This window comes from Pseudocitrobacter sp. 73 (assembly GCF_008369545.1).
GTDB lineage: Bacteria > Pseudomonadota > Gammaproteobacteria > Enterobacterales > Enterobacteriaceae > Pseudocitrobacter > Pseudocitrobacter vendiensis.
This window is the reverse complement of sequence record NZ_VTZO01000020.1, coordinates 1-57,671: the sequence shown is the minus strand read 5'-3', so window position 1 is coordinate 57,671 and position 57,671 is coordinate 1. Positions and strand designations below refer to the sequence as shown.

Annotated in this window: 52 protein-coding genes, 1 tRNA gene, 1 pseudogene and 1 riboswitch (1 of these 55 running past the window's edge); of the genes and pseudogenes, 23 read left to right on the top strand and 31 right to left on the bottom strand. The window is 53.3% G+C overall.

Going from position 1 to position 57,671, the window contains the following annotated elements; all coding sequences use genetic code 11:
• The 4 genes from F0Q32_RS19050 to F0Q32_RS19035 all read left to right on the top strand — a co-directional run.
• Positions 1-571, top strand: partial view of a PLP-dependent aminotransferase family protein gene (locus tag F0Q32_RS19050; protein WP_149464324.1) — the end only. It extends 611 nt beyond the left edge of the window; 571 of the gene's 1,182 nt are visible here — the last part of the coding sequence; its start codon lies off the left edge, out of view; the stop codon is at positions 569-571.
• A 49-nt stretch (positions 572-620) separates the two neighbouring features.
• Complete coding sequence (locus tag F0Q32_RS19045; protein ID WP_149464323.1) at positions 621-989, top strand: MmcQ/YjbR family DNA-binding protein; 369 nt, start codon at positions 621-623, stop codon at positions 987-989.
• Between the two features lie 123 nt (positions 990-1,112).
• Entirely contained in the window at positions 1,113-1,766 is a 654-nt protein-coding gene (gene nfsB / locus F0Q32_RS19040; protein ID WP_015965445.1) for an oxygen-insensitive NAD(P)H nitroreductase, read from the top strand.
• Positions 1,767-1,957: 191 nt separating this feature from the next.
• On the top strand, positions 1,958-3,205 hold the full coding sequence (locus F0Q32_RS19035) for a mechanosensitive ion channel family protein (protein ID WP_149464322.1): 1,248 nt from the start codon (positions 1,958-1,960) through the stop codon (positions 3,203-3,205).
• Here the strand turns inward: F0Q32_RS19035 and F0Q32_RS19030 are convergent, their stop codons facing one another.
• The 6 genes from F0Q32_RS19030 to F0Q32_RS19005 all read right to left on the bottom strand — a co-directional run bounded on the left by F0Q32_RS19030 (position 3,206) and on the right by F0Q32_RS19005 (position 11,660).
• Positions 3,206-4,186 (bottom strand): LacI family DNA-binding transcriptional regulator, encoded by a 981-nt coding sequence (locus F0Q32_RS19030; protein WP_149464321.1) that lies wholly within the window; start codon positions 4,184-4,186, stop codon positions 3,206-3,208.
• 77 nt (positions 4,187-4,263) lie between these two features.
• Positions 4,264-5,415 carry a Gfo/Idh/MocA family protein gene (locus F0Q32_RS19025; protein ID WP_149464320.1) on the bottom strand — a complete coding sequence of 384 codons (1,152 nt, stop codon included), beginning with the start codon at positions 5,413-5,415 and terminating at the stop codon, positions 4,264-4,266.
• The gene (locus F0Q32_RS19020) at positions 5,412-6,440 is read right to left on the bottom strand and encodes a sugar phosphate isomerase/epimerase (RefSeq protein ID WP_149464319.1); all 1,029 of its coding nucleotides are present in this window, start codon (positions 6,438-6,440) and stop codon (positions 5,412-5,414) included. The genes F0Q32_RS19025 and F0Q32_RS19020 overlap by 4 nt, the downstream gene beginning before the upstream one ends.
• Before the next feature lie 16 nt (positions 6,441-6,456).
• Positions 6,457-7,698, bottom strand: coding sequence for an MFS transporter (locus F0Q32_RS19015; RefSeq protein WP_149464318.1), 1,242 nt, complete (start codon positions 7,696-7,698; stop codon positions 6,457-6,459).
• 224 nt (positions 7,699-7,922) lie between these two features.
• Positions 7,923-9,311, bottom strand: coding sequence for a phenylalanine transporter (pheP, locus tag F0Q32_RS19010; RefSeq protein ID WP_149464317.1), 1,389 nt, complete (start codon positions 9,309-9,311; stop codon positions 7,923-7,925).
• A 144-nt stretch (positions 9,312-9,455) separates the two neighbouring features.
• A complete protein-coding gene (locus tag F0Q32_RS19005; protein WP_149464316.1) occupies positions 9,456-11,660 on the bottom strand; it encodes a TonB-dependent siderophore receptor in 2,205 nt (734 codons plus the stop codon).
• Positions 11,661-11,881: 221 nt separating this feature from the next.
• Here F0Q32_RS19005 and F0Q32_RS19000 point away from each other — a divergent pair, with 221 nt between their 5' ends.
• Complete coding sequence (locus tag F0Q32_RS19000) at positions 11,882-12,721, top strand: DMT family transporter (RefSeq protein ID WP_149464315.1); 840 nt, start codon at positions 11,882-11,884, stop codon at positions 12,719-12,721.
• Here the strand turns inward: F0Q32_RS19000 and F0Q32_RS18995 are convergent.
• The gene (locus F0Q32_RS18995; protein ID WP_149464314.1) at positions 12,711-13,931 is read right to left on the bottom strand and encodes an HD domain-containing phosphohydrolase; all 1,221 of its coding nucleotides are present in this window, start codon (positions 13,929-13,931) and stop codon (positions 12,711-12,713) included. The genes F0Q32_RS19000 and F0Q32_RS18995 overlap by 11 nt on opposite strands.
• 461 nt (positions 13,932-14,392) lie before the next feature.
• Between F0Q32_RS18995 and F0Q32_RS18990 the strand changes: the two genes are divergently transcribed.
• From F0Q32_RS18990 to F0Q32_RS18975, 4 genes are read left to right on the top strand one after another with little or no spacing between them, the layout of a single operon-like run.
• Positions 14,393-15,739 (top strand): LLM class flavin-dependent oxidoreductase, encoded by a 1,347-nt coding sequence (locus F0Q32_RS18990; RefSeq protein ID WP_149464313.1) that lies wholly within the window; start codon positions 14,393-14,395, stop codon positions 15,737-15,739.
• A gap of 10 nt (positions 15,740-15,749) precedes the next feature.
• Positions 15,750-16,586, top strand: a complete 837-nt coding sequence (locus F0Q32_RS18985; RefSeq protein WP_149464312.1) for an ABC transporter permease — start codon at positions 15,750-15,752, stop codon at positions 16,584-16,586.
• A gap of 52 nt (positions 16,587-16,638) precedes the next feature.
• On the top strand, positions 16,639-17,601 hold the full coding sequence (locus F0Q32_RS18980) for an ABC transporter substrate-binding protein (protein ID WP_149464311.1): 963 nt from the start codon (positions 16,639-16,641) through the stop codon (positions 17,599-17,601).
• A 10-nt stretch (positions 17,602-17,611) separates the two neighbouring features.
• Entirely contained in the window at positions 17,612-18,385 is a 774-nt protein-coding gene (locus tag F0Q32_RS18975) for an ABC transporter ATP-binding protein (RefSeq protein WP_149464310.1), read from the top strand.
• Positions 18,386-18,414: 29 nt separating this feature from the next.
• Here F0Q32_RS18975 and F0Q32_RS18970 read toward each other — a convergent pair whose 3' ends face one another.
• Genes F0Q32_RS18970 through F0Q32_RS18960 form a run of 3 tightly spaced genes read right to left on the bottom strand, consistent with a single transcriptional unit; the run spans position 18,415 to position 20,695 of the window.
• Positions 18,415-19,137 carry an amino acid ABC transporter ATP-binding protein gene (locus F0Q32_RS18970; protein ID WP_149464309.1) on the bottom strand — a complete coding sequence of 241 codons (723 nt, stop codon included), beginning with the start codon at positions 19,135-19,137 and terminating at the stop codon, positions 18,415-18,417.
• The gene (locus F0Q32_RS18965) at positions 19,124-19,888 is read right to left on the bottom strand and encodes an amino acid ABC transporter permease (protein WP_149464308.1); all 765 of its coding nucleotides are present in this window, start codon (positions 19,886-19,888) and stop codon (positions 19,124-19,126) included. The genes F0Q32_RS18970 and F0Q32_RS18965 overlap by 14 nt, the downstream gene beginning before the upstream one ends.
• Before the next feature lie 39 nt (positions 19,889-19,927).
• Positions 19,928-20,695 carry a basic amino acid ABC transporter substrate-binding protein gene (locus F0Q32_RS18960; RefSeq protein WP_149464307.1) on the bottom strand — a complete coding sequence of 256 codons (768 nt, stop codon included), beginning with the start codon at positions 20,693-20,695 and terminating at the stop codon, positions 19,928-19,930.
• A 222-nt stretch (positions 20,696-20,917) separates the two neighbouring features.
• Here F0Q32_RS18960 and F0Q32_RS18955 point away from each other — a divergent pair, with 222 nt between their 5' ends.
• Positions 20,918-21,736, top strand: a complete 819-nt coding sequence (locus tag F0Q32_RS18955) for an SDR family NAD(P)-dependent oxidoreductase (RefSeq protein ID WP_149464306.1) — start codon at positions 20,918-20,920, stop codon at positions 21,734-21,736.
• Between the two features lie 19 nt (positions 21,737-21,755).
• Here F0Q32_RS18955 and F0Q32_RS18950 read toward each other — a convergent pair whose 3' ends face one another.
• The 7 genes and pseudogenes from F0Q32_RS18950 to F0Q32_RS18925 all read right to left on the bottom strand — a co-directional run bounded on the left by F0Q32_RS18950 (position 21,756) and on the right by F0Q32_RS18925 (position 31,968).
• Positions 21,756-22,652: a helix-turn-helix domain-containing protein gene (locus F0Q32_RS18950; protein WP_149464305.1), complete on the bottom strand. Its 897-nt coding sequence runs from the start codon at positions 22,650-22,652 to the stop codon at positions 21,756-21,758.
• A 289-nt stretch (positions 22,653-22,941) separates the two neighbouring features.
• A complete protein-coding gene (locus F0Q32_RS18945) occupies positions 22,942-23,265 on the bottom strand; it encodes an NIPSNAP family protein (RefSeq protein WP_149464304.1) in 324 nt (107 codons plus the stop codon).
• On the bottom strand, positions 23,262-24,377 hold the full coding sequence (locus F0Q32_RS18940) for an NADH:flavin oxidoreductase/NADH oxidase (protein ID WP_149464303.1): 1,116 nt from the start codon (positions 24,375-24,377) through the stop codon (positions 23,262-23,264). The genes F0Q32_RS18945 and F0Q32_RS18940 overlap by 4 nt, the downstream gene beginning before the upstream one ends.
• 14 nt (positions 24,378-24,391) lie before the next feature.
• Positions 24,392-26,128, bottom strand: coding sequence for an FAD-dependent oxidoreductase (locus F0Q32_RS18935; RefSeq protein ID WP_149464302.1), 1,737 nt, complete (start codon positions 26,126-26,128; stop codon positions 24,392-24,394).
• A gap of 265 nt (positions 26,129-26,393) precedes the next feature.
• Positions 26,394-28,073, bottom strand: a complete 1,680-nt coding sequence (locus F0Q32_RS26830; RefSeq protein ID WP_370516896.1) for an autotransporter outer membrane beta-barrel domain-containing protein — start codon at positions 28,071-28,073, stop codon at positions 26,394-26,396.
• A gap of 18 nt (positions 28,074-28,091) precedes the next feature.
• Positions 28,092-30,047: pseudogene (locus F0Q32_RS26825) on the bottom strand (autotransporter-associated beta strand repeat-containing protein); the annotation flags it as partial.
• 1,294 nt (positions 30,048-31,341) lie between these two features.
• Positions 31,342-31,968 carry a helix-turn-helix transcriptional regulator gene (locus F0Q32_RS18925; protein ID WP_149464300.1) on the bottom strand — a complete coding sequence of 209 codons (627 nt, stop codon included), beginning with the start codon at positions 31,966-31,968 and terminating at the stop codon, positions 31,342-31,344.
• A gap of 516 nt (positions 31,969-32,484) precedes the next feature.
• A riboswitch (Fluoride riboswitch) is annotated at positions 32,485-32,554 on the top strand.
• Between the two features lie 74 nt (positions 32,555-32,628).
• On the opposite strand from F0Q32_RS18925, the gene F0Q32_RS18920 reads away from it, so the two are divergent.
• On the top strand, positions 32,629-33,531 hold the full coding sequence (locus F0Q32_RS18920; protein ID WP_149464299.1) for a DHHA2 domain-containing protein: 903 nt from the start codon (positions 32,629-32,631) through the stop codon (positions 33,529-33,531).
• Between the two features lie 15 nt (positions 33,532-33,546).
• On the opposite strand, the gene F0Q32_RS18915 is transcribed toward F0Q32_RS18920, so the two are convergent.
• Positions 33,547-33,623, bottom strand: a tRNA-Arg gene (locus tag F0Q32_RS18915).
• Between the two features lie 309 nt (positions 33,624-33,932).
• Here F0Q32_RS18915 and F0Q32_RS18910 point away from each other — a divergent pair.
• Together F0Q32_RS18910 and fimZ are read left to right on the top strand one after the other, a co-directional pair.
• Complete coding sequence (locus F0Q32_RS18910) at positions 33,933-34,649, top strand: DNA-binding response regulator (RefSeq protein WP_149464298.1); 717 nt, start codon at positions 33,933-33,935, stop codon at positions 34,647-34,649.
• 808 nt (positions 34,650-35,457) lie between these two features.
• Positions 35,458-36,087, top strand: coding sequence for a fimbria biosynthesis transcriptional regulator FimZ (gene fimZ, locus F0Q32_RS18905; RefSeq protein WP_149464297.1), 630 nt, complete (start codon positions 35,458-35,460; stop codon positions 36,085-36,087).
• 37 nt (positions 36,088-36,124) lie between these two features.
• On the opposite strand, the gene sfmF is transcribed toward fimZ, so the two are convergent.
• The 6 genes from sfmF to fimA form a co-directional block, all read right to left on the bottom strand.
• On the bottom strand, positions 36,125-36,643 hold the full coding sequence (gene sfmF / locus F0Q32_RS18900; protein WP_149464296.1) for a fimbria assembly protein: 519 nt from the start codon (positions 36,641-36,643) through the stop codon (positions 36,125-36,127).
• A gap of 10 nt (positions 36,644-36,653) precedes the next feature.
• Positions 36,654-37,658, bottom strand: coding sequence for a type 1 fimbria D-mannose specific adhesin FimH (gene fimH, locus F0Q32_RS18895; RefSeq protein ID WP_149464554.1), 1,005 nt, complete (start codon positions 37,656-37,658; stop codon positions 36,654-36,656).
• 7 nt (positions 37,659-37,665) lie between these two features.
• A complete protein-coding gene (locus F0Q32_RS18890) occupies positions 37,666-40,230 on the bottom strand; it encodes a fimbrial biogenesis usher protein (RefSeq protein WP_255475494.1) in 2,565 nt (854 codons plus the stop codon).
• 23 nt (positions 40,231-40,253) lie between these two features.
• Positions 40,254-40,946 (bottom strand): type 1 fimbria chaperone FimC, encoded by a 693-nt coding sequence (gene fimC / locus F0Q32_RS18885; protein ID WP_149464553.1) that lies wholly within the window; start codon positions 40,944-40,946, stop codon positions 40,254-40,256.
• Between the two features lie 30 nt (positions 40,947-40,976).
• Positions 40,977-41,519 (bottom strand): type 1 fimbrial protein subunit FimI, encoded by a 543-nt coding sequence (gene fimI / locus F0Q32_RS18880; RefSeq protein ID WP_113858834.1) that lies wholly within the window; start codon positions 41,517-41,519, stop codon positions 40,977-40,979.
• A gap of 64 nt (positions 41,520-41,583) precedes the next feature.
• Entirely contained in the window at positions 41,584-42,135 is a 552-nt protein-coding gene (gene fimA, locus F0Q32_RS18875; protein ID WP_113858833.1) for a type 1 fimbrial major subunit FimA, read from the bottom strand.
• Between the two features lie 406 nt (positions 42,136-42,541).
• Here fimA and folD point away from each other — a divergent pair, with 406 nt between their 5' ends.
• From folD to F0Q32_RS18850, 5 genes are all read left to right on the top strand, one after another.
• Positions 42,542-43,408 (top strand): bifunctional methylenetetrahydrofolate dehydrogenase/methenyltetrahydrofolate cyclohydrolase FolD, encoded by an 867-nt coding sequence (gene folD / locus F0Q32_RS18870; RefSeq protein WP_015965477.1) that lies wholly within the window; start codon positions 42,542-42,544, stop codon positions 43,406-43,408.
• Complete coding sequence (gene ybcJ / locus F0Q32_RS18865) at positions 43,408-43,620, top strand: ribosome-associated protein YbcJ (protein ID WP_149464294.1); 213 nt, start codon at positions 43,408-43,410, stop codon at positions 43,618-43,620. Before folD ends, ybcJ begins: the two co-directional genes overlap by 1 nt.
• 251 nt (positions 43,621-43,871) lie before the next feature.
• Positions 43,872-45,371, top strand: coding sequence for a PTS transporter subunit EIIC (locus F0Q32_RS18860; protein ID WP_149464293.1), 1,500 nt, complete (start codon positions 43,872-43,874; stop codon positions 45,369-45,371).
• A 76-nt stretch (positions 45,372-45,447) separates the two neighbouring features.
• Positions 45,448-46,464, top strand: a complete 1,017-nt coding sequence (locus F0Q32_RS18855; RefSeq protein ID WP_149464292.1) for a substrate-binding domain-containing protein — start codon at positions 45,448-45,450, stop codon at positions 46,462-46,464.
• A gap of 74 nt (positions 46,465-46,538) precedes the next feature.
• The gene (locus F0Q32_RS18850; protein ID WP_149464291.1) at positions 46,539-47,060 is read left to right on the top strand and encodes a metal-dependent hydrolase; all 522 of its coding nucleotides are present in this window, start codon (positions 46,539-46,541) and stop codon (positions 47,058-47,060) included.
• 107 nt (positions 47,061-47,167) lie between these two features.
• Here the strand turns inward: F0Q32_RS18850 and cysS are convergent, their stop codons facing one another.
• A complete protein-coding gene (cysS, locus tag F0Q32_RS18845; RefSeq protein WP_149464290.1) occupies positions 47,168-48,559 on the bottom strand; it encodes a cysteine--tRNA ligase in 1,392 nt (463 codons plus the stop codon).
• Positions 48,560-48,743: 184 nt separating this feature from the next.
• On the opposite strand from cysS, the gene ppiB reads away from it, so the two are divergent.
• Positions 48,744-49,238 carry a peptidylprolyl isomerase B gene (gene ppiB / locus F0Q32_RS18840; protein ID WP_149464289.1) on the top strand — a complete coding sequence of 165 codons (495 nt, stop codon included), beginning with the start codon at positions 48,744-48,746 and terminating at the stop codon, positions 49,236-49,238.
• 2 nt (positions 49,239-49,240) lie between these two features.
• On the top strand, positions 49,241-49,963 hold the full coding sequence (gene lpxH / locus F0Q32_RS18835) for a UDP-2,3-diacylglucosamine diphosphatase (RefSeq protein ID WP_149464288.1): 723 nt from the start codon (positions 49,241-49,243) through the stop codon (positions 49,961-49,963).
• Between the two features lie 35 nt (positions 49,964-49,998).
• Here the strand turns inward: lpxH and F0Q32_RS18830 are convergent, their stop codons facing one another.
• The gene (locus F0Q32_RS18830) at positions 49,999-50,373 is read right to left on the bottom strand and encodes a hypothetical protein (RefSeq protein WP_149464287.1); all 375 of its coding nucleotides are present in this window, start codon (positions 50,371-50,373) and stop codon (positions 49,999-50,001) included.
• Between the two features lie 12 nt (positions 50,374-50,385).
• Complete coding sequence (locus F0Q32_RS18825) at positions 50,386-50,592, bottom strand: hypothetical protein (RefSeq protein ID WP_149464286.1); 207 nt, start codon at positions 50,590-50,592, stop codon at positions 50,386-50,388.
• Between the two features lie 590 nt (positions 50,593-51,182).
• Between F0Q32_RS18825 and purE the strand changes: the two genes are divergently transcribed.
• The 3 genes from purE (at position 51,183) to mnmH (ending at position 53,943) form a co-directional block, all read left to right on the top strand.
• Positions 51,183-51,692 carry a 5-(carboxyamino)imidazole ribonucleotide mutase gene (purE, locus tag F0Q32_RS18820; RefSeq protein WP_015965487.1) on the top strand — a complete coding sequence of 170 codons (510 nt, stop codon included), beginning with the start codon at positions 51,183-51,185 and terminating at the stop codon, positions 51,690-51,692.
• Complete coding sequence (purK, locus tag F0Q32_RS18815) at positions 51,689-52,756, top strand: 5-(carboxyamino)imidazole ribonucleotide synthase (protein WP_149464285.1); 1,068 nt, start codon at positions 51,689-51,691, stop codon at positions 52,754-52,756. Before purE ends, purK begins: the two co-directional genes overlap by 4 nt.
• A gap of 101 nt (positions 52,757-52,857) precedes the next feature.
• Positions 52,858-53,943: a tRNA 2-selenouridine(34) synthase MnmH gene (mnmH, locus tag F0Q32_RS18810; protein ID WP_149464284.1), complete on the top strand. Its 1,086-nt coding sequence runs from the start codon at positions 52,858-52,860 to the stop codon at positions 53,941-53,943.
• Between the two features lie 81 nt (positions 53,944-54,024).
• Here the strand turns inward: mnmH and F0Q32_RS18805 are convergent, their stop codons facing one another.
• The 4 genes from F0Q32_RS18805 to F0Q32_RS18790 form a co-directional block, all read right to left on the bottom strand.
• Positions 54,025-54,684: a methionine ABC transporter permease gene (locus F0Q32_RS18805; protein WP_015965490.1), complete on the bottom strand. Its 660-nt coding sequence runs from the start codon at positions 54,682-54,684 to the stop codon at positions 54,025-54,027.
• Positions 54,677-55,693: a virulence-associated ABC transporter ATP-binding protein SfbB gene (gene sfbB, locus F0Q32_RS18800; protein ID WP_149464283.1), complete on the bottom strand. Its 1,017-nt coding sequence runs from the start codon at positions 55,691-55,693 to the stop codon at positions 54,677-54,679. The genes F0Q32_RS18805 and sfbB overlap by 8 nt, the downstream gene beginning before the upstream one ends.
• Before the next feature lie 60 nt (positions 55,694-55,753).
• Positions 55,754-56,584, bottom strand: coding sequence for a MetQ/NlpA family ABC transporter substrate-binding protein (locus tag F0Q32_RS18795; RefSeq protein ID WP_149464282.1), 831 nt, complete (start codon positions 56,582-56,584; stop codon positions 55,754-55,756).
• 246 nt (positions 56,585-56,830) lie between these two features.
• Positions 56,831-57,671, bottom strand: an 841-nt coding sequence (locus F0Q32_RS18790; RefSeq protein WP_149464281.1) for a porin, incomplete at its 5' end; no start/stop codon positions are given.

The window sequence follows — 57,671 nt, the reverse complement described above, 5'->3', positions numbered from 1 at the left end:
CCCGTACGGTGAAATCAGCTTTACTGATGAACGCCCGCAGCCGCTTTATCAACACGCCATGGCGCTCGGCTGTACCGACCAGGTTATCTATACCTCCACCTTTTCCAAAATTCTGGCGCCGGGGATGCGCGTGGGCTGGCTGGTGATGCCGGAATGGCTGGCAAGCAAAGCCATTATCATAAAACAGGCGACCGATCTGCATACCAGCACCCTGTCGCAGCAAATCACGGCACAATATCTCTCGCTTAATCGTCTGCCCGCACAAATTGCGCTGATCCGCGAAGATTATCGTAAAAAATGCGAAACCCTGGCGAGTGCGCTGGAAGCCAAACTGGGCGATCATCTTGCCTTCAGCCGTCCGAAAGGCGGGATGTTCCTGTGGGCCCATTTCCGCTACCCATTTAATGCCACCGAATGGCTGAAAAAGACGCTGGAAAACCGCGTGGTCTTTGTACCCGGCGAGGCATTTTATAACGACGCACCAGATGTTACGACGCTGCGTCTCTCTTACTCCACCGTGTCACACGAGGGGTTAATTGAGGCGGTCGATCGCCTGGCAAAATCACTGTAAATCTGGCGGGAACGGTGCCGCCGTTCCCGTTTTGCAAAATGGAGGCGCTATGGACAGTGAAATACTGCATGCCAGCGCAAAACGCCTGGCGCTGGAGATGCCCTTTTCCGAACTGACCTGGCCGTTTGGCCCGGAGTACGATGTGTTCTGTATCGGCGGGAAAATCTTTATGATCAACCTGTGGACGCGTGGTCTGCCGGTGGTTAACCTCAAGTCAAACCCGGAAATTTCGCTGCTCAATCAGGCTATCTATCCCAGCATCAAACCGGGATACCATATGAATAAAAAGCACTGGATCTCCGTCTATCCGGGTGATGATATTACGCCTGAGTTACTGGAATCGCTGATTACCGATTCATGGGAGCGCGTTGTCGATAAGTTACCAAAACGAGAGCAAAAACGGTTTCGTCCTCAATGATTTTCCGTTTTTATCAATAACTGTTATCGCATTTTTCACACTTCTCAAATCGCCTTCCGCGCTGTACCCTTTTCCGACTTAACGCACCGCTTGCACGGTGCTTTTTATCATTCAGGAGTTGTTATGGATATCATTTCCGTTGCCAAAAAGCGCTATTCCACTAAAGCCTTCGACGCCAGCAAAAAACTGACCGCTGAGCAGGCAGACAACCTGAAGACGTTGCTGCAATTCAGCCCGTCCAGCACCAACTCACAGCCGTGGCATTTTATCGTCGCCAGCACCGATGAAGGTAAAGCGCGCGTCGCGAAATCCGCTGCCGGTAACTACGTCTTCAACGAACGTAAAATGCTGGACGCTTCTCACGTGGTGGTCTTCTGCGCCAAAACTGCAATGGATGACGCCTGGCTTGAGAAAGTGGTCGATCAGGAAGAGGCCGATGGCCGCTTTGCCACCCCGGAAGCAAAAGCCGCAAACCACAAAGGTCGTACCTTCTTCGCCGATATGCATCGCAAAGATCTGAAGGACGACGATCAATGGATGGCAAAACAGGTTTACCTGAACGTCGGTAACTTCCTGCTGGGCGTGGGCGCGATGGGCCTGGACGCGGTACCGATTGAAGGTTTCGACGCTGCCGTGCTCGACGCCGAATTTGGCCTGAAAGAGAAAGGCTTCACCAGCCTGGTGGTTGTGCCGGTAGGTCATCACAGCGTGGAAGATTTCAACGCTGCACTGCCAAAATCGCGTCTGCCGCTGTCAGAAATCTTGACTGAGATTTAACTTATCCCCCTCACCCTAGCCCTCTCCCACAGGGAGAGGGAACCGATCGCGCCAGGTGAAATTTTGGTGCTGGTTTTCTCCCTCTCCCTGTGGGAGAGGACCGGGGTGAGGGCACCAAACCGCACCGCGCCCCCAATTTGCATAATATTCCCTCAGCAGCCATTATAGGCACTGGTTATAAAGGAGATGTTATGCAGGAATTGATAGCTCAGGTCGAAGAACTCGGCATCGAAATAAATCACACCAGTTCCCTGGTGATTATCTTTGGTATTATTTTACTTACCGCAATTGTCGTACATATTATCCTGCACCGCATTGTGCTACGGACGTTTGAACGACGCGCACAGGCCAGCAGCAAATTATGGCTGCAAATCATTACCCAGAATAAACTTTTCCATCGACTGGCGTTTACCCTGCAAGGGATTATCGTCAACGTACAGGCCGTTTTATGGCTACAAAAAGGCAGTGATGCGGCACAAATTCTGACAACCTGTGCCCAACTGTGGGTCATGCTTTATGCCCTGTTGTCTTTCTTCTCATTATTAGACGTCATCTTTAATCTCAGCCAGAAATTTTCCGCTGCGTCTCAGTTACCGCTTAAAGGTATATTCCAGGGCGTGAAACTGGTCAGCGCCATCCTGGTCGGCATTCTGATTATTTCTCTGCTACTGGGGCAATCACCGGCGATTCTGATTAGCGGCCTCGGCGCAATGGCCGCCGTGCTGATGCTGGTGTTTAAGGACCCGATTCTGGGCCTGGTTGCGGGTATTCAGCTTTCAGCCAACGACATGTTGAAGCTTGGTGACTGGCTTGAGATGCCAAAATATGGCGCAGACGGCGCGGTAACGGATATCGGCCTGACCACGGTAAAAGTGCGTAACTGGGATAACACCATTACCACCATTCCAACCTGGTCGCTGGTCTCTGACTCTTTTAAAAACTGGAGTGGTATGTCCGCATCCGGTGGTCGTCGAATTAAGCGCAGCATTAATATCGATACTACCAGCGTGCATTTTCTCGATGAGCAGGAACAGCAGCGTCTGATTCAGGCTAAACTGCTGAAACCGTATATGGATTCGCGCCATCAGGAAATCGATGAATGGAACCGCGAGCACGGTAGCGAAGCCTCGGTATTGAATCTGCGCAAAATGACCAATGTCGGTACGTTCCGCGCGTATCTCAACGAATATTTACGCAACCATCCGCGTATTCGTAAAGATATGACGCTGATGGTTCGCCAGCTTGCGCCAGATAATAACGGTCTGCCGATGGAGATATACTGTTTTACCAATACGGTAGTATGGGCGGAATATGAAAGCATTCAGGCGGATATCTTCGACCATATTTTTGCGGTGGTGGAAGAGTTTGGCCTGCGCGTATATCAGTCGCCTACCGGGAACGATATTCGCTCGCTGGCAGGCGCGATTCAACCGCAATAATCAGGCACTGGCGCGCGAAATAAAGCGCCAGTCCATCATCACTCGCTCGGCCAGTGAGGCCGGGTTTTCAATTCTTTTTAGCAGCAGTTCTACCGCTTTCGCGCCTATTTCGCGCGAAGGCTGCTGCACCGTCGTCAGTTGCGGGGAGACCATCTCCGCAAGCTCGGTACCATCGAACCCCACTACGGCGATATCCTGCGGAACCTTCAATCCCGCCTGTTCAATCGCGCGCATCGCCCCGGCGGCCAGGGTATCAGAAACGGCAAACACCGCATCCGGCCTCGGCTGTTGCGCCAGTAATTTTTCCATTGCCGCTTTCCCCGCCGCAGAACTCAGCTCGGCCGCGTATTCTACTGTCTGATACTCCAGCTCACGCACATGCAGCACGCTTTTGTAGCCCCGCTCGCGCAGACGGGCATATTTATAGCTCAGGTCATGGTTAATCAACGCAATGCGCTGGCGGCCACTGTCGGCCAGATGACTCACCACATGCTGGGCGGCATCGACATCGTTAATTCCCACGCAGGAAACCGAGCCGGTGTCGGCATACTCCGCACACTGCACCCATGGCGCATCGCCGATAATCATTTTCAGCTCCGGCAACTTACTGAACGCATCCATAGTGATAATGCCGTCAACCATCTTACCGGTCAGCAGGCGTAAACCGGATTTTGAACGTTCGATATCAGAACCGGAATGGCACAGCAGAATGCGATAACCCTTTTTTTCGGCCTGTTCTTCGATGCCCTTCACCACCTCGGCGCAAAACGGGTTGGCGATGTTAGAAACCATCACGAGGATCATCGAACTGCGCGCTGTGCGTAGCTGACGCGCCAGCAGGTTTGGCTGGTAGTTACTCTCTTTAATCGCCTGCAGTACCCGCTCGCGGTTTTTCGGCTTTACGGTGTCGCTGTTGTTCAGCACGCGCGACACCGTGGCGACCGACACACCGGCCAGCCGCGCAATTTTCTGAATGGACATAGGAAGGAGATATCCTGCTATTAACGCGTGGGATGCAGGCTATCACAAAAACGCCGCCCGGCGAACCGGGCAGACGCTTAATCCGCTACGCGTACCCAACGCTGTTGCTGATGGCTTTTCATAATTGCGTCAATGATATACATCACATTTGCACCGTCCCGGAAGGAGGCAAAACGTCGCGACCTGGCTGGCGGCATTTCCCCCTGCGCCACCGCGCGATAGAAGTTCTGCATCATATTTTTGAAGGCGTCCGGCCAGCCCTCGATATGGCCACCAGGGAAATGGGCGCTGTCGGCAATATCCCGATTCAGCAAACCAGGGTCGTCACTGAGCAGTTGATTCGCCCCTTCACGTTTGCCGATCCACAGCTGTTGCGGCACTTCCTGATCCCACGCCAGCGAGCATTCACTGCCGTTGAGCTCAAAGCTAAGACGATTTTTACGCCCGGCGCTCACCTGCGAGACGCTGAAACACCCTTTACTGCCATCGTCAAAACGAAACAGTACCGAACCCGCATCCTCCGTGGTGACAGGATAATCCGCATACTGCGCGGCCTGCGTCTGCGGGCTAAACGTTGAGGAACCTGCAACATTCGCTTTGCGCGTCGGCCAAACAATTGCAAGATCCGCCATCACTTCTACGATGCGCCTACCGGTTACAAATTGCACCGTATCGCACCAGTGAGAACCGATATCCGCCATCGCCCGCGAGGCCCCGCCCTGTTCGGCATCCACGCGCCAGTTGAAATCCGTTTCGTTGAGCATCCAGTCCTGTAAATAGCTACCGTAAACCGAGAACAGCCGCCCGGTTGCGCCGCTGCGCTGCATACTTGCCGCCTGCTGCACCATCGCGAACTGGCGATAAACAAAGCTGACGCCATGCACGACGCCCACGTCCTCCGCCATCGTTACCAGTTCCCGCGCCTCATCTGGCGTCAGGCACAGCGGTTTTTCCGAGAAGATATGCTTCCCGGCGGCAAGAATTTGCCGGTTAATCTGCGCATGCAGATGATTGGGCGTGCAGTTGTGAACCACCTGTAAGCCCGGATGCGCCAGAAAGGTGTCCACGTCGCCATACGCGTGCGGCACCGAAAGTTCATCCGCTTTCGCCTGCGCATGCGCCAGACTGCTGTCGCACAACGCCACCACCTGCACGTTACCGAGACGGCGTAGCGCTTCAAGATGCGCCGGGCCAATAAATCCGCTGCCGATAATTCCTACCTGAATCATTTCTCTGCCTCGCTGCCGGCGGCAAAATCATCAAACGCCCGAGTGGATACCGGGATGATGTGCCGACGAATAAACTCGCTTCCCTCGCGTGCCCCCACTTCTGCGGATTTCAGACAACACTCCCACTCCAGCACCGCCCAACCGTCGTAATCATGCTGGGTTAACTTGCTGAAAATCCCTTTAAAGTCGATTTGTCCGTCGCCCAGTGATCGAAAGCGCCCGGCTCGGGTGAGCCAGTTTTGATAACCGCCGTACACGCCACTGCGCCCGTTGCGCTCAAACTCGGCATCCTTAACGTGAAACGCTTTAATGCGTGAATGATAGATATCGATCCACGCCAGATAGTCAATATTTTGCAGGTGCAGATGGCTGGGGTCGTAAAGCATATGACAGCGCGGATGATGTCCTACGCCTTCCAGAAAACGTTCAAACGTCAGGCCGTCATGCAGATCCTCGCCGGGATGAATTTCATAGCACAGGTTCACGCCGTGCTCATCAAACACATCCAGAATCGGCCGCCAGCGACGCGCCTGTTCAGCAAAGGCGTCCTGCAACAGGGCAGCATTGTGCGGCGGCCAGGGGTAAAAATAGGGCCACGCCAGCGCGCCAGAAAAGGTCGCATGCGCCGATAACCCAAGACGGGCGGATGCCTGCGCAGCTTTCTTCACTGTTTCTACCGCCCACTGCTGACGTGCCTGCGGGTTGCCGCGTAGCGCGGTCGGCGCGAAGTGATCGAACGCATCATCATAGGCCGGATGCACCGCCACCAGTTGCCCTTCCAGATGCGTCGATAACTCACTTACCTCCAGCCCTTTTTCAGCCAAACTGCCGCGAATCTCATCGCAGTAAGTCTGGCTGGCAGCCGCCTTTTCCAGGTCAAATATCGCCGGATGATTGCAGGGAATTTGCAGCGCTTTATAGCCTAACCCGGCAGCCCACTCCGCCAGACCATCCAGGGTATTAAAGGGCGCATCGCCTGCGATAAACTGAGAAAGAAAAATTCCCGGTCCTTTGATTGTTTTCATACCACCTCCTTAAACACTACGCCTGCGTCTTATCGTCATACTTAAACGAGAAGAGGAAAATAATGGCAATAACGGCGGCGGCAACCGCCGGGATCCACCAAAAGGTTACCCATGCCTCCGGCACGCTGTGCCCGGCCACCAGACGGTTGTAGAGCGCCCCAGAAATCTGCGAGCCCAGCAGCATGCCGATACCGTAGGTGAACATCACCACCATGCTTTGCGCCTGCCCTTTCACCTTCTCGCCCGCCACGCGGTCGGTGTAGATAAAGCCCACCACGAAGAAAAAGTCATAGCATACGCCGTGCAGCAAAATGCCGAGATACAGCAGGAAGCGCCCCTCTTCGCTGACGCCCAGCGCAAAGAAGGCATAGCGCACAAACCACGCCAGCATGCCGATGAGCAGCATGTACTTCACGCCTAAACGGCGGAACAGCAGAGGAATAACCAGCATGAAGAAAATTTCGGACATCTGACCGAAGGACATCGCCGTACTGACATCTCCCACGCCCGCATCGGCAAGATAGGACGCGGTATACGCGTAATAGGTGCCCAGCGGAATAGAGATAAGCGTCGCGCAGATAGCAAAGACCAGGAAATGACGCGTTTTCAGCAGCGCGAAAGCATCGGCGCAAAAGAGATCGCGCAGCTTAACCGGCAACCCTTTTGCCGGAGCCGGGGTATGCGGTAACGTCAGGCTGTAGACCGCCAGCGCCACCGAACACATTGCCGCCAGGGTAAAGATGCCCGTGGTATCGGAAATCCCCGTCACGCCGATAAAAATACCCGCCACAATCCAGCCAATGGTGCCGAACACGCGCACCACCGGGAACGTTTTATCGACATTCGCCAGGCTGTGGAAGGCAATGTTATTGGTCAGCGCCAGAGTTGGCATATAGCAAAGCGTATAGCCAAACAACAGCGCAATCAGCAGCGAGCCGTTTTGTGCCACTAACGCCTGCGGTACAAACCAAAGGATCGCCGCGCCCAGCAGATGCATCACCGCCATCACTTTCTGCGACGCAAAGAAGCGATCCACCAGCATGCCCAGCACAAACGGGGAAAGCATAGACGCAATGGGGCCTGCGGAGAACGCATCGCCAATTAACAGCGACATGTTGTGCTGAGTCATCACCAGCCCGAGCGTGACCGACCAACTGCCCCAGATAAAGAACTGCATAAACATCATTAACGACAGCCGTGGAACCAGCATACGATGCTGAACGGTGAGACCATTACTACTTTCGGTTGTTGACACCATGTTTGCCACCCTCAAAAAGTAATCGATTACATTTAACCCTGAAAAGAAAAGTAATCGATTACAAAAAGAAGATCGCGGATCATGAGTAGGATCTGGGAGATGGGTCACGATTAAAATATTGGGAGCAGTATCTGTGCGGGTACGATGTTTGTAGGCCCGGTAAGCGTAGCGCCACCGGGCAATAATGCGTACACGAAAACAGAGACGTTTTCGTCGACTGGGCTTTACCCTTTGCGCCGCAACGTCTTAAACGCAACAAACAGGAACACCACCCACACTGGCAGCAGAATTGCCGACAGGCGCATGCCGTCCATGGTACACATCAGGCCGAGGATCATCAGCAGGAAGGCGATACAAATGTAGTTGCTTGCAGGCGACAGCAGCGCTTTAAATTTCGGCTCACGGCCTTTGCGACGCATCGCCGCACGGAACTTCAGGTGCGCCATGCAAATCATCACCCAGTTCAGCAGCAGCGTAGCAACAACCAGCGCCATCAGCAGGCCGAAGGCCTCTTTCGGCAACAGATAGTTCACCAGCACCACCAGCGAGGTGATCGCCCCGGAAAGCAGCAGTGAATTCACCGGCACACCACGACGGCTGACTTTGGTGAGGAACTTCGGCGCATTGCCCTGTACGGACAGCCCAAACAGCATACGGCTGTTGGAGTAGACACCGCTGTTGTACACCGAAAGTGACGCCACCAGAATCACGAAGTTCAGCGCCGATGCCACGATGTTGCTATCCAGATTATGGAAGATCATCACGAACGGACTGCTATCGGACTTGATCTCCACCCACGGGTAAAGCGCCAGCAGAACCACCAGCGAACCGATATAAAACAGCAGGATACGGTACACCACCTGATTGACTGCTTTTGGAATGGTGGTCTCCGGGTTACGCGCCTCTGCAGCGGTAATACCAATCAGCTCCAGCCCGCCGAAGGAGAACATAATCACTGCCAGTGAGGTAATCAGCCCATTCCAGCCGGTGGCGAAGAAACCGTTATAACGCCACAGATTATCAATGCTGGCGCGATCGCCACCATGATCTGTGAACAACATCCACAGGCCAAAGCCGATCATGCCGATGATAGCCAGCACCTTAATCAGCGCAAACCAAAATTCCGTTTCGCCATATAAGCGAACATTCACCAGGTTGACGGCGTTAATCAGCACAAAGAAGCCTGCCGCCCAGATCCAGGTAGGCACATCTGGCAGCCAGTACTGCATATAAATTCCCGCTGCGGTGAGCTCCGCCATGCCGACCAGCACGAACATCACCCAGTAGTTCCAGCCGGAGAGGAAGCCCGCAAACGGCCCCCAGTACTTGTAGGCAAAGTGAGCAAACGACCCGGATACCGGTTCTTCCACGACCATTTCACCGAGCTGGCGCATGATCAGAAATGCGATAATCCCGGCAACGCCGTAGCCCAGCAGAACCGCCGGGCCCGCCATCTGAATCGCCGGGCCAATGCCGAGAAACAGACCGGTGCCAATCGCGCCGCCAAGAGCTATCAATTGAATATGTCGGTTTTGTAAGCCGCGTTGCAGCGTCGGAACCTGTTCCGACGAAGCATCCTGAATACGCTCGGATGCTGAGGACGTGTCTTTCACGTCAAACCCCTGTAGCTTTTTTATGAAGGCGCATCTTTTAACACTTCGGTGCCGTTGTCGCAAGGCAATACATTCAGAGTGGTAATTAATAAAACGCCCCGATAAGCCAGGCTTACCGGGGCGCGAGACCACAAAATAGCGCGATTAGAAGTCGTACGTCATTGAGACTTTCAGCGTTCTTGGTTCACCCTGGAAAAGGTAAACGCCGGTATCATCCACGCCAGACCAGTACTTCTCGTTGGTCACGTTGTTCACACCGACGCGCCAGACCATTTCGTTTTGATCGGCATTCAGGCGCATGCGGTAGCGCATACCGAGGTCGAGGGTGGTATAGCTATCCAGTTTCTTGGTGTTTGCCGCATCGGCATATTGAGAGCCTGTATGATTCACGCGTGCGGTGGCGGTTAAGCCCTCCACCGGTTTGATATCGTACTCAGCGCCCAGCACCATGTAGAAGTTTGCCACGCCCACGGCATCTTTGCCGTCCGTTGCGCCATTAGCCGTTTTACGCTGTTCCGCGTTCAACCACTGGGTGCTGCCGTTCAGGCGCAGGCCCAGCATCGGTTCACCAAAGACGTTTAACTCAACGCCACGGTTGCGCTGTTCGCCGTCCATTTTGTAATAATTCTGCGCATCGGAAATGGCATTTGGTTTTTTGATTTCAAACAGCGCCAGCGAACCGCCGACGTTGCCGTAATCCACCTTCACGCCCAGCTCGTTCTGTTTGGAATGTGCGATACCGGTGCTTTGCCCGGCATTGGCGGCAGTGCTCGGTGCATTAGAGCCCGGTTGCAGTGCTTCCGTATGGTTGGCGTAGAACGAGACTTCTTCCCACGGTTTGTAGACCAGGCCCACAGTTGGCGTCCAGCGGCTTTCCGTGTAGCGGCCAGAGAGGTCTTCATTGCCCGTGGCGTTGCTGTAGTTACGTACCACCACTTTCTGGTAGCGCGTTGCCGCCGTCAGCAGCACGCTGTCGTCAAAGAAGCCCAGCGTATCGCTGAACAGCCAGCCCTGAACGCGGCTGCGCGAGGTGGTCAGCGGGTCGGTATAATTACCGCCAAACCACGCGTTATCTGGCATCGCAACATCATGATTATCATAGATGTTCGTGGTCGGGTTATTGGAGGACATGCGCCATGCCGTCGCATCTTTGCGTACCTGTGCGGCATAACCGATATTCACCTGATGACTGACCGGCCCGGTATCGAAGTTACCGCGCACGCCGCCCATTCCGCTGTAAGAATCGATCAGACGATTGGTATCCAGACGACCAACCGTCGCATCACCATTGGCATTAATCAGCTTCGGCGCGCTGTAGGTTCCCTGCTCATGACCATGCTGCATGCCCCAGGCCGCGTAGGTCGTCCAGTTATCGGTCAGATCATATTCAGCTTTCGCCATACCGAATTCATTTTCGATATCGCTGTAGCCCCATTTCTGGCTGTAGTTTTTGGTGGTATCCGGAACGGAAGGAACGAAATCGACGCCGCTGATGTTGACGCCCATCGTGCCGCCGTGGAAGGTTTTCTTCTGGTAGCCAAAATCAAGAGATGAACGGAATCGATCGCCGCGATAGTCCAGCCCCACCGACGCCAGCGTCGTGCGGCGTTTGTCGTTATCGACCGCCCCCTCTCCTTCGCGGTGCAGCACGTTCACGCGCGCGCCGAACTGGTTGTTATCACCAAAGCGACGCCCCAGATCCAGCGAACCACCCACCTGAGAGTCAGAGGTGTAGTCCACACCCACGCGGGTGATTGGCGTATCTTCAGCCCGTTTCGGCTCAAGGTTGATCATCCCACCGACACCGCTGCTCGCCGCGCCATTCAGCAAGGCGTTAGCGCCTTTGAAGACTTCCACGCGCTCCAGCATCTGGGTATCCATGACCTGACGTGGCACCACGCCGGCCAGGCCGCCCATGGTCATGTCATCACCATCGAGCTTAAAGCCGCGAATACGATAGGTTTCCGCAAAGTTACCGTAGCCCTGCACCGTCTGCACGCCCGCATCATTGCTGACCACATCGGCGATGGTTTTCGCCTGTTGATCGGCCATCAATTTTGAGGTGTAGCCAATGACGTTAAAGGGCACATCCATCGCTTTCTGCTCGCCCAGCATGCCCAGACGCCCGCCGTGGGCGATTTGTCCATCAAGGTAGGCCGGAACCGGCTGGTCGCCGCCCGGTTTAAAATCGCTGCCCTCTACGGCCTGAACCACCATCGTCTCTTCCTGGGCTTTTTTAGCCGGAGTATCGCTGGTGGTTGCCGCGCTGGCGGAGTGCGCTACGCTGCCTATCGCTAACGCCAGCAGCGTTTTGCGTAATGGAGAAGTGAAACCCTTTGTGTTGTGCATAATTCGCTCGTGAAAGACGCTGAAGATGACGTTTGCGGCGATGCTTATTTATTTGCCTGTACGCCCGATGAACAGCGTCAGAACTCACCGCAAACGATAAAGAGAACGAGAACTATACTCATTAAATTTTAGCAATCAAGCATAATTAGCCGGGTAATGAAAGGGATGACGCACGAAGCAGAGCCTGTAGAATGGAGCGCTTATACAGAGGGGGAATATCGGTGCTGTTGAAAATTATTCTGGCGATGGTCGCGTTCGCGGCAAATTCCCTGCTCTGCCGTCTGGCATTAAAGGGTCTGCATATGGATGCGGTCTCTTTCAGCAGCGTGCGCCTGCTCAGCGGCGCGATTGCGCTTTTTCTTTTGCTCCAGCTCCCCGCCCTTAAGAAGAAACCAGAATTTAACTGGCTGAACGCTTGCCTGCTCGCGCTCTACGTTTTCGCATTTTCTCTTGCTTATGTCTCGATGGGCGCGGCAATGGGCGCATTGCTGTTATTTGGCACAGTACAACTGGTCATGACCGGGTGGGGATTTCTGGGCGGCGAGCGCCTGACGCTGCTGAAAACCGTCGGTATCATCGCCGCCATGGCAGGTCTGGTGCTATTGCTGCTGCCTGGCGCAGCGCGCCCTCCGCTCAGCGCGGCGTTAATGATGATCGTATCCGGCGCCGCCTGGGGCGCGTACTGCATTACCGGGAAACGTGTACAAAATGCCGCTGCTGCCACCGCCGGGAATTTTATTCTGGCAGTGCCGATTGCGCTGGTCGTTTTTCTGCTAAGCGGAATGCAAAGCCATATAGATGCGAGCGGATTTATGCTGGCGGTCATCTCGGGCGCGCTGGCGTCAGGCGCCGCCTATTTACTGTGGTATTCCCTGCTGCCGATGCTCAGCCCGGCCACGGCAAGTACCCTACAACTCAGCGTGCCTTGTCTGGCGGCGTTGGGTGGAATGGTGTTTCTGGGTGAGGCATTAACAGTACGAATGCTGATGTCGATCGTGGTGACATTGTCAGGGATTGGGCTGGTTATCTATGCCGATCGCAGCCCAACTATTAAGGAATAGACGCCACATCCCGCACCAGCGCCTTGCCCCCTTCGCGAGCCTGGTTAACAATACTGTAAAAAGCCTCTTTATGCTGATGCAGCAGCGCGACGATTTCACCGTCAATCGAACCGTCCTCTACAGCTTTATCCATGATGTCCAGGGCATCCTGAATACTCAGTGGGCCACGATACGGACGGACTTCTGTCAATGCGGTAAAGAAGTCTGCCACCGCCACAATACGACTGGGGATATCGAGATAAATACGGTTCAGATGGTAAGGATATCCTGAACCATCAAGCCGTTCATGGTGGTTCGCTGCCCAGGCTGCAATCTCGCCTAATTCCGTCACAACGCTGAGAATTTCTGCGGTTTTATAACTGTGCTCTTTCAGCATGCTGTACTCTTTGCGCGAGAGCGCGCTTTTTTTCTCAAGCAAGCTAATAGGAACATACAGCTTGCCGATATCATGAAGATAACCGGCAATTTCAATTCGCTGCTGATCGTAGCTGGTCATTCCGCTGTAATATGCCAGCTCTCTCGCCACAAGCCCTACGGTCATGCTGTGGGCCGCTGTAAATCCGCTATGGGTATCGACAATACGGGCAATCAGCGTACAAATTTGCTGGAAGTCATCGATATCCAGATGAATGACTCTTATCGGCGAGATAACATTAACAACCCGAGGAATATTATCGGTTTGCAAACGGAACCAAAAATATTCCCGCTGGCTGACAGTATTCAGAAAATCATAAAACTCAGCGGGGAAATCACTGTAACGCTGAGCAAACCCATTGCAGATATCCTCGCTACAGGAAGCCAGGTTATCCGGGTACAGGCGCAAATCGTACTCAAATCGATCGCAGAAAGAGAGGATGGCCTTTTCCTGCTGATGTTTGTCTTCATACCCCGCACGACGCGTATAGACAATCGCTTTAGTCTGCTCAAAAATATCAAGACCGTTCAGCATGTTATAAGTATAACGTTGATGCAATTCATTATTAGAATGAAAATCACCGTACTCGCGACTGCGTATATCGATTAGCTCCCCAATATCATGGAGTAATGCAGCAATATAGACATTTTTCTGCTGCTCTTTACTCAATTCAAGATAATCGCAGAGCTCCATCGCGACGATGGCCGTCCGCTCCATGTGTTTGACTAACTCCGGAGAGACGATTTTTATGAGTTCGTTAATAAACTTGATTGATAATTGCAGGGATATATCCATGATACGATTCTATTTTTCTCTCTTTTACCCAAGATTAAACCCGCTCCACCCCGTGGCGGATTGAAGACCCTGCAATTTATAAATGCCACGATGATTTTAATTATAATTATTGCGTATATCCAGTAAAACCCAACCATCATCGTGTTTTTTAAGTTATTTTATCCTGGTGCACCCCGCTGATTATACGTTATCGCAAATTAAAGGCGGGTGAACTATTGGTAAAACTAAATAATAACCTACCTCCTTAGGCGTACTCTCGATTACAAGCAAAGTTATCGCTAATTTAGCGTAACAATTAATACAAAGTTCACTCAAGCCAGCCTGCATTCTTGCTGTCGTCGTCTGACTATAACCAAAAAACAGATAATCTATTCAACATTTGTTATTTCAAATTAGCGGAACTCCCTCGCTATTCTGGCCTCCAGGCGGAACATCCCGCATCCCATCAGGAGGTAAGGCACATGACTAAACAGATAAAGCTCGGCGCTTTTCTGCCCGGCGGTGGTCAACACATCGCGGCATGGCGTCATCCGGACCAGCCAGCAGATGGCGCAACCAGTTTCGAGTTTCATAAACAGCTCGCGCAAACTGCCGAACGCGGCTTGTTTGACGCCTATTTTCTGGCGGACGGTCTGGCGGTCCCCGCAGCCGGAGGAACCGAAGGCGGCAGCGCCAAAGTGGCCGGTTTTGAACCCGTCACCTTATTCAGCGCCCTCGCCCCGTTAACCAAAAATATCGGCTTTATCGCCACCGCCTCCACCACTTATGAAGAGCCCTACAACCTGGCGCGAAAATTCGCCTCGCTGGATCTCATTTCCGGCGGTCGTGCAGGCTGGAACGTGGTGACGACCGCGACTGACGCCGCCGCGCACAACTTCAATCTTGATACGCAACATCCTCATGAATATCGCTACCAGCGCGCGGCCGAACATGTTGATGTAGTGAAAAAGCTGTGGGACAGCTTTGAAGACGACGCATTCATCCGCGATAAAGCCTCCGGCGTTTTCTTTGATGCGCAGAAGGTGCACGCCACACATCACCGGGGAAAATTCTTCAAGGTGAAGGGCCCACTGAACGTGCCACGCTCGCCGCAGGGGCAACCCGTGATTGTCCAGGCCGGGCAATCCGAGAGCGGACGCGCGCTGGCCGCCGCCACCGCCGAGGTGATATTTACTTCCCATCAGCATCTGCACACCGCACAGGCGTTCTACCGCGATATCAAAACGCGCGCCGGAGCGGCGGGCCGTAACCCGGATCACGTGCTAATCATGCCAGGCGTCGCGCCGTTTGTTGGCCGCACGGAAGAAGAAGCGCAGGAAAAGTACCGCAAAATTACCTCGCTGATTGTCGAATCCGACGGGATTGAGCTGCTCAATGGTCTGGCAGGAGGAGCGATCAATCTGGCGGACTACGATCTCGATGGGCCGCTGCCGCCTCTGCCGGTGACGGAAGGGATGAAATCGCGCCCGGAGCTGATCCGTCAGATCGCCGATGAAAACAACTTCACCATTCGCGAGCTCTATCAGTGGGTCGCTACCGCCCGCGGTCACTTTACCATCGTCGGCAGTGCCGAACAGGTGGCCGATACGCTCCAGGAGTGGTTCGAGAACGAAGCCGCCGACGGGTTTAACATTCTGCCACCGTGGCTGCCGGGCGGGCTGGATGACTTTATCGAACTGGTGCTGCCCATCCTGCAACAGCGCGGGCTGTTCCGCACGGCGTACGAAGGGACGACGCTGCGTGAAAACCTCGGACTGCCGTTTGCCGAGAATCGGCATTCCACCCTGAACCGCGCCAAAGTCGCCTGAGGAGTGAATCATGAGCATGTTATATCCCTCCACCGGGGCCGCCCTTTCCCGCCCGCGCGCAGCGGCGAAAACCGCGGCGCGTTGGTCCACGCGCAGCCTGAACTTTTTCGCTCGTTACGGATTGCTGATGCTTTTCTTCTCGGGCTGGCAGGTCGCCAGCAGCGTCGGCTGGCTGAACCCGGCGGTGATTCCACCCCTCGATAAAGTGGTGCTGGCATTATGGAACGGCGTCCATTCCGGCGCGCTGTTGGGGGATATCTCCATCAGCCTGCAACGCGCCGGGCTGGCGTTTTTCTCGGCGGTGATTATCGGGATTCCGCTGGGCCTGTTTATGGGGCAAATCCGCCCGATTGAACGCGCGCTGGATCCGATTCTGCAACTGTTCCGTCAGACCTCCGCGCTGGCACTCTATCCGGTCTTTATTCTGCTCTTCGGCCTTGGCGAAACGTCAAAAGTGTTCGTCATCTTCTGGGCCGCGCTCTTCCCGGTTCTGTTATCAACCATTAGCGGTGTGAAGCAGGTCGATGGCAAGCTGCTGGAAATGGCGCGAACGTTCGGCGCAGGCGAACTGACGCTGTTCCGCCGGGTGATCGTTCCGGCCTCAATTCCGGGCATTTTCGTCGGCCTGCGTCTCTCCGCCACCACCGCCCTGCTGCTGCTGATTGCCGCCGAGATGATTGGCGCAAATCGCGGAATTGGCTTCCAGGTGATGAACGCCCAGTACAATTTCCAGATCCCGCTGATGTTTGCCGCCATCTTCCTGCTGGCGCTGGCCGGGCTGCTCGCCAACACCATTCTGGTGTTCCTGCAGCGCCGCCTGTGTCGCTGGAATCCGCGTGACCAGTAATGTTTTGCACCACACACTATAAGAAAACACTCATCGCAGACAGGAACAGATCATGAAAAAAATTCTTCCGCTTTTTTGGGCGACCACGCTGATGCTCTTTGGCGCCTCCTCCGCAGCACAGGCGCAGGATGCCGTAACGATGCGCTATATGACCAGCCACGGCGGCATCTCGGCCCATGAACTGGCGGATGCCTTAGGGTATTTCAAGGGCACAGGCATTACCTTTAAAAGTGCCGGTTACGCCAGTGGGGGGCCAGAATCGCTGTTCGCGCTGGCGTCTGGCAGCATCGATATCGGCTCTGCAGCCACACCTGCGGTGATCAACTCCATCGCCGGAGGCAATCAGTTTGTTGCCGCGTATCCGACCAACGGCATCGATACCACCACTAAATCGATTTTCTACGTTCGGGAAGATAGCCCGATTAAATCAGTGAAAGATTTGGCGGGGAAAAGCATTGCTATCAATACGTTAGGCGCGCATCTTGATTACACCGTACGGGAGGCGCTGCATAAAGCGGGACTACCGGAAAAAGCCGCGCGCCTGGTGGCTGTACCGGGCCCGCAGCTTGAACAAACTTTGCGCTCCGGCCAGGTGGATGTCGCCGCGTTTGGCTACTGGCAAACCACCTTTGAAGGTGTCGCCCGCAGCCACGGCGGCCTGCGCCCGATTCTCAATGACACCGAAGTGCTTGGCCCTATCGCTGGCGGGTTCACCGTTTTGCGCGCGGATTTCGTCAAAGCACACCCACAGGCAGCGCGTGACTTTGTGCTGCAATCGGCGCGTGCACTCGATTTCGCCCGTGAGAACCCGGAAAAAACGCGCGAGATTCTGGCACAGAAGCTGAAAGAACGCGGCGAAAACCCGGAACTGGCGAAATATTTCACCGGCTACGGCGTGCGTAAAGGCGGACTGGCGGAAGATCACGATGTGCAGTTCTGGCTGGATGTTCTGCAACGCGGCGGTGTGCTGCAAAAAGATCAGCTGAAAACCAGCGATATTCTGTTAAAAGTCTGAGGAGACCGCCATGACGATCCCACACACGAATTTACCGCGCGGCGATATCGCCATTCGCCGTCTCCATAAAGCGTTTTCTCTCGACGGCCAGCCGTTTGATGTATTTCGCGATTTGAATCTGCATATTGAAAGCGGGCAAAGCATCGCCATCGTCGGGCCCAGCGGCTGTGGTAAAACGACGTTGCTGCGTATCCTTGCCGGACTCGAGCAGCCCGATGCCGGAGAGGTGGTCATCGACGGGCGCGCAGTACAGGGAATGAGCCGCGAACGCGCGGTGATTTTCCAGGAGCCACGCCTGCTGCCCTGGCTGTCGGTGCTGGATAACGTCAGCTTCAGCCTGGACGTACAGGGCAAGTCAAAAGCACAGGCGCGCCTTCGTGCACAGCAATCCATTGAACTGGTCGGCTTGAGTCAGTATGAAAATGCCCTGCCCGGCCAGCTTTCCGGCGGCATGGCCCAGCGCGTGGGTATCGCCCGCGCGCTGGCAATCGACCCGGAAATTCTGCTGCTGGATGAACCGCTCGGCGCGCTGGACGCGATGACCAAAATCACCATGCAGGAAGAGCTGGAACGCATTCGCGCCACGGAAAATATCACCATGGTACTGGTGACGCACGACCTGGAAGAGGCGATTTATCTGGCTGACCGGGTGTTAATTTTGCCGAAAGTGAAAGGCAACCCCATCAGAATTATCGATGTGAATCTACCCCGCCCGCGCGAACGCAGCGACGGCGCATTTGTGGAACTGCGCCAACAGTTGATGGCGGAGTTTGGCCTGCACTGAAATAACGCCCGGCAAAGGCCGGGCGAACCTCACAACACTTTACTCAGAAATGCTGCAGTACGCGGGTTTTGCGGCGCGGTAAAGATCTGCTCCGGCGTCCCCTCTTCCTGAATAATGCCCTGATCGATAAACAGCACGCGGTCAGCCACTTCTCGCGCAAAGCCCATTTCATGGGTGACGATCACCATCGTCATCCCTTCCTGAGCGAGATTTTTCATCACTTCCAGCACTTCGCCCACCAGCTCAGGGTCCAGCGCGGAGGTTGGTTCATCGAACAGAATAATGGAGGGGTCCATCGCCATCGAGCGGGCTATTGCTACGCGCTGCTGCTGACCGCCGGACAGGCTGGACGGCCAGGCATCGATTTTGTCGAGCAACCCAACTTTGCGCAGCAGCACTTCCGCACGACTTATCGCCTCGGAACGCGACAGCCCTTTCACCGACATGGGCGCCATAATCAGATTTTCCAGCACCGTCATATGCGGGAAAAGATTAAAACGCTGAAACACCATGCCGACGCTTTCACGCATCTTATTGAGATTGGTTTTCGGCTCATGAATGTCAAACCCATTCACCGATACTTTACCGTCATCAGGCGTTTCCAGTGCATTCAAACAGCGCAGAAAAGTACTTTTCCCGGAGCCGGATGGGCCGATAACGCACACCACTTCCTGAGGCTTAATCTCGCAGGAGATCCCGCGCAGCACGTGAGTCGCACCAAAACGTTTTTGCAGATTTTCAATGTGAATCACTTTTGCTCAACCTCTTTTCCATATGCTGGACCAGCAGCGACAAGATAAACGTCAGGACCCAGTAGATAATCGAGATAGCCAGATACGGTTCCCAATAGGTGGCATACGCGCCAGAAACCGTCCGCGCGGCGTAGGCGAGATCGGCCAGGCCAATCGCCGAGGCCAGCGAAGAATCCTTCACGATGGCAATCGCATTATTGCCGAGCGGCGGCAGAATACGTTTAAACGCCTGCGGCAGGATGACCTTGCGCATAGTTTTGCCCCACGTCATACCCAGCGCGCGTGAAGCTTCCATCTGCCCGCCGTCGATAGACTGAATGCCGGCGCGGAAGATTTCAGAAACATACGCCCCGGCATTGAGGGTAATCGCCACAATACACGAAAGAAACGCACCGTAGTCCGAGCGCAGCATACGGGCGAAATCGACCGACATGATGCCGCTCGTCACCAGCACGCCATCGCGCGGGTTTATCAGCAATGGCACCAGCGCGAAATGCACAACCATAATCTGCACAAAAAGCGGCGTGCCGCGAAATGCGCTGACGTAAATACGCACTGGCAGTTGCACAAAGTAGCGCAAAATAAAGCGCCACGGGCCATGCTCGGCTTTTGCCATCCGCCCGAGGCCCAGTAATAACCCCCACAAGGTGCCCAAAATCACACAGATAATGGTGCACTTAATGGTCATCCACGCGCCTTCAACAAAGAGCGGCGCATACTCCTGGATGATTTCCCAACGAAATCCGGTCATGACACATCCTGTCCGTTTTTAAAATAAGTATCCGCGTTGTTATTGCGCAGGTAAGACAGGCACATCAGCATCAAACCACTGGGTGTAAATTTTGGCATAGGTGCCGTCGGCAACGATCTTCTTCAGGCCAGCGTTGATTTTGCCCAGCAGTTCATCGTTCCCTTTGGCGACCGCGATACCAAAATATTGACGCTGGAATTTAGCATCCTGCACCAGTTTAAAGGCTTTTTCCGGGTGATTTTTGATGTAGTACTTCACCACGCCGACATCGCCTACCGCCGCGCCAAGGCCGTCTTCATACAGCTCCTGCAACATCAGCGGGGTATTATCAAAACGTTTGATATCGGTGCTGTTTTTTCCCAACACATCCGAAACCACGATATCGCCGGTGCTGGAGTTCACCACGCCGACTTTCTGGCCTTTCAGCGTGGCGAGGGAATTCACCGCAGAGTCTTTTGCCACCACAATGGACTGATCGGCCGGGAAATAAGGCGCAGAGAAGTCCACCATTTGCTGACGTTTGTCGGTGATGGTAATGCCGGAAATAATGATGTCACGGTCGCCGGAGTTCAGGGTGGCGAAAATCCCTTCCCATGGCGTATTCACCAGCTTGATGTCAAAACCTTCCGCTTTAGCGATCGCTTTGATGATATCGATATCAAAGCCTTCCAGCTGTTTTTGGCTGTTTTCGAATTCAAACGGACGATAAGTTCCGCCAGATCCCACTACATAGGTTTGCGCCGCCGCGACAGTCTGCGTTGCCAGAGCCGCCAGGAAACATCCCGCCAGTGCTATTTTCTTCAACATGATTCATCCCCTAAATAATCAATTTTGTTAATTATGCGATTTTAGTGAATAAAAATACACTAACAGTTTTATGAACTCAACCATGCGCGGGTTCGCAAAAAGACTTTTCGCATCGAAAAGTGTCAGTCCGCTTTCTTTTCGTCCATTCCCTTTTTTCCGTGCGCATCAAACAATTAACTGACTTCGACACCTGCATTCAACACATAACAAGGGAGTAACCCAATGAGCGAATCACATCAAACTCACGACTGGTTAGGGCTTGCCGGGCGCGTCTTCGCGGTTAGCGGCGCAGCAAGTGGAATTGGTGAAGCCATCGCCACGGCGCTGGCGCAACAAGGTGCGGATGTCGCTTTGCTCGACCGAAACCCCGAAGGCTGCGAAGGGGTAAAACAACGACTGTCGGCATATCCAGGGCGACGTTTAGTGGTGGCCTGCGATGTAAGCAGCGAAGCGCAAATCAAAGAGGCGGCGTTGAGCGTACGAGAAAAACTGGGGCCGTGCCGCGGGCTGGTGAACGCCGCCGGAATTTTGCGTCCGGCTGGGCTTGCGGACATTAGCGTTGAGCAATGGCAGGCTCAACTGGCGGTCAACCTGACCGGATATTTGCTGTGTGCGCGCGAGTTTGCCCATGATATGCGCAAGGCGGGTAGCGGCAGTATTGTGCATATTGGCTCCATCTCAGGGCGCATTCCGCAGCCGTGGAGCGGCGCGTACAGCCCGGGCAAAGCGGCGGTTGGTTTGTTATCGCAACAGATTGCCGTGGAATGGGGGACTGATGGAATACGCAGCAATGTGGTAGCACCTGGGATGATCGAAACGGCATTGACCGCAGACTATTATGCGCAGCCAGGCGTACGCGAGAGCCGCGAAGCCTTTACCGCCAGCCAGCGAATTGGCAAGCCGGAAGATATCGCTAATGCGGTACTTTTCCTGCTGAGCGACAAATCAGGGTATATCAATGGCGCGGAACTGGGCGTCGATGGCGGCCTGCCCACCATGCTGATGGGGAAACTGCCGCGACCCGGGTTTACCGGGAAATAACACACCCGCCTGCCCGCGACTAGGCGTGGGCAGGCGTCTCGCAGGCTGCGGTTGGTTTGTCACGAAATCCTCGTGGGGAGGCGCCTGTTGCGCGGCGGAAAAAGCGTGAAAAATAGGTCGCATCGCTGAAGCCAAGATAATCTGAAATTTGACTCACCGTCATGCTGGTGTACAGCAGGCTACGTTTGGCCTCCAGCAGCAGGCGCTGATGCACTACGCTCAGGGCGCTACAGCCGTGAAACTCCCGGCACAATGTGTTGAGATGAACGCCGGACATGCCAATCTCACTGGCGTAATGCGCCACCGGAAAGTGCTCGCGGTAATGATTTTCCACCAGTTGATTGAAGCGACGAATGGCGGCGCGCTTGCGCTCGACTTTGTCGCTGGCGCTCGGCTGCGGTGCGGCCTGGCGGTTCAGCCATACCATCAGGGCGCTGAGCAGGGAGTGGATCATCATATCGCGCGCATCGTTATCGGCCTGGTATTCCTGCTGGAGCGTCTCGAAGAGTGACTGAATTTTCTCTCGCGAATTACCGACCGGGACACAGGTGGCCTGATTTAACACCTGGAGCGGGCGGCCAAACTGCTGCTCGAACTGCGCCACCAGCGGTGCGGCGAGCGAGAGGGAAAAACCTTCCGTTCCGGGTGAAAAACGAAAACCGTGCACGCAAAGCGCGGGGATTATCTGGATGCAGGCGTCTTTGAAGGTGTGCGTCACGCCTTCGATTTCAATTTCGCCCTGCCCTTTGTGGACGTAGAGAAGCTGGATGAGATCCGTATGCTGATGCACGCGGATACACCAGTCATAGAGGCTGCTACGGCTGTGAATGGATTCACAATGCAGCAAATCCGGCGTCGGCCAGTGCAGGCTTTCACCGTAGAGCTTAAAGACCGGAATGCTGTTGCTCAGGTTCATGGTGCCTCCATTGGATAGAAATCATGGGGAACATCGGCGTGCGCATTTTCCCCCTCACCCTAACCCTCTCCCCGAAGGGGCGAGGGGACTGATTGTGCTCAGTTGCTCGTCCTGTGCCGGTTTTCTCCCTCTCCCTGTGGGAGAGGGCCTGGGTGAGGGCATCTGTGCGCGCATTTTCCCCCTCACCCTAGCCCTCTCCCTCAAGGGAGAGGGGACTGATGGTGCTCAGTTGCTAGTCCCTGCGCCGGTTTTCTCCCTCTCCCTGTGGGAGAGGGCCGGGGTGAGGGCATCAGCGCGCACATTCCATCGTCGCCCGAATTAACCGCGTCTCCTGCGCCACAATAAACGGTTCCGACGCTTTTAAATAGGCGGCGAATCCAGGATGCGAGTCGCGCAGCCGGCTACGGCGTTCATACTCCGCCAGGCTTTCATACCCCCACAGGTGAACGAACTGGTTCTGTGGCCCCACAAAACTCGTGTAGAACCCCAGCGGATGCCCCAGCGTTTCCAGCAAAATCGGCATCGCCAGCGAATCAAAAACCTCGATGAACTCGTTCATCTTACGCAGGCGAATGGTGTAAATGCGGTGATCGACAATCGGCATTGTATTCATTTGGCCTCCTGGGTCTGATGCGTCGGCCAACCAAGCGGCCCGAAGCGGTCATACGGTTTCGGCCACGGCGGCGTTTCGCCCAACGCAATCGCGGCATGAATCGGCCAGTTCGGGTCGTCGAGCATCCCGCGCCCTATCGCAACCAGATCGGCCCTTCCCTCTTGCAGGATCTCTTCCGCCTGCTGCGCTTCATAAATCAGCCCTACGGTTATCACTACCGCCTCCGGCAATGCCTCTTTTACCGCTGCCGCAAACGGCACCATATAACCAGGTTTATCCGCCGGCGGGGTTTGGTTGTAGATATTGTAGCCGCCAGAAACATGAAGATAATCATAGCCCAGCGCATGAAGTTCGCGGGCAAACTGCACCAACTCTTCCAGCCCTAACCCGCCTTCTGCGAATTCACCGCCGTTGAAACGCACCCCCAGCAGTTGCGTTTTCGGCCACACATCGCGCAGCGCTTTTGCCACCCGCAGCGGGAAACGCATTCGGTTTTCCGGGCTGCCGCCGTAAGCATCCTGGCGCTGGTTGCTGAGCGGCGACAGGAACTGATTCAGTAAATAACCATTGGCGGCGTGCAGCTCAACGAAATCGACGCCCGCTTCCCGCGCACGCAAAGCCGCTGCGACAAAGCCGTCAATAATGCGCGTCATGCACGCTTCGTCGAGTTCTTCCGGCACCCGCCAGCCGGGTTTGTAAGGAATGGCGGAGGGCGCGACCGTCGGCCAGCCGCCCTCTTCGTCAGACAGTGAGGCGCCCTGATTGCGCCACGGCGGATTGGTGCCCGCCTTCCGCCCCGCATGGTTAAGCTGCACACCGATTGGCGTGGCGCTGTAGGTGCGAATATCGTCCAGCAGCTTTTTCAATGCCTGCGCCTGTTCGTCATTCCACAAGCCGAGGCAGTGCGGCGTAATACGTCCATCCGGCGTGACGCCGTTTGCTTCACAAATCACCAGCCCCGCGCCGGAAATCGCCAGGCCACCGATATGCTGGGCGTGCCAGGGCGTAGCAATGCCATCGCTGGCGGCGGAATATTGCGACATCGGCGGGACGACAATACGGTTGGTCAGCGTTAACGGCCCTACGGTAAGGGGCGTAAAAAGTGTAGACATAATTATCTCCGAATTCAGGATGCTTCACGCTGAGGCAGCGCTGTGGTTTCACCGCGTGCGGCAAGGGAGTTGGCGGCGATATACCCGAAGGTAGCGGCAGGGCCGAGGGTGATACCCGCGCCCGGATAACTGCCGCCCATGATGCTTGCCATCTCATTCCCGGCGGCGTACAGGCCGGGAATGGGCAGGCCCTGTAAGTCGAGCACGCGTGCTTCACCATCGGTTTTCAGACCATGGAACGTGCCCAGGTCGCCCATGAACAGCTTCACAGCATAAAACGGCCCTTGTTCAATGGGCGCAACGCAGGGATTAGGCTGATGATTGGCATCGCCGAGATAGCGGTTATACGCCGACCCTCCACGGCCGAATTGGGTATCTTTCCCACACCGTGCATCAGCATTAAAGGCGGTAACCGTATGATTTAACGCGGCAACGGGGACCCCCATCTTCTCTGCCAGTTCCGTCAGCGTTTTGCCCTTCAGCAGATAACCGTTGCGGGTATAGAGGGAAACGGGCAATGGCGCAGGCTTGGCGAATCCCATGCCATATTTACGCAAGGCTTTGTGGTCGCAGATTTGCCACGCAAAGGTTTCATTATCGTCGCGGCAGGTTTCAATCATGGCGATACCGACGTCATGATAGGAGTCCGCTTCATTGCAAAAACGCACACCGTGGCGATTGACCATGATAAAACCCGGCTTGTAGCGATCGACCAGATGCGGGAAGACAAATTGTTGACGGCCAATCTGTACTTTCGATGCCGGGATCCATGCCGCACCGTTCGGATAGCTGTTATCAAAACGCGCGCCAATGCGTTCGGCCATTGCAATACCATCGCCGGTGTCCGCGCCTGGCGGTGTCGGTGAAAGCTGAATGCCGCCACGTTTAACGTGCGGATACAACTTCTTCAGCCGTTCATCATCGCGGGCAAAACCACCGGAAGCCAGCACCACCCCGCGCTTCGCATACAGAGACACTCGCTCGCCGTCGCGCTCAGCCACCACGCCGCGTACCACGCCGTTTTCCACAATCAGTTCTTTAACAGCCATCCCGGTATGAATCGGCACGCCCAGGTCACGCGCCGAGCAGGCCAGCCGAGCCACTACCGCATTACCCCCGTTAGCGGTAATGCCACGACCATAGCGAGCAATTTCCAGCAGATGGCGACTCAGCCGTTTCAGCACATAGACGAAAGATGTGAGCGAACGGGTGGCATTGAAGAAGTGTTTGAGATCGTTGTTTGACGAGCTGAACATCATTCCCATAAAGGTGATGGTGCGTAACGGTTTACGCAGACGTTTCATGTCATCGCCCAACTGACGGATATCGAACGCTTCCGGCACTACCGAGCGCCCACGCATCACGCCCCCCGGCGCATCCGGATGGTAATCGGGGTATTGATAGAGGTTGCAGCGAAAATGGGTTTTCTCTTCAAAAACACGTAGCATCTGCGGGGCCTGTTGCAGAAAAGCCTCCACCAGCTCCGGGCGATAGCTCTCGCCCGCTTCACTACGCAAATAGGTACGCGCCGCATCGGGAGAGTCCTCAATGCCCTGTTGCTGCGCCAGATGATTGCCTGGTATCCACAGCACGCCGCCGGAAAACGCCGTGGTGCCGCCGAAAACGGCTTCTTTCTCAATGACCTGTACATCCAGCCCATTCAGGCCAGCCGTCACAGCCGCCGAAAGCCCGCCTACCCCGCTACCGACCACCAGAACGTCACACTCGCGTGCCGGTTGCTTCATCGCCATAAGTCTCTCCCCTTATCCCACAAAAGGAGATGCTTGCCAGGATTGTTCATAGGATACCTCGCAGATGAATGTTCTAATTTGTTTAATTTATGTTTTAATTTTGTTTCATCTGCATTTTTGACAGGCTGAAAGAGAAAAAGAAGGCCAGTTTCTAAGCAAAACTTGCACTTTTCGACAATGACGCAGAAGTGTGGAGTGAATCAACGTTTTTGGCAGGAAAGATAAAACCGGTAGTGGCGATGATGCCACTACCGGAAGGGGAACATCAGAATGCGTATTTAATGCCTAACACACCTTGCGTATCGCTGTAGCCTTTATCACCCAATTGCTGAGCAACGTTGCCCCAGATATGCAGGTTTTTATTAAGCTGGCCTTCAACACCGACTTTCACTTCACCAATATTACGCGTGCCTTCCTGGTAGCTGGAGACGTTGTTCATGGTGACGCCATAGGTTTTAGTGTTGTAAATCCAGTTAGCTTCAACAAACGGCTGGAAATCACGGTCTTTTGCATCATCAATCGCGTTATGTCCTTTGATGAATGCCCTTACGCCCAGACGCGTTTGCAGGTTACCGTCACTTTTATCCTTAACGCGTGTGCCATTGGCTTCTGTATGGTTGTCTGCCTGCACATCCATCCAGGTTACCTGGACTTTCGGCTGTAGCCAGTATGTTGAACGTTCACTGCTGCCGGTCAGGAAGCTGTAACCACCTTCCACCGATGCGGTGATACCGTCAGAATCATACTTCTCACTGGCAAGCCCCTGACCTGAAACTGTGTTATCGAACCAGTTATAGAGGATCCAGCTATCAAGATATGTACCGGTTTTATCAGCTTCATTGGCATACCAGGTGCCGTAAAGCCCCACGCTGTATCCCGTTACCTGTCCACGAGAACGGTAGCCTGTGACATTCGATTGCGTATTACTTTTGCTATTACCGTAACCCGCCATCGCGCCAAGGTGCCAGCGGTCCTGGCCGTTGGTGCTCCACGCAGCGAGATCGCCGCCTAACTGCACGACATAGCGATTACTTTGCGTTTTCAACTGTCCCTTCGCCGTATCAAAGCGGTTGTGCCCACCGACCTGACGCAGCCACAGGCTGGTCACCTTCTCTTCGCCTGTTAACAGATCGGTATACTGTGTGTCGCCCACGCGATCGTGCAACCGGGTGTTAAACATCGTGTTAGCCGCCGCCAGGTTAGCGAGATAAGAACCGCTTTCAGGACGATGGGTTGATGGGCCAGGATGCACCGGATCGGTCGGGTCGGTTGGTTCTGTTGGATCAACCGGGTCCGTTGGATCAACCGGGTCTGTTGGATCGACTGGGTCTGTTGGATCGACTGGGTCTGTAGGGTCCGTCGGGTCTGTAGGGTCCGTCGGGTCGGTTGGATCGGTCGGTTGCACTGTGTTGGTCAGATACCAGTTTCCGGTGCTGCTGCCTTCCCCACGCCCCAGAAAGTATTCGTAACTTCCCGCCACAATACGCCCGGACTGAACAAACTCACCGTCGGAGCTTCCCCCAACATTAACGACTTCAATACCGTTAATGGTTTTTGCTCCGCTACCGCCCGCATTATTAATAACCACGTTGGTCGTGCCGGAAGTATCACCCTCAACAATCAACTTATCCGTTAATGAGTTATCACTACCCAATACGGTATTCATCACCAGCGTACCGTTATCACCGACGTAGTCACCGTTGATGGTGAGCGTATTTCCAACGCTGGAACCCGCCAGTTGAACTGTGCCGGTATTATTTAACGAACCGAGATTCAGGTTGGTCGCACGGTTTGCGTCACCGTAGCCAGAGATCGCCGCCAGAGCGTTATACGCGGCGATCACGCCGGCATTATCCACATGACCCACAACGTTGCCGGTTCCTGACAGAATACCGCCAGTCCCTACCGTGACATCACCGCCTAGTGCTGAGGACGCCGTATCCATTTCTCCCACTACCAACGTGCCGGATGCCACTTCAGTGGTGCCGCTAAAGCCTGACATCGAAGAGCCTACACTTAATGTACCGCTGCCGTTTTTCAGCGTCAGGCCGCTACCGGTGACGTTATTCGCCAACATCCAGTCAGTTGCGTTGTTAACGACCAGGGTCCCTTCCGTTGCGACATCTGCGCTCCCCAGGTTTTTCGCTTCAGAAACCTGCAGCGTTGCCCCCTCATCCACCTGGAAATGGCCAGAAAAGTGGCTGTTGTCCCCCGCAAGCGTGATATCTGTGCCTTGCTGAGCCTGAACGTTACCCAGCCCGGCAATCGCTACACTTGCCACACCTACCGGGAGCGATGTCCATGCGGCATTGTCACTGCTCAGGTTACCAAAAGTCAGCCTATCGGCATCCGTTGTAAGGGTGATCCCCTGCGCACTGTTAAAGGCGCTGGCAGCGTTCAGCTTGAGTTCGGCACCACCATTGAGAGCAATCTGTCCGGTAAAATCATCCTGAGCTCCATTGACCAGAACGACGCTCGGATCAATGTTCAGAGAACCGTTACCCGCCAACGTACCCGCTTCAATCATGCCTCCGAGGTGATCACCTGCGGCACGCTGGCTATCGGTGATAGTGAGTGCCCCTGAGAGAGTCATCTGGCTCCCTTGTGCCGTATTCAATGCACCTACAGCCTGATTGTAACCCTGCATGTCTGCCGCTGTACCCGCATCCAGATTCAGCGCCGAGGTCTGACCAAGTACGTTATTGTTGGCCAACACTAGCGTGCCTGAGCGCACATCGGTTACGCCGCTGTAGCTGTTACTTCCGTTGGAGAGCGATACCTGCTGGCCTGTACCTGCAACAATGGCCAGGTCGCCTGTACCAATTACTTTTGCCCCCAGGTCGGTTGCCGCCCCCGTCGCCCCGGTTACAGGCGTCAGCACTAACGCCTGCTCACCCGTGCCGAGCAGGTTCACCTGTTGAAGTCCATAATTAACATACAAACCGTCAGATGCTGTTCCCGCTGTCAGACCGAAATCATAGGTGCCTTCCGCCACAGTGACGCCATCCTGAGTAATACCCAGCGTGCGTGCATCGGAAATCGCGTTACCATTTTGATCGACTAAATCGATAGCGCCGCCGGTTCCCGTGACGTTGCTGGCACTGACCAGTTGTACCATCGCTCCCTGGTCGTCCTGCTCAAGCAGCGATAAAGACGTATCCGGTACGGGTTGGCTGTTGTTGAAATCTGCCGGAACGGTGACCTGTACAGTGCCAGTACCGGTGATATCAAGTTCACCCGCCGTAATCGTGCTGACGGCTTTTTTATCGGCAGGGACATTCGCATTGAATATCGCCTTCCCGCCGTTAAAACTCAGGCCACCAATTTGTTGATTCGTATCGGTTAATGAACCATCGCCTACCGTGGTGATGTTACCGGCATCAAGCCGTAACGTGGCCTGGCTCAAGGCGGAGGTATTCTCGCCTGTAAGCGCAAATGAGTTATTAGCCAGTGCCGCCGTACCGGTAAACGCTGTGCCGACCGCTGAAGAGAAATTAAAGGCTTCGCCGTTGTTCGATGCAACTAACAACCCATCGCCGGTCAGCGCGTTGTTGAAGGTAAACGCGCCGTCGGCAAGCGTGGCGAGCGTAGCGTCGAGTGCGATATTGGCTACACCGCTACCAAGATTTACCTGTGACGTTGCCGTTGTCGGGTCGAGTTGTAATGTGCCCACTTTTACATTCGTGCCACCAGTGTAGGTATTGACTCCCGTGAGCAGAAGCGTGCCTTCACCCGTTTTACTGAGTGATCCCGTACCGGAAATCACTTCACCAAGGGTGTTGTCATAACCGTTAGTGTCAACTGCTCCACCGCCGCCATTGAGTACAAACTCATCGGTGCTGATATTCGCGACGGTGTCGTATTGCAGCGTTGCACCGCTATCCAGGTTGAGCGAATTCAATACCGAGTCACCCGTCATGGTCCAGACGCTATTATCGCCATTAATCGATAAATTCAGCGTGCCTGCATCAGCCGTATCGGAATAGGAGTTTGTTATCCCTTTAAAAGCACTTCCTTGCGCCATATTGAGGGACACAAGGGCTCCTTTATCGCTGAGAATATTGCCATTGATAGTGTAGGCACCCGATGTCTCAGCATTAGAGGCCGCATCCCAAGATTTGATTAACGCTTCACTCCCGGTGGCATAGATTGCAGACCCCGTCCCTACGCTAATATTTGCATCTTTCGCAAGATAAATTGCAGCAGTTTTATCTGCAATTGTGGAGGAAGCAAAAATCCCGTTTGCGGTTTTCCCTGTGGCTGAAATATTCACATTACCCAGTGAGATCATCCCCGCTGCGCGGGCATAAACCCCATGCGCATTATTGCCGACGGTAGTTATCTTACTGTCGCCATTGATATATATTTCGGCTTTGCCTAACGGCGTCGTGCTATTTTCCGTATCCTGCCCTGCATACACGGCATATCCCGACCAGGTCGCTCCTGATGAGGTAGTCTCTATAGTAGACTGACCATTGAGCGTGATCGTTGCCACCGCATTTGCGCTGCCTATTGAGGCATTGGCACGAACGCCCATTCCTGTTGCTTTGATATTGGTTTCATTATTTATAGTAACTTTGGCGTAGCTCGCAGTAAGTTCTCGTCCAAGGTTAATCCCATCGGAACTGAAGCCGCTGGTAACGGCATTATAATTTTCAATTTCGACCTGCCCGCCGCCATTTTTAGTATGAATGCCGTCTGACAGCATGCCCGTTGTGTTGACAGTGAGATCGTTAAATTTGTACGTTGAACCATCGTTTAAATAAATCGCCCAACCTTGTAGCGGACTCGTTTTTGCCGTTACTCCGGTAATGATGTTAACTTCATCATAATTTGTGTAATCGCGTCCTGCGCCATTGGGATTATTCGAACCATAGTAATAGAGTGTGCTTGTGGCATCCAGTACAGCCGCATTGGAGGCTGAGATATAGCCTCCGGACGTCATTAAAGCAAATGATATATACAACGCAACCTTATTTGGCCTTAGAGGTATCAACATCATAGAGAGCTCCTTGGGTTTCCCCTCATTGTTAAAAGCATTAGAAATAAACAATGTTCTTTGATGTAAATAATAAACAATGGCCGTATTCGAGGAATACGGCTAACAGGAGACAATAGCCAACCAGAGCATCTATCGGACAAACCAGATGCAAAAATTGAAAGAACGAATTGTTATATCAACCGCAGTTCTTGCGGTTTTTCATGAAAATTAATCACATTGCCAAAGAAAAGCGAAAGAGATCGTTAACATCATTTCCCATCTTCTTTTCTACACGCTGCTTTGCCGCATACACACTTCTAATATCAATATTGAAAAGTGCTGCAACAGAAGTACAATCACGGCCCGCCATTAATTCACGTAATACGTTTAGCTCTAGTTTCGACAGGGTTTCTCCCTTTACGGGTACGGCACCTCGCCCAATAAACTTATTTTTAATTTTTTCAGTAACATAAGGCATACTGTCGTTGGGGTAGATAATTAAAAAAATCCCCGTCTCATTTTTCAACCAATAATTCGCCAACGGTTGCAAATGCTTATCGCAAACGACAATAATATTCAATCGAGTTTCCAGAAGGTAATCGATCCATTGCCTGTCCATTAGCAACCTGAGAAAACTGATCGAAAAATCAACAAACACACAACCATTGTAAAGATAATTATGACTTTGCTTCAGCACTCCTTCTACAATACCTATTGAAAAATAACCACTTCCCTCTGGCCATATCCCAAAACAGAAATTTTGACAAAATGACACCCGCAAGGATGTTTTGGGTTTTATCTCACAATTAAGAGGGCACGTAATACAATTCATCTTTTGAAGATTAAACCTATCCGGCATTCTCCCTCCTTCCCTTTGTTTTGTATAATTTCACTGACAAAAAGCCTTGTCAACATCCATTGATTCGGTGAATGATCATACCAATCGCCAATAAATTTCGATATACGAGAATAATCCTAGCAGCTCAAAAAAAGGTTCTTAACAAGAGTCCCAAAACACTCACAAAAATAGCAAGCATCAGATTTCAGAAGAATTAAACTAAGAGTTATGACACCGGCATTAAGAATTTTGCCACTAAAAATTTTTTTATTCTAAGAAGGTGATAATACCAATAGTCAACGATCTCAGTGCGAAATCATTTTACCGCACCGGCTAAGAGGGGAGCAGTTTTATTAGACCTACTATCCATAATTTTAAAATGGAGGTTCATTTTATTAGGTTGGCTTAAATCATCTTCTCTTCACCTAAGCGCTTGTCATTTAAATAAGTTTTGCAATACGATCACAGTTTCTGGTTTTAAGCACTGGCGAGGTTGACGAGAAAGAAACTTGAAAGCGGATACCACCTGGTTCAAACTCCCCTCAAGGTGATGGCGTTCCACCTTCCCCAACCGCCTCGTTCGTAGGCTAATGACGCCTGATATGACTCTCATTCACGATGGGGCGTGTCAGGCTGGTCTTTTTTTCCGGCTCAGCATGCTTCCCTGAAAAGGTTTAAGCAATGATAAATGTACTTGGACATCTTCACCCGGATAGCGACGCCATTTGCACCGCGTATATGACAAGCCGCTGGCTTACGCTGCGCGGTCTTCGGGCACAGGCCTGCCGTTGTGGGGAAATCAATCGCGAAACGCAGTTTATTTTTGAACAGGCAAAACTGCCAGTTCCCGCCTTACTCACCGATTCTCTCGCCGATCGCGATGTCTGGCTGGTCGATTTTACCGAGCCCACTCAGGGCCCCGCCTCTTTAGCGGAAAGTAACGTTGTCGGCATCATCGACCACCACCGTCTTGGCGGCCTGGTGACGCGCCTGCCGCCGGAAGTGTGGGTGAAGCCGGTAGGCAGCAGCAGTACGCTGCTCTGGCAATTGATGACGCCAGAGATCCGCCGCATGATAACGCCCGCCGAAGCGCTATTAATGCTGGGAGCCGTGATCAGCGACACCGTCGCGCTTCGCTCCCCCACCACGACGCCTGATGACAAGTTTGCCGTTGAAGAACTGTCAACCCTCGCCGGTATCGAGAAAGATGCCTTTATTGCAGGGCTACTGACCGCGAAAACCAGCATTGAGGGGCTAAGCGGGAAAGCGCTGCTGAATAAAGATATCAAAACATTCCAGATTCAGGGTGTGAAGGTTAACGCCGCACAGATCGAACTGTTTTCATTGAGTCAGGTGGATGCAGTACTGGATGAGTTGCAACAAGAGATGGCGCGGAATATCCAGGAAACCGGCGCGCAACGGGTGGTGGTCATGCTGACGGATATCAATGCCGGGTATTCGACTCTCTACTTTGCCGCGCCGGAAGGCCAGCAAGCAGACGCCCCCTGTGTTGTAGAAGGGATGCTGAGCCGTAAAAAACAGTTATTGCCGTGGCTTGAGAACTATCTTGCTAAGGGAAAATAACGGTTTGCAGTGAAATGGTACGCCCTACAGGATTCGAACCTGTGACCCACGACTTAGAAGGTCGTTGCTCTATCCAACTGAGCTAAGGGCGCACTGAAGAAGTTGTGACTTCACGGGAGTGAAACGCGAGGAATTATACGGTCACCGGGCGGTGAGTCAATCCATTTCAATGTTAAATCAGGGTTGTTCGCGATGATGCACATAACGCGAGCAGCCCTTGTCTTATTTTTAACCACCCTTCCTGTTTCGGCCCGAGCGCTGCGAAAACCCTTACCTTACTTTAAGTATTGCCTTAGGGAAGAACCTGCCTCTGGTGTCACAATGTCTGCTACTGGCTGTTTGACCGCACCGTTAGATAAGCTATAAGTGAAGACGCGCGTGACGGCGCCAGGAAGAGAAGCATGCGCATCGCAATTCGCAGAGAAAGGAGGCGTCGTTCAGGCACCGATCACCCTGGATTTAAGAATCCACATGACTGGCCCCCATTTTTTGACAGACTCGAACGCCTTACTCACTCACTTGCCCTCACGCATAAAACCGACTCTCCCCATTTTATACTGGTCAGCAGCGATCAATTCTTGCGGCAAGGATTTCGTTTCGCCCCTTATCCGCTGAGTAACGGCTGGGTAACATCAACGCTGGATAATGCGCTGGACCTGCTCCCCAAAGCACCTGGCGTACAGTTGCTGGTCGATATTTATTACACTGATGCGCCCGCCATCGAAACGCTGGATCGCTTGCGCCGCATCAGTTTCGAGTATCCACAAAATTATATTCATCTGATTGCGCCGACACAGGATAAAAAAGCCCTGCGCTTTATGAAAGCAGTGACGGCACTTCGGATAATCAGTCGACATTCGCCGTTTCGTACCCTGCGTAAAAAACTGCTCATGCCTAAGCCGATACAGTTCAACCGGAAAAGCCATTTTTCGCGCGATGAGTGGCTCATTCTGATGGCGCTGACCCAGGGGCGTTCGTTGAAATCTATTGCCAGCGATCACGACAAAGATTACCACAGGATTATCTATCGTCTGGGGCGCATGGTGGAACGGCTCAAGCTTCAGCATCGCTCAGAACTTATTCACTTGCTGCAAAATCTTTCTGCTAGTTCAAACTGACAATTTCATTAACCTCTTAAATCTTAGATTGTTTTAAGAAATTACTTAATCAAAATGATCTTTTTTTGTTAAATTTAAACAATATTGCAAAGTTTATAACTATTCCTAAGACCCGGATTTGGATAGCAAAAATCACTATGGAAAAAGGCCTCTAAAGAGCATTACTCTGTCGCACATTCAGGCAGGAACCTCCTGATTAGCGCTATTTGTAGGCCTGTCAGTCGGTAACCACCAGATATAGTAGGGTTTTGCATTGTGCTGATAAAATATTTTCCTTAAGCCCTCCCCATAGCTTGAGTTGAGATCAAAAGGAATTTTTTGTGGAATAATCGTTGAATTGCGTCATTCCAGATATGTTTACCGATCGATTATTCCCCAATAATTGCGCCATATCAATTAACACATTTTCAACATTTAGCATCTATTTATATTTATGCCTTAAAAAAAAGTCAACTCCGCTACAGGATTTTGAACACCTGGATGTAAATACCAAAAATAATTTGAATAAACTTTCTGACTAGAACATCATATTAATTACTGATTGTTGCGACTTTAATAATGCTTTTCGGACAATTCATAGCAAGTATAATAGCCATGTACTTATCGTGTTATAAGAAAAGCCTTTTTAAAGGGTTTAGGCATTGTTTAAGTACCGGACAAAATTGTCACTTTATAATGGTACAAGTAGGGATAGATAACTCCTCTGGAAGTAAGACAAGAATTAAATTTTTTATTTATCCATTCGACTTGTAATAGTTTCCGTAAAGGAATCCCACGTAACTATTCCACCAGTCTGAGGCATATAAAGATGAAACCGGCATCCGTTATCATTATGGACGAACACCCTATAGTCAGAATGTCGATCGAGGTCCTGCTCCAAAAAAACCCACAGATTAAGGTCGTTCTCAAGTCAGACAATAGCCATGAAGTTATTGAATATATTAGAAATAATGACGTAGATATGGTAATACTTGATATTGAGCTTTCCGGCTCAGACGGGTTTTCATTACTCAAACGGATAAAGAACATCAGTGAAAGCACCAAAGTTCTTTTCTTGTCATCTAAATCTGAGTCGTTCTATGCCTGTCGGGCGATTAGAGCTGGCGCAAATGGTTTTGTCAGCAAGCGGAAGGATCTGTGTGATATCTATAAAGCAGTGGAGATGCTTCTCTCCGGATATTCATTCTTCCCGGCAGATTCCATGAATATCTTTGGTGGCGGTAACATGCGTCATAAGTTTAGCGACATGCCGTTATCCAACCGAGAAATTACCGTACTATGTTATCTTGCTAATGGTTTATCTAATAAAGAGATAGCAGCCCAACTCTTGTTGAGCAATAAAACCATTAGTGCACATAAATCAAATATTTTCACCAAACTTGGCGTGCATACTATCGTGGAATTGATTGATTATGCGAAAGCCCACGAATTACTCTAGTCATTCATGAATCCCGGCCCGAAACGGGCCCGGGAAGTCAGTTATAGTTAAGCGTAAAGGTCGCATCCGCATCGGCACTGCCTGGCTGAGGGTTGTCTGCCGTCGAGATGTAATTGGCGTAAAACGACAATGTGGCATCCCCTTGTGCGTCGATAGCCACCTCTTTACTCTCCTGCTGTAACGGTAGGCGCGTTTTGTCCTCATCAAGGATCTCCACCGCAACACGACTGGCCTGGCTTGCGCCATTCAGCGCCAGCAAGGTGTTGTCCTGATCGTCGGGTGTTCCGGCAAAAGTGATTGATACCGCCCCCGGCGGGCAACCGGTCAAGCGAATCGAAAAGGGCATCGCCTGAGTTTTGCTGCCTGCGGTTTGCAACTGCTTCGTGGGCCACGATCCCAACTGGACTTCTTTCGCGCTATCGCTGGCGTTTACCACGCAGCTTAAGTCCACGATATTACCGCGCAGTTCTATGTTGATTTCGCCCAATGGCGTTGCTGCCTGCGAAGTACTTATCATCGCCAGCAATGACAGGGCATAAGTGAAATAACGTGGCATCTTGCCTCTCTTAATCGTAATCAACACGCAAATAGCCTCGCGATGTAAATATCCCTTCTGCCGGTTTATTGCCGGTAATACTGACCGGCCATGCGCGAATACCCACCTGCGCCTGTGCGGCGTCATCCAGGCGGAACGGAATGGTGCTGCCCAGCGTATTCGGTGTTAACGGATCGCCGTTTGCATCGGCAACCACGAAGCCTAAATCGGGGTTGTCGGAAACCAGCGCATTACCCGACACTTTTTCAGCTTCGATACGCATCGTCAGATAGGCATTCGCTTCCACGTTAGTGCATTTAATCCCGATGGTTTTGCTCTGCGCAGGCACGCTCGGCGGGCGCTGGCCGGCTCCCGCCTGAGAAAACAGCGATGCGCCAATGTCGCCAAAATCGAATTCAACCACATTCCCGGCGTTAATTTCGCAGCTTTGCGGAACTTCAATGATGCCACTGTAGCTAATGGTGTAGACAACGGTGGTGAGGGGGTCTCCCTTTGTGGTTGTCACATAGACCCGAAACATAGTCTGCTGGGGAATGACCACCATATTGATAAAGCGCCGGGTCACTTTGAGGCGGAAAACCAGCTTCGAATCAGTTACCGGAAAAGCTTTGTTTTTCGACACGTTAGGGTGTGATCCCATCTGGATATATTTCACAGGAGGGTAAAACTCCCCAGCAAAGTCATCCGTTATTTTCATGGCGCCATCAAGATATTCATTCAGTTTTACATACTGAAATTTATCTTCCACGCTGGTGACCGTGAGATCGGTGGTGTAACTTCGCATGGTCGTATTGCCTGAGGTTCCTTTGGGGCAAATGGCGTTAACACCGACTAAGCCCGATTTCTGCGCCAACGTGACTATCTGCCCCACCTGGTTATTGGCACTGGTAAAGACATCAGTCAGGTTGTAAGCAATATCTTTTGACACACCGTCCGAGTTCGCACACACCGTAGCCCAGGCGGGAAGCGCCGTCATTGCCAGACATACCCCCGCCAGTGCAAGGGCGCCTTTCATACTCTTATTAACGTTCACAACGTGCTCCCATCATGGTAATCGCCTGATTTAAACTCTCCTGCGGGAGCGTATAAGTTGCACGACAGCGTTCCTGCGCGCTGTCGCCCCACTGAATGAGCAGTTCCCCGTTCAACGGCAGGCCGCTGAGATAGATCTGCCCTTCTTCTCCCGCCATACTGGTGACGCCGCTGTTGACTTCGCGCACGATTGCGCCAAACGGTACAAAACGATCGCCACGGCGAACGGTGATCAACGCACGCACGCCAATTCGCGTATCAAACGCCGCACGCACCAGCGCGCCACGAGTTGGCACCACGCTGCTGACATTGTTTTCCACGTCCGTATGGTCATTCATGGAGTTGGTATCGAGCGCCACACGGTTATAGCGATACACCGTGGCGTAAGGCATGACAGCGTAACCGCGCCAGTCGGTCTTCACCCCGGTCTGGTTTTCAACTTTCACCCCACTGGCGCCCGGTGCTTTGATAAGTACGTTGGTATCGCCCAGCGGCTGACTGAACGTCACGCCATCAGCATGACCGACCACGCCACCGGCCAATTGCCAGTTGAAATCATGCTGGTCACGGGAGTAGTTGTAGCCTGCGCCAACCGTACCGTACGTCGCCTGCCAGTTCGCCGATGCACTGCCGCTGGAACCGTTGTTACTGGTATGGCCCTGCGTCACGCTGTAGTTCAGGTTGCGTCCTTCCAGCAGCGTGCCACTCACGCCGGTTTGCCAGCTGCTATCACCGTCTTTATTACGGCTGGCGGAAGCTGTCGCATAGGCGCGGTCCAGCACGCTATCGCGACGATAGCCGTTCGGTGTAAACAGACTGAACGGAATAGAGACGTTCGCAGAAACAATGCGATCGGTGCCATCAATGCCCACGGAGCGGTTCCAGGACCAGGACAACGAGTAGCTGATGCCTTTCCAGCCGCCGGCATAGCCGAGCTGATACCAGATATTGGAGTCGCTGGTTCCCCAGTAGGTCTGCTCACTACCGGAGAGATACACCGAACCGTAATCGCCCAGCGATTGCGAAATGTTGACCTGAAAACGTCCTTTTTTACTCCAGGTGAGGTTGTGATAACTCACGACATCCGGCACGCCATTTTTATCGTTTTCCGTTTCGGAGTACTCATACCCGGACATCCGTTTCCACGCCACATCATCAAGGGTATAAAAACCACGCGTCGAGTAGCGATAGCCCAGAAGCTGGAAGTTGGTGCCGAAGCCGTTCAGGGATTTGGCGTACAGGAAACGCAGAGACTGCCCTTCATGCCAGCTATCGTCAGCCAATTGACTCCGCGCATGCGTCACATCAAGAGAAATTGCGCCCCAGTCGCCAAGGTTTTTCCCCGCGCCAATGGCTGCTGCCGCGTAGCGCGACGCCATCTGCGTACCGCCATAAACGGTATAACCGCCTGGCAGGCCGACAATCATCGTGCCCTGACCAAAGAACGGCGTGTCTTTTTGGCTATTCCCGCTGCGATACTCCCCGGCCACCAGGTCATACTTCAGTCGCCCTTCACGTTGCAGCAATGGCACCGTGGAATAGGGTACGGTATAACGCTGCTGGCTACCGTCTTTCTCCTCTACGGTCACATCCAGGTCACCGCTTGAAGAGGTCGGGTTCAGGTCGCTTATCGCAAAAGCGCCCGGCTGCACGTAGCTTTGATAAATCACGTAGCCGTTCTGGCGGATCACCACCTTCGCTGGCGTACGCGCAATCCCGCGGACTGTCGGAGCGTAGCCCTGCAGGCTGTCCGGATACATGCTGTCTGAGGAGTACAATCGGCCGCCGCGAAAACCGATGCTGTCGAATACATCATTTCCGGTATTGCTGTCGCCCAACACCATTTCGCTTTTCAGCGGGATAATCGAGCGCTGGAGCCAGGTACCGATATTTTCCCATTCGCTGTGGCGCTGCCCGTTATTACGGGTATAGCGCCATGCGCCGTTATTACGCAGTCGCCACGGGCCGTAGTTCAGGCCGCTTTGCAAATTGAGATAATGACTGTCGTCATCGCTGCCTTTGTTACCGGTCAGACTATAGTTCAACAGCAGCGCGGGAATGCCCTCATCCCACTCGTCCGGCGGAATATAACCGCGCGCGCTGTTGCTCATCGCCGCCTGTGGCAGGCTCAGTCGCAGGCGTAGCGAGGCGAAATCAAACGCCACGACGCTTCCCGGCAGCAGGTTTTCCAGTGCCACGCAGTTCCCTTTCGGCTCACTGGCGAGCGCCGGAAAGGCCGTCATGTTGACGCCCAAACGTTGTAAAAAATCGCGCTGAATACAGGGCGCAAGGCCCGCAGCAGGAGGCGCCGCCCCTTCGGCGGCGACAAAGGTAAGATCCTGAGTACCGATAAATTCATCGTTGCGCCAGATATCGACGCGATACACGCCCGGCGCTTGCTGATGCCCCTGCTCAAAACGCGAAAGATCGGCCACGGTGGCCGTATCTTCCGACAAAAATGCGGGGTTGAAGTAGCTCTCGCCGCGCCCGTTGGGTGACCAGAGCGCCGCCATCACAGCCAGCGTCAGCATACTGAGCGGGTGAAGGTTTTTCATGGTGTCGGCCTGCCCTGACTTCATCAAAGGTTGACGCGGTGAACGGGGGTAATAGCCCCGTAATCATTCACGCTCTGCCACGAAAGCGTACCGCTTGCCGAGGCGGGAATCGCCTGCTGGGCGCTGTTTTTCGGCGCAATCATCAGGTTGTTGATGCGCTGACCGCCAAGCTGCAAATTGACAAGCGTAACGTAATAAGGCGACGCATTGGTCACCTTCAGGTGCGTGCCGCTGCGCTCAAAACGCAGGTGCGACAGGGCCTCTTCCGGTGGCATTGCCAGATTTTTCGGGCGAACGAACAGTTTAATGCGCGACAAAATCGCCAGTTGCAGAACGTTCTTCCCTTCGATATTTGCTTTATTGACGGACGGAATCGCCTTCACGTTCATCCAGAACAGCGACTCGCGATCGGACGGCAAAGGCTGCCCGGCATAAATAATACGCAGGGTGTTTTCGCTTTTTGGCTCACTGACGAACAGTGGCGGCGTCACGACAAATGTTGATTCTTTTTTCCCGAGGTTGTTTTCAATCCATGCGTTAATTAAATAACGTTCTTTATCATTGCTGTTAGTGATGGCCAGCGACGTCTGTTTGGCGTCCGCCGGATAAATAACGCGCGTAGCGCCCAGTGCCACTCCCCCGGATGCCTGTGCAGGTAACGAAACACACAGCAGTAAAAATGACAGGGCCATGCTTGATTTAATAATTGCGTTAATCACAACAATACCTTTTCTCTTTTTGACGCTTCAGGGATAAAGCAACGTAAACCAGACATCAGACTGAATTGCGCCTGGCATAACCTGGCCAGAAATAGCCCGATAGCGCGCGCTGAAATGAAATATCAGCTCGTCATCATTAATTGGAAAATAAGAAACCGGCTGGGCGTTCGGAATAATATGCCGCTGGCTGTTATCAAATAACGCCAGACCTACCCCGCTGTTTGGTTGACGGCCATCGACGCGCGACGTGGTCATAAACACCAGCGGATCTTCCGTTGGCGTCAGCCCCTGGAAGGCAATCCCCACGGTCTGCGAAACATCTTTTCGGCAATCGACCAGGCGCAGCGTAAACGGCACCTGCGTGGTGGCAAAGCTTCCCGGCCCGGTAAACGCGTTGGTTCGGTACTGCCCCATCTCAATGCGCATATTCTGGCTTTCGGTGGCGACAGCACAGGCGCTGTTAACCAGCTCGCCGCGCATTTGTACTTTTCCACCTTCGATGACAACTCTGTGCGCCAGCGCGGGCAGAGAAAGCATCAGTGTGGCCAGCAGGAACACAATCCCTCTCATTCGTGGCTCTCTTCAGGTGATTCGAGCCTCATCCCTGAGGCAAAGTCACTCCCTGTATGAGCAATTACTCGTACTTCATCACAAAGGTCGCGTCCGCATTCGCCTGACCCGGCTCAGCGGTATCCGCCGTTGCTTTGTAGCGCGCGGTGAAGTTCAGGGTGTTGGTGCCCTGCAGCAGAGTCTGTGCAGAAGAGAAGGTTGCGCCATCCGGGCTCAGCGTTTTCGATTTGCTGTCGAGGATCTCGATACCCACGCCTTTCGCCGCGGTATTGTTGTTGGAAGAGTTCACTGCCAGCAGGGTTGCGTCGGTGGCGTCAGCCTGGCCGCTAAATGCAACAGCAGCGGTAGCCGATACGCTCGGATCGCAATCGTTCAGAACGATGGTGAACGGCATATTGGTGGTGGTATCGCCGACTGCAGTAAATTTCGCCGTGCGATACTGGCCCAGTTCAACAATTTGATCTGAAGACTCAGTATTTACCGCACACGCTGCGTTGACTAATTCACCTTTAAAGTGAACGCTGCCGCCATTAACGGAAACCGGCGCAGCCTGTGCGGCACCCGCCATTAATACGAAAGACGCCATCACAGTAGAGGCAATAGTACTCAGTTTCATAGGTATTCCTTGATGAATTAAAACATTGTGACGAACCGAATATCCTGTACGACTCGCATGACATAGCACGGCAAATAATTGCCAGACCGCATAACCTCAGCGTCCCTGAGAGAGTTAAAAGCACTGCCAAATAACAGGCAGTGAGATATTCCGGCGATAACACCGGAAGAATTTATTTCGACGCTAAGGTACAGAAATTAAATAAGAGAAAATACGTATAAACACTGAGCTCAGGCTAAGCCGCGTCCTAATTTTTACCAGGACAAAACCCTGTAAACCGTAAGACTATCGCTAGCAGGAAGGGCTTTCGCGCGAAAACTCGTAAAGGATGACTGACAGAAAGCCCCGCATCTGACAAAATATGGCCATCCCCCTTTCGAAAGTGACAGATGGAATCTTCTCTCTGATGGCAGCTAAGATTATTGACGGTAAAACGATTGCGCAGCAGGTGCGCTCTGAGGTTGCGGAAAAAGTGCAGGCGCGCGTTGCAGCAGGAAAACGTGCCCCCGGGCTTGCCGTTGTGCTGGTTGGCAGCAACCCGGCCTCACAAATTTATGTCGCAAGCAAACGCAAAGCCTGCGACGAAGTGGGATTCGTCTCCCGCTCTTATGACCTGCCGGAAACCACCAGCGAAGCCGAGCTACTGACCCTTATCGACACCCTGAACGCCGACAAAACCATTGACGGTATCTTAGTGCAGTTGCCGCTCCCGGCAGGCATCGATAACGTGAAAGTGCTGGAACGCATTGCACCCGATAAAGACGTTGACGGTTTTCACCCGTATAATGTGGGCCGCCTGTGCCAGCGCGCGCCGCGTCTGCGCCCGTGTACGCCGCGTGGTATCGTCACGCTGCTCGAACGCTACAACATCGACACCTATGGGCTGAATGCCGTCGTTATCGGCGCCTCTAACATCGTAGGTCGCCCGATGAGCATGGAGCTGCTGCTGGCCGGTTGTACCACCACCGTGACTCACCGCTTCACTAAAAACCTGCGTCACCATGTCGAAAATGCCGATCTGCTGATTGTTGCCGTCGGTAAGCCGGGCTTTATTCCGGGCGACTGGATCAAAGAAGGCGCGATTGTCATGGATGTCGGCATTAACCGACTGGAAAATGGCAAAGTAGTGGGCGATGTAGTTTTTGAAGATGCAGCCAAACGCGCGTCTTACATTACGCCGGTTCCGGGCGGCGTCGGCCCGATGACTGTTGCAACACTTATTCAGAATACGCTTCAGGCCTGTGAAGAGTATCACGACGTCGAGGAAGCATAATGGCCACATTCTCTTTAGGAAAACACCCGCACGTTGAACTGTGCGATCTGCTGAAACTGGAAGGCTGGACCGAAAGCGGCGCGCAGGCGAAAATCGTCATCGCCGATGGTCAGGTGAAAGTTGACGGCGCGGTTGAAACGCGCAAACGCTGCAAAATCGTCGCCGGGCAAACGGTGAGCTTTGCCGGACAAAGCATTAGCGTTATCGCATAAGTCTGTTAATACCCGGCAACCTGCCGGGTATTATTTCACTCGTCACACACCTATTTTATTCCCCTGCTTTCAGCACGGTCACTTATTGATCAACTTCAAATAATCACAATCTCCTATCGCTACGCGTCATAATCTTGTTGCGGAAATTTTACGTTTCTCCGACCATAAGTAGAACGTTCTACTAGAACGTTCTACTTACAATAACAGCGCGATTTACGCGCAATTCATTATCTCCAGTCGGGGGAACGGGTATGGGTTTGCTGTCCGGTATTGTTAAATCATTGTCAAAACTATCGATGATTGGTCGCGCATTAATGCTGCCAATCTCACTCCTGCCTGCGGCGGGTTTGCTGCTGGCGTTCGGTGATAAATTCCATTTGCCGCTAATGATGAACGCAGGGGGGGTTATTTTTGATAACCTGCCGATGTTGTTCGCGATTGGTTCTGCGGTCGGGCTGGCATCGGAATCGGGTATCGCAGCACTCTCTGCCGCCGTTTCCGTGTTTGTCACCAATATCACTATCGGTACCGTGCTGGGGATTACGCCGGAAATGGCCTCTCAGGGCGGGAAATATGCGATGGTGGTCGGTATTCCGACGCTGCAAATGGGCGTCTTTGGCGGCCTGATTTGCGGCATTCTCGCGGCCTGGTGTTACAACCGCTTCCATGCCATGCAGCTGCCGGAATTTCTGGGATTCTTCTCCGGCAAACGTTTTGTCGCGATTGCCACGGCAGTGCTGTCATTCCTGCTCGGCCTGCTTCTACCTTACGTCTGGCAGCATATCCAGGCGGGTATTGATGCGCTCTCCACGGTGGTGAACGGTGATAATCAGGCGGCATCGACGTTTATTTTTGGTCTGGTCGAACGCGCGTTAATTCCGCTCGGTCTGCATCACATCTGGTATCCGTCTTTCTGGTACTCCTTTGGCGACTACACCACGCAGGCAGGCCAGGTCATCCACGGCGACCAGACTATCTGGTTCAAAATGCTGGAAGAAGGGGTGAAATCCTTTAGCAGCGATACCTACCAGAATGCCGGTAAATTCATGCAGGGAGAATTCCCGCTGATGCTGTTTGCACTGCCTGCGGCGTGTCTGGCGATGTATCACGAAGCGAACAGCAAAAACAAGAAAATCGCTTTCGGTATTCTGTTCTCCGCCGCCCTCACCTGCTTCCTGACCGGGATCACCGAGCCGGTCGAGTTTACCTTTATTTTCGTTGCACCAATCCTTTACGTCTTCAATGCCATCATGGCTGGTCTTGCGTATATGTGCATGTTCCTGTTGCACGCACACATCGCGAAATCCTTCTCTGCGGGGATGATTGACTACATCTCGTTCGGTATTCTGCCCTCGTTTAACGGTTATCAAACCAACTTCCTCAGCGCAGCAATCGTCGGTGTTCCGATGGCGATTATCTACTACTTCACCTTCCGTTTCGTGATCCGTCGCTTTGATATCAAAACGCCGGGCCGCGCCGATGTGGTGGCTGATGCCAAAGATAAAACCGATACCGAACTGGCAACGGAAATTATCGCTCTGCTGGGCGGCGCGCAGAATATCGATTCGGTCGGTTCCTGCATCACCCGCTTGCGTCTGGAAGTCACGCAGGGTGATAAGGTGGATAAAGACGGCCTTAACGGTGTCGGCGCACGCGGGGTGGTGTTTGTCGGGGATAAAGGTATTCAGGTTATTTTCGGTGCCAGAGCACAGTTTATCGCTCAGACCATGTCCACGATGATTGGCAAATAATACTATGCCGCTCGACGGCGCCTCCGTTAGGCTGAGGGGGCGTCGTGATATAAATCGAATATTTCAGGGAGCGGAATTGAAGAAAGTCAGCATTATTGATGTCGCAAAGCAGGCAGGCGTGTCAGTGTCGACCGTGTCTCTGGTACTGCGTCAGAAAGGGAAAATTTCTGACGCGACCATCGGCAAAGTCCATGCTGCTATCGAGGCGCTCGGTTACGTTCACAACGTCGCGGCTGCTAACCTTCGCGCCAACACGTCCAATCTGATTGGCCTTATCCTCCCGGATTTCAGCGACAGTTTTTCCATCAAAGTGATGGCAAGCATCGTGCAGGAGCTGGAAAAACAGGGATATATGGTTTTTCTCGGTCAACCGCTTAACAGCCATGATCATTTAGAACGCTGCCTGCTGTCATTTAAACAGCAGGGCGTGGCGGGGGTTATCTACCTCGCATCCGACGCCTTTAGCCCACATATTCCGGACAAAATACGCCACTGTCCGCTACCTTATGTGGTGGTTTCCCAGTCGCCGCTTGATGAACAGTGCAACCTGGTGATGCGCGATAACCGTCAGGCCACCGTTCTTGCCGCACGGTATCTGATTGAGCGTGGGCATCGCAGCATTGCCTACATTGGCGGGCGCGAAGACGATTTAATTCGCCAGCAGCGGCTGGCAGGTTTTCGCAGCGTGTTAACGCAATATGGGCTGGTGAATCGCGAAGAAGCGACGCCGTGCTGTAGCGAAGACACCCATGCTGCAAGTCTCGTCACACGTCAGTTGCTTGAGAAAAATAACACCTTCACTGCACTATTATGCCACTCGCCTGCGGCGATGATTGGCAGCATAACCGGAATTCATCAGGTTGGGCGTACCGTGGGGAAAGATGTGTTTCTGACTCAGCAAGTCGCGTTGATTGGCTTTGAAGATATGCTTAATGTGAACCTCACCTCCCCCTCTTTTACCTATGTCTCATCATCAAGCGAAGAGACCGGTCGACAGGCTGCGGGCTTAATGATGCGGAAGCTTAAAGAACCTGAACTGCAAACGCAGAAAATTACACTTTCTGGTCAATTGATTACGCGGGAATCGGCGTAGTTTCGGAATTGTGCCCGGGGTCTGATGAGCCCAATTGCTGCTATATTCTCCTGATTTCCCGGGAATATTTAGCCATGCCGACCGTTATCACACACGCCGCCGTTCCTCTGTGCCTGGGCTTAGGCCTTGGCAGCAGAGTCATCCCTCCCCGATTACTTTTTACCGGCGTTGTGCTCGCCATGCTCCCAGACGCCGACGTGCTGGCATTTAAGTTTGGCGTGGCTTACGGCAATGCTTTTGGTCATCGCGGGTTTACCCATTCTCTGCTTTTCGCTTTTGTGGTTCCGCTACTTTGCGTGATGATTGGTCGACACTGGTTCCGGGCCGGGCTCATCCGCTGTTGGCTATTTCTGAGCGTATCGCTGCTATCGCACAGTCTGTTGGATTCAGTGACCACAGGCGGAAAAGGCGTCGGCTGGCTGTGGCCATGGTCAGAGGAACGCTTCTTTGCGCCGTGGCAGGTAATAAAAGTCGCGCCGTTCGCGCTGTCGAGTTACACCACGTCGTACGGGCATCAGGTGATTTTTTCGGAGTTGTTGTGGGTGTGGCTGCCGGGCGTGGTGTTGATGGGAATATTGTGGTGGCAAAGGCGCTGATGCCCTCACCCCGGCCCTCTCCCACAGGGAGAGGGAGAAAACCGCACTCACTTAAACATTGACACAATCGGTCCCCTCTCCCGATGGGAGAGGGTTAGGGTGAGGGGTTACTTACGACGCCACGTCGTCCCCTGCGGGCCATCTTCCAGCACGATACCCATCTCATTCAGACGGTCACGCGCCGCATCCGCTGCTGCCCAGTCTTTCGCTTTACGCGCGTCGAGACGCTGCTGAATCAGGGCTTCGATTTCCGCGACTTCACCGTCATCCGCCTGAGCACCACTTTGCAGGAATGCTTCTGGATCTTGTTCCAGCAGGCCAAGAACAGCCGCCAGTGTGCGCAGACAAGTGGCCGCCGCATTCGCTTCTTCGCTGTTGCCTGCCTGTTTCGCGTTGTTCACTTCTTTCGCCAAATCAAACAGTACGGCGTAAGCCACCGGGGTGTTGAAATCGTCGTCCATCGCCTCTTTAAAGCGATCGACATACTGCGCGCTGCGAACGAATTCAACGTCCGTAGCCGAGGTACCGCGCAGCGCCGTGTAGAGACGCTCCAGCGCAGAACGCGCCTGTTTCAGGTTATCTTCGCTGTAGTTCAGCTGGCTGCGATAGTGGCCGGACATCAGGAAGTAACGCACGGTTTCCGCGTCGTAATACTTCAGCACGTCACGCACGGTAAAGAAGTTGCCCAGCGATTTTGACATCTTCTCGCGGTCAACCATCACCATCCCTGAGTGCATCCAGTAGTTAACGTATTCGCCATCGTGCGCACAGGTAGACTGGGCGATTTCGTTTTCGTGGTGCGGGAACATCAGGTCAGAACCGCCGCCGTGGATATCAAAATGATGCCCCAGCTGTTTGCAGTTCATCGCGGAACATTCAATGTGCCAGCCCGGACGGCCTTCACCCCACGGCGACGGCCAGCTCGGCTCGCCCGCTTTCGACATTTTCCACAGTACGAAGTCCATCGGGTTACGTTTCACTTCCGCGACTTCGACGCGCGCACCGGCCTGCAACTGCTCCAGATCCTGACGCGACAGTTTGCCGTAGTTCGGATCGGTCGGCACCGAGAACATCACGTCGCCGCTATCGGCAACATATGCGTGACCGCGTTCAATCAGACGTTCAGTAATCTCAATGATTTCATGAATATGGTGCGTCGCGCGCGGTTCGGCATCCGGGCGCAGAATGTTCAGCGCATCAAAGTCTTTATGCATTTCGGCAATCATGCGATCAACCAGTTGCACAAAGCTTTCGCCGTTTTCATTGGCGCGTTTGATGATTTTGTCGTCGATATCCGTGATGTTGCGGACGTATTTCAGCTTATAGCCAAGAAAACGCAGGTAACGGGCTACCACGTCAAAGGAAACAAAGGTACGTCCATGACCGATATGACAGAGATCGTAAACGGTAATTCCACACACGTACATGCCGACTTCACCGGCGTGAATAGGCTTAAATTCCTCTTTTTGGCGGGTCATTGTATTGAAGATTTTTAGCATCGATAATTCCATGTTGACGTGTGTGATCTGGGCTTGCGCCTGAAACGGCGTATTCTACCTTTAATTCAACTCTGAAGCAGCACACATTGCAAGGTGATCGAACCTCGCGGTTATGCTATAACAGGCGCCTATATACGACTCGCACGCGAGTTAACGCACCACTATAACGGAACAGGATGCAGAAATGGTTACTTTCCACACTAATCACGGCGATATCGTAATCAAAACCTTTGATGACAAAGCGCCGGAAACAGTTAAAAACTTCCTGGACTACTGCCGCGAAGGTTTCTACAACAACACGATTTTCCACCGTGTAATCAATGGCTTTATGATTCAGGGCGGCGGCTTTGAGCCGGGCATGAATCAGAAAGCGACCAAAGAGGCTATCAAAAACGAAGCCAACAATGGTCTGAAAAACACCCGTGGCACGCTGGCAATGGCGCGTACTCAGGCTCCGCACTCCGCAACCGCGCAGTTCTTCATCAACGTGGCTGACAACGACTTCCTGAACTTCTCCGGCGAAAGCCTGCAGGGTTGGGGCTACTGCGTATTCGCAGAAGTCGTTGAAGGTATGGACGTGGTGGATAAAATCAAAGCTGTCGCCACGGGCCGCAGCGGTATGCACCAGGACGTTCCTAAAGAAGACGTTATTATCGAAAGCGTGACCGTCAGCGAGTAATCGTGGCGACACTCTTTATTGCAGATTTGCACCTGCAGACAGAAGAACCGGCGATCACCGCCGGTTTTCTGCGTTTTTTAGCCGGTGAAGCGCGTCACGCCGATGCGCTCTACATTCTCGGCGATCTCTTCGAAGCCTGGATTGGCGACGACGATCCGAATCCCCTGCACCAGCAAATAGCCCACGCCATAAAAGCGCTGGTCGATTCCGGTGTTCCTTGTTATTTCATTCACGGTAATCGTGATTTCCTGCTCGGTAAACGCTTTGCCCGGGAAAGCGGCATGACACTGCTGCCAGAGGAACAACGTCTTGAGCTGTACGGTCGCCCGGTGCTAATTTTGCACGGCGATACGCTCTGCACCGATGACGAAGGCTATCAGGCGTTTCGCGCCAAAGTGCATACGCCGTGGATCCAGAAATTATTCCTGGCACTGCCGTTGTTTATCCGCCAGAAAATTGCCGCCCGCATGCGCGCCGACAGTAAAGCCGCCAACAGCCATAAATCGATGGAGATTATGGATGTGAACCCGCAGGCCGTTGTGGATGTGATGGAAAAGCACCACGTGCAGTGGCTGATTCACGGGCACACGCATCGCCCGGATGTACATGAACTTATCGCCAATAAGCAACCTGCTTTCCGCGTAGTGTTAGGCGCGTGGCATTCAGATGGCTCAATGGTGAAAGTTACCCCACTGGACGTTGAGCTGATCGCCTTCCCGTTTTAAAGAACATCCCTGTCCGTCAGGCTTCCTGATAGCAATTAGCGAACAACGACCCCGGCTAACCGACCGCTTGATGTCATATCAAAATCAACGACAAAACCATTCTTGATCCAGCGCGTTTGCTCATCATTGGCAGGCTGCCAGCCCTGAGTTTGCATATAGTCGACCGCCTGTCCTTCATATTTTCCGGCGATATGTGAATCCAGCTGATAAGCCACATCGTTGGCCGACAGTTTCACCTTGTGATTGTGGTGATGAGATGCGTTAACATCACATGTTCCGTTAGCTTCGCTAACTTGTGTGCAGCCAGAGCGTTCAAGCTGTGCACGGTAGGCTTCGCTAATGGCCAAAGCGGGCTGACAAAACAGTGCAGCAAGAAGCGCCGCCGGGATAACTATTTTTGCTTTCATCATTAAACCTCTTATTTAGCGGTACCAGCAACGTGAACCGTTATCCGCCTGACTGGCATCGGGGAGTGTCTGGCAATCCGGCAGCGTAGCGCCATCGCGGGTAATCATTTCATTATTATGGCGGTGGTGATGTTTACTGTTCTCCTGTGGAGGTGCAATAACGCACCCGGATAACAGCAATACCAGTCCCGCCGCAGAAAATATCATTCCTGCTTTTTTCATTTTAAATACCATGTCGTTGTAGATAGTTTAAATAATCAATCCGTTTAATTTATCGCTTTCAAATGAAGCTTTATATTCATCGTTCCAATGAGACAACAACGGCAGCATAGGAGATATTCCTGCAAAAAAAAAGAGGTCTAACCTGGTGTTTAACTCTGTTTTAATTATATGATTTATCAAGATAAAAATTAAACAGATATTTATTTGTTATCGTATCTTTAAAACACCTGAAGAATATCGTTGTTATTTATTTTAATTATTACAGTATTTACGACTAAAAATGCGCACCGTAACTACAATTCATTCACCTCTTGCAATTAAAATTACCGATATATCTACCCATGGGTATTTATTATTTTTCAGGAATTATCCAATTAAATAAAATACGTTATATTGCTAATCAGATTCATTACCAGGCTATTAGTGAGCATCCTTTTAAAACAGAAAAAAATGACATCTCGTTTTTATTGTTACAGAAAGAAGAAACCCAGCACTCACGCCTACGCAACCGTTTTCCTTGTCCATTTTCCATGCTATTCTCTGTGGCCTACAACGTCGTGTGCAGCACACCCACAGGAGTTTTAAGACGTATGTCTTCCCGCAATAATCCGGCACGTATCGCTATCGTGATGGGGTCCAAAAGCGACTGGGCTACCATGCAGTTTGCTACCGAAGTTCTTGATATCCTGAATGTTCCTCATCATGTCGAAGTGGTTTCCGCCCACCGCACGCCCGATAAACTGTTCAGCTTCGCCGAAAGCGCCGAAGAAAACGGCTATCAGGTGATCATCGCGGGTGCAGGCGGCGCGGCGCATCTGCCGGGCATGATTGCCGCAAAAACATTAGTACCGGTGCTGGGTGTGCCAGTACAAAGCGCTGCCCTGAGCGGTGTCGATAGTCTCTATTCCATCGTGCAAATGCCGCGCGGTATTCCGGTCGGAACACTGGCGATTGGAAAAGCGGGTGCCGCTAACGCCGCCCTGCTGGCCGCGCAGATTCTTGCCCAGCACGATGCCGAGCTGCATCAACGCCTGGCGGAATGGCGTCGCGCGCAAACCGATGAAGTCCTGGAAAACCCGGACCCGCGGGGTGACGCATGAAGCAGGTTTGCGTACTGGGCAACGGCCAACTGGGGCGCATGCTGCGTCAGGCCGGCGAGCCGCTGGGCATTGCCGTGTGGCCCGTTGGTCTGGAAGCCTCACCGGAAGCGGTGCCTTTTCAGCAAAGCGTCATCACCGCTGAAATTGAACGCTGGCCGGAAACCGCGTTAACCCGCGAGCTGGCGCTGCATCCGGCATTCGTTAATCGCGACGTATTCCCGATTATTGCCGATCGTCTGACGCAAAAGCAGCTGTTCGACAAACTCAGCCTGCCTACCGCGCCGTGGCAACTGCTGGCGGAGCAAAGCCAGTGGCCTGACGTTTTCGAACGTCTGGGGGAGCTGGCAATCGTGAAGCGTCGCACCGGCGGTTACGATGGTCGCGGTCAGTGGCGCTTACGCGCAGATGAGACCGCTCAGTTGCCTGACGAATGCTATGGCGAATGTATCGTTGAGCAGGGCATTAATTTCTCCGGTGAAGTCTCGCTGGTTGGCGCGCGTGCCCACGATGGCAGCACCGTGTTCTATCCGCTGACCCACAACCTGCATCAGGATGGCATTCTGCGCATGAGCGTGGCGTTCCCCCAGGCGAACGCACAGCAGCAAAACCAGGCCGAAAGCATGCTGTCAGCAATTATGCACGAGCTGAACTACGTGGGCGTGATGGCGATGGAGTGCTTCATTACCCCTGCTGGACTGCTGATTAACGAGCTGGCTCCGCGCGTACATAACAGCGGTCACTGGACGCAAAACGGCGCCTCCATCAGCCAGTTTGAACTGCACCTGCGCGCTATCACCGATTTGCCGCTGCCGCCGCCAGTGGTCAACAGCCCGTCGGTAATGGTTAACCTGATTGGCAGCGACCTGAACTACGACTGGTTGAAGCTGCCGCTGGTACATCTGCACTGGTACGACAAAGAGGTTAGGCCGGGCCGGAAAGTCGGTCATCTCAACCTGAACGACTGTGATACCGGGCGTTTAAGCGCCACGCTTGAAGCCCTCACACCACTGCTGCCGCCGGAGTACGCCAGTGGAATTAGCTGGGCGCAGTCAAAACTGGCTTAAGCCTAACGTGCCGGGGAACGATCCTCCCCTTCCCCGGCTCTCGTCACAAGCGTAGAATCCCGTCCGAGTTTCCCTCCCGATTTTTACAGAAGGATTTGCCCATGAATAATGGGACGGATTACCGGGCCATTTTGACCGCCGGTACCCCCATCATTGACGTTCGCGCCCCCGTTGAGTTTCAGCAAGGCTCGCTGCCTGCGGCAATCAACCTGCCGTTGATGAACGATGACGAGCGTGCTGCTGTTGGTACCTGTTACAAACGCCAGGGACCCGACGCGGCTTTAGCGCTGGGTCATCAGTTAGTGTCAGGCGAGACACGCCAGCAGCGCATCGACACCTGGCGAGAAGCCTGTGCCCGTTTTCCGCACGGTTATCTTTGCTGCGCGCGTGGCGGCCAGCGTTCACATATCGTGCAGGCGTGGTTAAAAGAGCACGGCGTCGATTATCCACTGATTGTCGGTGGCTACAAAATGCTGCGCCAGGCGGCGATTCAGGCAACGGAAGCACTCGTTCAGAATCCGATCGTATTGATTGGCGGCTGTACCGGAAACGGCAAAACACCGCTGGTACGCAATCAGCCTTTTGGTATCGATCTGGAAGGCCTCGCGCATCATCGCGGTTCTTCATTTGGCCGCACGCTGGACGCTCAGCATCAGCAAGCCACCTTTGAAAACCATCTGGCCAGCGCGCTGCTTCAGCGCAGTCACGGGCAGGAAAACGTGCGCTGGGTGCTGGAAGATGAGGGCCATATGATTGGTGCAAATCATCTGCCGGAGTGCATGCGCGAACGCATGGCGCAATCGCCCATTGCGGTGGTGGATGATCCGTTTGAGCTGCGTCTGGAGCGTCTGCGCGAAGAGTATTTTACGCATATGCATCAGGCGTTTCTTGAGGCTTTTGGCGAAGAGAAAGGCTGGGCGGAGTACAGCGAATATCTGCATCACGGCCTGTTCGCCATTCGTCGTCGACTTGGTCTGCAACGCTTCGCCGAGCTGACGCAAAAGCTCGACCAGGCGCTTGTAGAGCAACAGCAAAGCGGTTCAACCGAACCGCATTTTGCCTGGCTGGTTCCGCTGCTTAATGAATACTACGACCCGATGTACCGCTATCAACTGGAGAAAAAGGCCAGAAAGATAGTCTTTCGCGGCACATCGGAGGCCGTGGAGGATTGGTTGCTGGGGCATTAGTGGGTGTCGGGTGGCGCTGCGCTTACCCGACCTACGAATTGATGCGAAATGTAGGCCGGATAAGCGCAGCGCAATCCGGCATCAACGCCGCTCGCGCTTATCCGCCCGCTTCGCCAGCCAGTCGCCCAACATCTGCACCACCTGCACCAGCACAATCAGCGCGATAACGGTCACGACCATCACCTGGGTTTCGTAACGGTAATAGCCGTAGCGAATCGCCAGGTCGCCCACCCCGCCGCCGCCGACAATCCCGGCCATTGCCGAGTAACCGATTAAACTGACCAGCGTAATGGTCAGGCCGCGCAGCAACCCGGCGCTGGCTTCCGGCAACAGCACGGTACAGATAATCCGCATCGGGCTTGCGCCAAACGCTTCAGCGGCTTCGATAATGCCTTTATCCACTTCGCGCAGGGCGCTATCGACCAGCCGCGCGTAGAACGCAATCGCTGCAACGGAGAGCGGTACCGATGCCGCAATTGGCCCGATGGTGTTGCCGAGCAGAAACTGGGTGAGCGGCAACAGCAGGACCAGCAGGATCACAAACGGTACCGAGCGAATAATGTTCACCAGCACCGACGACACCAGGTACACAAAGCGGTTTTGCCAGAACAGATGGCGGTCGGTGACAAAAATCAGAAAACCGAGCGGCAGGCCGCCGACAATCGCCAGCACCGTCGAAATACTCAGCATCTGGAAGGTTTCGTTAAAGGCCAGCGTTAAGTCCGGCAGTAAATCATCCACGGATCACCTCCACCTGTGCCGTATTTTCCCGAATATAGGCCACCGCAGCGTCTACGGACGTTGGGTTATGCGGGGCGGTCAGTTGCACCACCAGAATCCCCAGCGCCCGCTCGGCGATATACTCAATTTTGCCGTGCAGAATGTTCACCGCCACGCCAAATTTCACCGCCACTTCGGACAGCACCGGCTGCTCGGCGGAATCGCCAATGAACAGAATCTTCAGCAACTGGCCCGGCAAATGTTCGCGCAGGCGATCGGGCAGCGTCAGGTTCAGAGTATGCGACACCAGTTGCCGGGTGAATGCATGCTGTGGATGGGCGAAGACATCAAACACCTCGCCGGATTCCACCACTTCGCCGCCGGACATCACCGCCACACGATCGCAAATGGTTTTGATCACGTTCATTTCATGGGTGATCAGCACGATCGTGATCCCGAGCTTCGCGTTGATCTCTTTCAGCAGAGCCAGAATCGTGGCAGATGTTTCCAGATCTAACGCCGAAGTCGGTTCATCACACAACAATACGTCAGGATGATTGGCGATGGCGCGGGCAATCCCCACGCGCTGTTTCTGCCCGCCGCTGAGCTGCACCGGGTAGCGGTTTGCTTTATCGGCAAGCCCCACCAGCGCCAAAATCTCGGCTACACGCGGCGCAATTTTATCGCGATCCCAGCCAGCCGCTTTCAGACTGAAGGCAACGTTCTGGGCAACGGTGCGGGTGTGCATCAGATTAAAATGCTGGAAGATCATACCGATACGCTGGCGTGCTTTGCGAAGATTTGCGCCTTCAAGCGCGGAGATCTCCACGCCGTTAACCTTAACGCGGCCTTCGCTCGGGCGCGTTAAGGCGTTGAGCGTGCGCAGCAGCGTACTTTTCCCCGCCCCGCTGGTGCCAACAATACCGAAGATTTCGCCCGCGCCAATATGCAGGTTGACGTTATTCACCGCCCGCGTGGACGGCCCGTGGCCGGTGGTAAAATCCACACAGACCTTTTCTATCTCAATCATACTTACCTCAGAAATGCGAAAAGGGCAGACGCGTCTGCCCTGTCAGGTTGCGTCCTGCGATTACTTCGCGTCAGACATCCATTCTGGTTTCTGGAAGGCGCTATAAATGTTTTTCGGGTCGTCGATGACTGCACGATAAGCCGGTGATTTCACCGCCTCGACAATATCTTTGGCGAACGGTTTATCCGCATCTTCACTGCGCACCGCAATGATATTTTTCAGGTTCTCATCCAGATGCTCCTGCTTAAGCGCGCTGGAGAGATCGAGGCCCGCCGCCACAGCAAAGTTACCGTTTACCAGCGCACCGGTGACGCCATCGAGCGTACGCGGCAACTGCGCAGCTTCCAGCGGTTTGAACACCAACCCTTTCGGGTTGCTGGCGATATCGCGCTCAGATGCTTTAGTTGGGTCGATATTCGGTTTGATGGTGATAAGGTCGAGCGACTGCAGGAAACGCAGGCCGCGCGCCAGGTTGGTCGGGTCATTCGAGAGCGTGATGATATCGCCCTTCTTCAGCTCATCAAGGCTCTTCACCTTACGGGAATAGAAGCCCATCCCGGCAGTGGGAACGACAATCAGCTTCGTCAGCTTGAGACCTTTATCTGCGGTGAATTTATCGAAATAGAGCGAGTGCTGAAACAGGTTGGCATCGATGCTACCGTTAGACAGCGCCATATTTGGCTGCACGTAGTCGCTAAATTCGCGTACCACGACTTTATACCCTTTCTCTTTCAGTGATGGCGCAATCGCCTGCTTTACCATGTCGCCATACGGCCCCGGCGCGACGCCGAAAACAATGGTGTGCGGGTCGCTGTTAGCGTGGGCAAACTGTAATCCACAGGCCAGCAGCAGGGCTCCGGTCGCGACGCGTAAACTCTGACGCAATCCCATAACTTCTCCATTTTAAACGTTGTGATGTCGTGCATATCGCCGTGCGATGCGGCGCTGTTGTTATGTCCACAAAAGGGGCAATCCTCAACATGACACAGTTCACAACCTGCTGTCCTTGAAATTATTTCATGATATTTCGAAGTATGTCTTTGAGAGGCGTCGGGAGGGGATATGCGTTTAATAACAATGCTTAGTTGTAAATAGCAAAAAGCCGGGCAGTGCCCGGCTTGAGATATTCGAAACGACTTAGAAGTCGTAACGCAGACGAACCAGGTTCATATCACCCAGGTTGTCGGTGCTGGAGGTAAACACGTGTTCGTAGTCAACACGGAAACCGTAATCCAGCTGGAAGCTGATACCGACACCGTTGTCGGTACGCAGGTAGTTACGACCATTCACGTATTCAATACGGTCACCCATGAAGTACGGCTGGATGGATTTAACGGCGTATTGACCAATCGGGAAGGTGTAACCCGCGAAGTATTCCAGACCCCACGCGTCGCCCGCGAAGTAATCTTTCGCGTCGATTTTCTTGGTGGTCATGAAGTTCTGGTACCAGCCGCCGCCCAGAGCGAAGGTCCAGTTGTCTGGTTTCCAGCTAAATGCGGTACCCACGATGTTCTGATCGTAAGTTTTGCTGCCCTGATCTTCACCGCGCATTTCCGCACGGGTGTAGTTCCAGGATGTACCCCAGGTCAGGTCTTTAGTGATGTGGTAATCCACACCCAGAGAACCGCCACCACGACGTTTGTATTTCAGGCCGTTGTTCGGGTTAAGATCATCGCTGAACAGGTAAGACGCATAGAGATCAACGTCGCCTACAGTTTTCTTATATTTCAGAGATTTACGGGTACGATAAGAACCATCGTAGTCACCGTTGATACCGTTACCCGGAGCCTGACCGATCATGTCGTAGTCCCAGATATCGGTTTTCGCGCCAACCACATCATAGTAGATGCTGTTCTGTTGACCGAAGGTCAGCGTACCCCAGGTATCGCTTTTCAGACCGGTGTAGAGCATACGACGAGTGGTGTCGTTTGCGCCATCGGCGTAGTGGTTATCCCAGTTGGACTCCATTGTCAGACGG

Bases quoted from the DNA above. Each gene is read 5' to 3' on its own strand.
- F0Q32_RS19045 (WP_149464323.1), top strand. From the start codon at position 621: ATGGACAGTGAAATACTGCATGCCAGCGCAAAACGCCTGGCGCTGGAG.
- nfsB (WP_015965445.1), top strand. From the start codon at position 1,113: ATGGATATCATTTCCGTTGCCAAAAAGCGCTATTCCACTAAAGCCTTC.
- F0Q32_RS19035 (WP_149464322.1), top strand. From the start codon at position 1,958: ATGCAGGAATTGATAGCTCAGGTCGAAGAACTCGGCATCGAAATAAAT.
- F0Q32_RS19030 (WP_149464321.1), bottom strand. From the start codon at position 4,186: ATGTCCATTCAGAAAATTGCGCGGCTGGCCGGTGTGTCGGTCGCCACG.
- F0Q32_RS19025 (WP_149464320.1), bottom strand. From the start codon at position 5,415: ATGATTCAGGTAGGAATTATCGGCAGCGGATTTATTGGCCCGGCGCAT.
- F0Q32_RS19020 (WP_149464319.1), bottom strand. From the start codon at position 6,440: ATGAAAACAATCAAAGGACCGGGAATTTTTCTTTCTCAGTTTATCGCA.
- F0Q32_RS19015 (WP_149464318.1), bottom strand. From the start codon at position 7,698: ATGGTGTCAACAACCGAAAGTAGTAATGGTCTCACCGTTCAGCATCGT.
- F0Q32_RS19005 (WP_149464316.1), bottom strand. From the start codon at position 11,660: ATGCACAACACAAAGGGTTTCACTTCTCCATTACGCAAAACGCTGCTG.
- F0Q32_RS18995 (WP_149464314.1), bottom strand. From the start codon at position 13,931: ATGGATATATCCCTGCAATTATCAATCAAGTTTATTAACGAACTCATA.
- F0Q32_RS18990 (WP_149464313.1), top strand. From the start codon at position 14,393: ATGACTAAACAGATAAAGCTCGGCGCTTTTCTGCCCGGCGGTGGTCAA.
- F0Q32_RS18985 (WP_149464312.1), top strand. From the start codon at position 15,750: ATGAGCATGTTATATCCCTCCACCGGGGCCGCCCTTTCCCGCCCGCGC.
- F0Q32_RS18980 (WP_149464311.1), top strand. From the start codon at position 16,639: ATGAAAAAAATTCTTCCGCTTTTTTGGGCGACCACGCTGATGCTCTTT.
- F0Q32_RS18975 (WP_149464310.1), top strand. From the start codon at position 17,612: ATGACGATCCCACACACGAATTTACCGCGCGGCGATATCGCCATTCGC.
- F0Q32_RS18965 (WP_149464308.1), bottom strand. From the start codon at position 19,888: ATGACCGGATTTCGTTGGGAAATCATCCAGGAGTATGCGCCGCTCTTT.
- F0Q32_RS18960 (WP_149464307.1), bottom strand. From the start codon at position 20,695: ATGTTGAAGAAAATAGCACTGGCGGGATGTTTCCTGGCGGCTCTGGCA.
- F0Q32_RS18955 (WP_149464306.1), top strand. From the start codon at position 20,918: ATGAGCGAATCACATCAAACTCACGACTGGTTAGGGCTTGCCGGGCGC.
- F0Q32_RS18950 (WP_149464305.1), bottom strand. From the start codon at position 22,652: ATGAACCTGAGCAACAGCATTCCGGTCTTTAAGCTCTACGGTGAAAGC.
- F0Q32_RS18945 (WP_149464304.1), bottom strand. From the start codon at position 23,265: ATGAATACAATGCCGATTGTCGATCACCGCATTTACACCATTCGCCTG.
- F0Q32_RS18940 (WP_149464303.1), bottom strand. From the start codon at position 24,377: ATGTCTACACTTTTTACGCCCCTTACCGTAGGGCCGTTAACGCTGACC.
- F0Q32_RS18935 (WP_149464302.1), bottom strand. From the start codon at position 26,128: ATGGCGATGAAGCAACCGGCACGCGAGTGTGACGTTCTGGTGGTCGGT.
- F0Q32_RS26830 (WP_370516896.1), bottom strand. From the start codon at position 28,073: ATGGATACGGCGTCCTCAGCACTAGGCGGTGATGTCACGGTAGGGACT.
- F0Q32_RS18925 (WP_149464300.1), bottom strand. From the start codon at position 31,968: ATGCCGGATAGGTTTAATCTTCAAAAGATGAATTGTATTACGTGCCCT.
- F0Q32_RS18920 (WP_149464299.1), top strand. From the start codon at position 32,629: ATGATAAATGTACTTGGACATCTTCACCCGGATAGCGACGCCATTTGC.
- F0Q32_RS18910 (WP_149464298.1), top strand. From the start codon at position 33,933: ATGCGCATCGCAATTCGCAGAGAAAGGAGGCGTCGTTCAGGCACCGAT.
- fimZ (WP_149464297.1), top strand. From the start codon at position 35,458: ATGAAACCGGCATCCGTTATCATTATGGACGAACACCCTATAGTCAGA.
- sfmF (WP_149464296.1), bottom strand. From the start codon at position 36,643: ATGCCACGTTATTTCACTTATGCCCTGTCATTGCTGGCGATGATAAGT.
- fimH (WP_149464554.1), bottom strand. From the start codon at position 37,658: ATGAAAGGCGCCCTTGCACTGGCGGGGGTATGTCTGGCAATGACGGCG.
- F0Q32_RS18890 (WP_255475494.1), bottom strand. From the start codon at position 40,230: ATGAAAAACCTTCACCCGCTCAGTATGCTGACGCTGGCTGTGATGGCG.
- fimI (WP_113858834.1), bottom strand. From the start codon at position 41,519: ATGAGAGGGATTGTGTTCCTGCTGGCCACACTGATGCTTTCTCTGCCC.
- fimA (WP_113858833.1), bottom strand. From the start codon at position 42,135: ATGAAACTGAGTACTATTGCCTCTACTGTGATGGCGTCTTTCGTATTA.
- folD (WP_015965477.1), top strand. From the start codon at position 42,542: ATGGCAGCTAAGATTATTGACGGTAAAACGATTGCGCAGCAGGTGCGC.
- ybcJ (WP_149464294.1), top strand. From the start codon at position 43,408: ATGGCCACATTCTCTTTAGGAAAACACCCGCACGTTGAACTGTGCGAT.
- F0Q32_RS18860 (WP_149464293.1), top strand. From the start codon at position 43,872: ATGGGTTTGCTGTCCGGTATTGTTAAATCATTGTCAAAACTATCGATG.
- F0Q32_RS18850 (WP_149464291.1), top strand. From the start codon at position 46,539: ATGCCGACCGTTATCACACACGCCGCCGTTCCTCTGTGCCTGGGCTTA.
- cysS (WP_149464290.1), bottom strand. From the start codon at position 48,559: ATGCTAAAAATCTTCAATACAATGACCCGCCAAAAAGAGGAATTTAAG.
- ppiB (WP_149464289.1), top strand. From the start codon at position 48,744: ATGGTTACTTTCCACACTAATCACGGCGATATCGTAATCAAAACCTTT.
- F0Q32_RS18830 (WP_149464287.1), bottom strand. From the start codon at position 50,373: ATGATGAAAGCAAAAATAGTTATCCCGGCGGCGCTTCTTGCTGCACTG.
- F0Q32_RS18825 (WP_149464286.1), bottom strand. From the start codon at position 50,592: ATGAAAAAAGCAGGAATGATATTTTCTGCGGCGGGACTGGTATTGCTG.
- purE (WP_015965487.1), top strand. From the start codon at position 51,183: ATGTCTTCCCGCAATAATCCGGCACGTATCGCTATCGTGATGGGGTCC.
- purK (WP_149464285.1), top strand. From the start codon at position 51,689: ATGAAGCAGGTTTGCGTACTGGGCAACGGCCAACTGGGGCGCATGCTG.
- mnmH (WP_149464284.1), top strand. From the start codon at position 52,858: ATGAATAATGGGACGGATTACCGGGCCATTTTGACCGCCGGTACCCCC.
- sfbB (WP_149464283.1), bottom strand. From the start codon at position 55,693: ATGATTGAGATAGAAAAGGTCTGTGTGGATTTTACCACCGGCCACGGG.
- F0Q32_RS18795 (WP_149464282.1), bottom strand. From the start codon at position 56,584: ATGGGATTGCGTCAGAGTTTACGCGTCGCGACCGGAGCCCTGCTGCTG.